The following is a 55,429-nucleotide window of genomic DNA, read 5'->3' on the forward strand; positions in this document are numbered from 1 at the left end:
CGCCAGCTCGCGTTGAAGGGCAAGGTCCCGGCGCACGTCCCGGCCGAGGCCGCCAAGAAGTACGCGATCGACGACATCGGCGCGGCGCCGGTCGGCGAGACCGGCGGCGACAGCTGACGGTGGCCTGATAACGAGGGGTGTGTCCGGAATCATTCGGACATACCCCTCAGTTTTTCCCCGCCCTGTCCGAACAGCGGGGCATGGTGCGCGCACAGATCAGTCACAAGCTCCTGGCCCTCGGCCTGGGTGGGGTCATCGGTACGGCGGGGGTGCTGGTCGGGGTCGGCGCCTGGCAGAGCGACGCCTTCGCCGACCGCACGGAGAAGCAGGTCACCCAGCTGACGACCGACAACCTGGCGCGCACCTCCGACGAGGTCAACAAGATGGTCAGCGCCGTCGGCAACGAGGTGCAGAACAGCGTCAACAAGAGCATGGAGTCGGCGAACCAGCAGCTCGCCGCGAGCGGCGGGGCATCGCTGCAGAGCAAGACGGCCACGTGGACCGCGACCAACCAGGTCAGCCAGGCGAAGACCACCGTGACGCTGCCGCGGCTGGCCGTGGGCGGCACGTGGCTGGGCCAGAACACCAGCTTCGGCAAGGAGACGCCCTTCGCCGACGACACCGCCGACCTGCTCGGACTGACTGTCACCGTCTTCCAGCGCATGAACGACAACGGTGACCTGCTGCGCGTGGCCACCACGGTCAAGGGCGCCACCGGCAACCGCGCCATCGGGACGTACATTCCCGCGACCGCCGACGGCAAGGCCAACGCCGTCGCCGCCGCGATCAAGTCGGGCAAGGGCTACCGGGGCGTGGCCAAGGTGGTCGACACCTGGTTCATCACCGCGTACGACCCGATCAAGGACGCCTCGGGCGACGTCATCGGCGCCCTCTTCGTCGGCGTCCCGCAGACCGAGGCGCTCAAGACCCTGACCGACGCCATCTCCACCAGCTCGGTCAGCGAGAACGGCTCCATCTCGGTCATCAGCACCAACGCCGCCGACGCGGGCCGGGTCATCACGTCGAGCCTCGACTCGATCGTCGGCCAGAACATCAAGGACGCCGCGGACGCCAACGGCACCAAGTACGTCGAGCAGATCCTGGCCGAGGCGCCGAAGCTCGAGGACGGCAACACCTGGCAGGGCACGTTCAAGCTGGCGGGCGCCGCGGGGGCCCCGGCGGGCGAGACTGTGCTCACGGCGTCGTACTACGCGCCGTACAACTGGGCGATCTCGGTCAGCGGCTACAGCGGCGACACCAGCGGTGCCGTCGACGCCGTCCGCGACGGGCGCCGCGACATGCTCATCGCCTTCCTCATCGCCGCGGTCCTGCTCGCCGTGATCGGCGGCGCCGTGGCCGCCTGGCAGGCCCGCCGCATCTCGACCCGGCTCGGCCAGCTCACCGCCGCCCTGTCCCGCCTGGCCCACCGCGACCTCACCGTCAAGGTGCAGGACAACGTCCAGGACGAGATCGGCCGCGCCGGCACCGCCCTCAACACCGCCACCGCCGAGCTGCGCGAGGTCATGGTCGAGGTCACCGGGGCGTCGCACGAGGTCAGCAAGTCGGCCTCCCAGGTCGCGGCGACCGGCGGCGAGCTGACCACCTCCGCCGAGAGCGCCGCCTCCCAGGCCGGCACGGCCAGTCGCGCCGCCGACGACATCTCCGTGGTCGTGCAGACGGTCGCCGCCGGCGCCGAGGAGATGGGCGCCTCCATCAGCGAGATCTCCAGCAACGCCCAGGAGGCCGCCCGCGCCGGCCGCGACGGCGTCGGCCTCACCGCCACCGCCTCCGGCGTCATCGACGAGCTCCGCGTCTCCACCGGCAAGATCGCCGACGTGGTCCGCCTGATCGCCAGCATCGCCGAGCAGACCAACCTGCTCGCCCTCAACGCCACGATCGAGGCGGCCCGGGCGGGCGACGCGGGCAAGGGCTTCGCGGTCGTCGCCGGCGAGGTCAAGGATCTGGCCCAGGAGACCGCCAAGGCCACCGAGGACGTCACCGCCCGGGTCTCGGCCATCGAGTCCGACACGGCCAAGGCGGTCGAGGCCATCAACGCCATCACGGCCACGATCGGCCAGGTCAACGATTACCAGACGGCGATCGCCGCGGCGGTCGAGGAGCAGGCCGCCACCACCGCCGAGATGTCCCGCAACATCACCGAGGTCGCCACCGGCAGCCAGGACATCGCCAGCAACATCGGCGCGGTCAGCGGGGCCGTGGAGAGCACCCGGTCGGCGGTGTCGGTCTCGCACCGGGCGGCGGACGAGCTCAACGGCACGGCCCAGCGCCTGACGCACCTGGTCGACCGCTTCACGGTCTGACGATCCGCGTTCCGGCCGGCGGCTCCTCCTCGCGAGGGGCCGCCGGTTTGTCTAGGCCGGGACGTAGGTGAGGACCTCGACGCCGGTCGCCGTGGTCCAGCGGTTGGTCGGCTTGAGGGCGATCTTGGTGCCCTCGTGCCAGAGCTTGCGGCCCTCGCCCACGACGACCGGGTAGATCATGATGCGGTACTCGTCGACGAGGTTGTGGCGGGTCAGCTCGTTGAGGAGGTCGCCGCTGCCGTTGAGCAGCAGGGTGCCGGTCTCGGTGCGGAGCTTGGCGACCGCGTCGGCGACCGTGCCGGAGAGGAACGTGGCGTTCCACTCCGGCGTGGTCAGCGAGGTCGTGGCCACGTACTTGGGCATGCTGTTCATCTTGCGGCCGAAGTCGCCGGTGCTGGATTCCATGGCGGGCCAGGCGGCCTTGAAGCCCTCGTACGTGCGGCGGCCGAGCAGCAGCGCGTCGGCCTCGCGCAGGTTGGCGTCCTGCCAGGCGCCCAGCTCGTCGTTGAAGTAGGGGCCGCTCCAGGCGGGTTCCTCGAAGACCCCGTCGAGCGTCACGTACTCCACCGCGATGACCTTGCCCATGGCTCCACCTCGTCGTGTCGGGCCGCGAAAGGCCCAGACTACGGGAGCCGGTCGGCGGCCAGGAACGCGTTGAGGTGCGGATGCCGGCTCGCCACGGCGACGTCGCGCCAGTAACGCTGCAGCGGGTTCGACTCGGCGAAGCCGCTCGCGCCGTGCAGGTCGAGCATCAGCTCCATCGCCTGGCGGCAGTCCCGCGCCGCCCCGGACATGGCCAGGCCGTGGTCGCCCGGCCCGGTGGCCGCCAGGTGGAGCATCGTGCGCTCGGCCTGCCGGGCGAGCCGGGTGGCCTCCGCCCGGAAGGTGCGCGCGGACGGGGACTCGCCCATGGACGCGTACGCGCTCATGTAGGGCTTGCGATCGGACGCGAACATCGCGGTGATCACGTCCAGCGCACCCAGCGTGGCGCCGACGACCGGGGCGAGCGCGGTCAGGCCGAAGAGCACCATGTCGCCGGCGAGTTTGCTGAAGTCGAGCGGCGCCACGCGCTCGGCCGGCACGAGGACGTCGTCGGCGACCAGCGTGTGACTGCCGGTGCCGCGCATGCCGACGGCCGACCAGGTGTGTTCGACGCGCAGGTCGCGGATCGGGAAGAGCGCCCAGGACAATGTCCCGTCGACCATCAGGGCGAGGCCGGCCCACTTCGCGTCCTCGCAGGCGGAGACGTTCGCCCAGCGGCCGGTGACGCGTACGCCGCCGAAGGCCTGCTCTCCCCGGCCGCCCGGCGTGCCCGAGCCGGCCATCAGCTCGTCCGGGCCGACGACGTCGCCCAGCGTCCGGCGGGTGAAGATCTTGCCGGTCAGCGAGGTGCCGGCGACCCAGCTGGTGGAGGGGCAGCCGCGCGCCATCTCGGCGAGCAGCTGGACGGCTTCGGTGGGGGTGCGGTCGTGCAGGGCGAAGGCGCCGGCCTTGTGGGCGACGTCAAGAGCAGCAGGGCGGCCCTGCTGCTCGGTCTCCGCGGCGTGCGCGAACAGGGTGTCGGCAAGTGGTGATGTCACACGTTCCACCGAACCAGGGACAGGGTGCCCGCGGCCATGCGTACGCGGCCCGAGGTGATACGCGGACGTACCATCGCGGACGTGGACATGATCACGGCCGCGCTCGGCAGCGTCCGGGCCCTGCGCGCGAACGGGCGCCGCATCACGGAGTCGGGCGCGTGGGGGCTCCGCTTCCCGTCCATGGCGGTGCTCGGCTTCCACGTGCTGCTGCGCGGTGAGGGCTGGCTCATCCAGGACAAGATCGACCCCTTGCGCGTACGCCCGGGGGACGTGATCTTCACCGCCGCCGGAGTCGAGCACGGGCTGTCCCACGCGCCCTGCGACCTCGCCGATCTGCCCGTTTTCACCATCGAGGAGCCCGCGCCGACCGGCGAGGCCGACTTCGAGTTCCTCTGTGGCGCCTACCGGACGGAGGACGGGCGCGTACCGGCCCTGCTGCACCGGTTGCCGGGGCTGGTCCGGATCACGCCGGACTACGACGAGCAGCCGGAGCTGCGGACGCTGATCACGATGCTGCACGCCGACTTCGACCGGCCGGAGCCGGGCACCGACGCGGCCCGGGCGGCGCTCATCGATCTGATGGTCGTGCAGATGCTGCGCCAGGTGCCGGACCGGATGGAGGTCACCGATCCGGGCATCGCCGGCGCGCTGCACGCGATCCACGACCGGCCCGAGCGGTCGTGGACGGTGGACCAGCTGAGCTCGGTCGCGGGCATGTCGCGCACGACGTTCCACCGGCGGTTCACCGCCGCGACCGGCACTCCCCCGATGGCGTACCTGGTCGATCGGCGGATGAGCCTCGGCGCCCAGTTGCTGCGGGAGAGCCCGGCGCCCCTGGCGGCCATCGCGCGGCGGGTCGGCTACTCGACGGAGTTCGCCTTCTCGGCCGCGTTCCGGCGCGCCTACGGGATGGCGCCGGGCTCCTTCAGGAGGAGCTCCTAGGGCAGGGTCCACCGCTGGTTCGCGCCGGCGAAGCAGTCCCAGATCTGCAGGCGGGTGCCGTTGGCGGAGCTGTTGTTCGAGGCGTCCAGGCACTTGTTGCTGACCGGGTTGAGCAGGGTGCCGTTGCTCTGCGCGGTCCAGGCCTGGGCGCCCGTGCCGTTGCAGTCGTAGAGCTGGATCAATGACCCGTTGGCGGTGCCGGCGGCGGCGACGTCCAGGCACTTGCCGAGGGCGCGCACGGTGTTGTCCGTACCGATGGTCCAGGTCTGGGCATTGCTGCCGTTGCAGTCGTAGAGCTGGATCGCGGTGCCGTTGGCGGACGACGCGGAGGCGACGTCGACACACTTGCCACCGATGCCCGTGATGCGACCGGTGCGGGTCGGCGACCCACCGCCCGTCGCGGTCTCATAGATGGCGCTGACCAGCGAGTTGGCGCCGGTCGCGTCCTGGGACAGTTCCCAGTTCATGATGCCGCCGGCGTTGGCGAGGGCCCACTGGGTCTTCCGGCGGATCGTGGGCAGGCCGTTGTAGCACTCCTGCGCGCCGTTGATCGTGGCGCAGTCCTGGTTGGCGTACGCGGGATTGGTGGCGACGATCTGGTTGTAGGGCACGTAGCCGTTGCGGCTGTAGAACGGCACGCCGAGCACGGTCTTGGCCGCGGGCAGGCCCCGGCCCTTCCAGAAGTTCGCGGCGGCGATCGACCAGTCGTAGTTCGCGTGGGGGTTGCCCCCGTCGTAGGCCATGATGTTGAGCCAGTCGACGACCCCGAAGACCGAGGTGGGTACGCCGTTCGCGGTCGACCCCTCGGAGACGACCGCCGACGTCAGGAGCTTCCCCTGGCCGTGCAGGGCCGTGCCCAGCTGGGACATCAGCGCCGCGTAGTTGGCGCCCGACGTCCCCGGGTCCGGGTACTCCCAGTCGATGTCGATGCCGTCGAGGCCGTACTGGCCGACGACGCCCATGACCGTGTTGACGAACGTGGTCCGGGTGCTCGCGTTGGCGGCGAGCGACTCGAAGGCGGAGTCGTTGCCGTCGTTCCAGCCGCCGATGGCCAGCGAGATCTTGACGTTGTTCTGGTGGCCGAGCGAAACGAGCTGGGAGAGCTTCGAGGTGTTCTCGATGGGCTGGAGGGTGCCGTTCGCGTTGGGGAGCGCGAAGGCGTAGTTGATGTGGGTCAGCTTGGAGTACTGGATGCTGGTGACGCTGCCGGCCCAGCTCGGCATGTAGCCGACGCTCTTGAAGCCGTTGGGCAGGGCCGCCTGGGCGGGGGCCTGGATGGCGGCAGCGGCCGTCAGACCCACCGCGAGGGCGGCGAGGATCTTCTTCATCGATTTCCTTCCGGCGTGGGGGCGCCTCGGACGCGGAAATCTTAGGAAGATTTACTAATAGTCGTCAATACACGCCGTGATGAAAGGTCGGCGGAAACCGGCTCGCGGGGCGCCGTAGGCTGGGCGGGTGACCGTACGAGTTCGCTTCGCCCCGTCCCCGACCGGCATGTTCCACGTCGGCGGTGCCCGAACAGCCCTGCAGAACTGGATCGTCGCGCACCAGAGCGGCGGCGTGTTCGTCCTGCGGATCGAGGACACCGACGCGGCCCGCAACCGGCCCGAGTGGACCGAGGGCATCATCTCCGCACTCGACTGGATCGGCATCGAGCGGGGCTCCTACGAGGGCCCCTACTTCCAGTCCTCGTACAAGGACGACCAGATCGCCGCCGCCACCCGCCTCTACGGCGAGGGCCGGGCGTACTACTGCGACTGCACCCGCGACGACGTCGTGGCCCGCACGGGCAACACCCACACCGGCTACGACGGCTTCTGCCGCGAGCGCGCGCTCGGCCCGGGCGAGGGGCGGGCCCTGCGCTTCCGTACGCCCGACGAGGGCACGACCGTCGTCACCGACCTGGTCCGCGGCGAGCCCACGTTCGAGAACAAGCTGATCGAGGACTTCGTCATCGCCCGCAGCGACGGCTCCCCGGTCTTCCTGCTGGCCAACGTGGTCGACGACATGAGCATGGGCATCACCCACGTCATCCGGGCCGAGGAGCACCTGCCCAACACCCCCAAGCAGCAGCTGCTCTGGGAGGCGCTGGGCGTCAAGCCCCCGGTGTGGGCGCACGTGCCGGTCCTGGTCAACGAGAAGCGCCAGAAGCTCTCGAAGCGCCGCGACAAGGTGGCCCTGGAGTCCTACCGCGACGAGGGCTATCTCGCCGCCGCCATGCGCAACTATCTGATGCTGCTCGGCTGGGCGCCCTCCGGCGACCGCGAGATCGTGCCGTGGCAGGTCATCGAGGAGGAGTACAAGCTCTCCGACGTCAACCACGCCCCCGCGTTCTTCGACGTCAAGAAGCTGCGGGCGTTCAACGGCGAGTACATCCGGGCGCTCTCCACCCAGGAGTTCATCCAGTGCTGCTCGCCGTGGCTGGCGGGCACCGACACCATCCCGGCCCCGCCGTGGGACCCGGCCGCCTTCGACGCCGACGTCTTCACCGACGTCGCGCCGCTCGCGCAGACCCGGATCGCGGTGCTCAGCGAGATCGTCGACTACGTCGACTTCTTCTTCCTGGCCGAGCCGGTCGAGGACGAGCAGTCGTGGAACAAGGCGATGAAGGAGGGCGCGGCCGAGATCCTCGACGCGGCCGCTGCAGCATTCGGGGCGCTCGAGGAGTGGGCGGCCGAGCCGCTCAAGGGCGCGCTGGAGAAGGTCGGCGAGGAGCGGGGGCTCAAGCTGGGCAAGACCCAGGCGCCCGTACGCGTGGCCGTGACCGGTCGCACGGTCGGGTTGCCGCTCTTCGAGTCGCTCGAGGTGCTCGGGCGGGAGAAGACGCTGGCGCGGATCGCGGCGGCGCGCGGCCGGCTCTGATCCTCCCCTCGCTGTCTCTCTTCCCGGCGGTGGCACTCACACTGTGATCACCGCCGGGAAGGGCGCGCCTACGCTCAGCGTGATCTCGTTGGCGTGAACATTTCGTGACCATTTCGGTATGCGGTTTCCGGGTCCCGTCCGCACGGGCGTCAACTCCCTGGCCAGGCCCGCTCCTCCCCCGTCACACCCCGGGTGACCTCGGCATACGTGAGTTGACCTCGGTAGGTACTATTCGCCCGCTGATCAGCAGTGGTTGCACCCTCTCCCACCCTTTCCGGATAGTTCGAAAAGGTGCCGTCCCGAGATGCGCTCGCGCTCTTCTCCGGGAAGGCTGTGGGTACATGGCGCACAGCAACGATTGCACCAACACCTAGGCGGGGGAGGCCGGACGGTGGCTCGAGGGATGACCAGGCGACTTGGGGCGATCGTCCTCGGGCTGGCGATGGCCCTGACCGGATCCGGGGCGGCGCACGCCGAGGCGCCCAAGACCCCGGCCAAGCCGACGGCGGTGACGATCGCGGGGAAGAACGTCTCCGGCGGCAAGCTGACCGTGCAGCAGGCGGAGCACGCCGACGTCTTCCAGCGCCTGCTCAGCGAGGTCAACTGGCTGTCCACGGCGACGCCGACGACCACGGCGCCCAAGGCGGACAAGCTCGGCCCGAAATACGTCGCCACCGTCCTGATCAAGGACAAGGCCACCCAGGTGTACGACCTCTATCCGCTCGCCTCGGGCGGCCCCCGCGCCTACCGGCCGGCCAAGCAGCCCACCGGCAAGAAGAGCGCCGGCTGGTTCTACGGGCGGCTCACCATGTCGGAGTCGCTGCGCATCAGCGGCGTACCGCTGGAGGCGAAGCCGGACCTCGTGGCCGGCGGCATCGGCGGCGGGATCGGCTCCGACGTGGAGGCCGAGGAGCTGGACCCGGTCGCCGTGGGCCAGGACGTGGTCAACGAGGTGCAGCGGCTGTTCCTGCTCAACGGCGCGGTGCTGCTGGTCGTGCTGGCCGGGCTGGCCGGGGTCGCGTTCCTCATCCGCCGCCGGGTCTGACCCACTCTCAGCCCGCCGGGCGTACGGGGATCTTGAGGATCGGGCAGGCCGGGGCCGGGGTGTTGCAGCGCTCCCCCAGTCCGAAGGCGTCGAGCAGCTTGGGGTTCGTCGCCAGGTCGGCCGCCTCCCGCGTGGTCAGCGGCGGCGCGCCGAGCTCCTCGTCGCCGGTGCCCCGCTCGCCCGTCGCCTGCACGGCCACGGTCCGCCCGTCAACCACCCGCCGGGCGATGACCTCGTGCACCTGCCAGTCCCGGTCGTCCGTGTCGGCGTAACGGGCATAGTCGAAACCCGACGCCGTGGTGTCCGGCTTGGCGCACGCCTGCGGGTCGGCCAGCACCGGCAGGCACAGCCCGGCCGGCGCGTCGTAGACGGCGACCTCGATCAGGCCGTGCGGGCGGCCCTGCTCGTCAAGCACCGAGTATTGCCGCCAGCCCGGACCGGTGAACGGCTCGCGCGGCACGATCCGGTGCCCCTCGGCGTCGACCGGCCCCTTCAGCACGGCGAGGACGTGATCCAGCTCGGCCGACGGGCGCGGCTGGGCGACCGCGACGGCGGCGGTCGAGCGGGGTCTGCTGCCGGGCAGGAGGACGGTCGTGAGGCCGTACCCGAGCAGAATGACGATCGCCACGGTGGCCAGCCCGGCCAGGATCACCGCCCGGGCCCGCCGGCGCCGCAGCCGATCGGCCTCGGCGAGGATCTCGGTCACGGCGTCCCCGACCGGCGGCTCCCCGGCGCAGGCCCGCTCGAGCACCGCGGTCATCGCCGCGCTCATCGGCCGGCCACCGGCTGCCCCGCGCGGAGCAGCTCCTGGAAGGCCTGCAGGCCCTCGGCCTCGTACTCCGTGACTTTGTTGCCGTCGAGGCCGAGCACGTCGGCGGTCTCCGCCACCGCCAGATGGCAGAAGTGGTGCAGCACGAGCACCGCGCGGCACTTCGGCGGGAGGCGGCGCAGGGCGTCGAGGACGAGCACGGTGTACGTGTCCCGCAGCGCCGCCTGCGCGTCGTCGTAGCCGGCCGCCGCGGGCGCGACGAACACGTGCTCCCGGCGGCTGTGGCCGGGCTTGAAGGCGGCCATCAGATCCGCGTACGCCCAGAGGTCGAGGTCCCCGGCGTCGGCCCCGACCCCGGGGTCGGTCAGCGCTCGGGCCAGCGTGAGGCGCGCTGATTCACCGGCCCGGGCCCAGTCGCCGCACATGAGGAAGGCGGCGCGGCGCAGGTGGGCGTACCGCTGCGCCACGTATTCGTCCGTCATTTGCCCCTTTATAGGGCACTTCCCGGCGCCCGGAGTCCCGAATGCCCCTCACACGACCCGGACGGTGACCTCGACGAGGCGGACGAGGTCCTCGAGATCGGCGTCGAACTCGGCGCTGGCGGCCTGCTCGCCCAGCTCTTCCGGGTTTTTCGTCTCTTCCGGCGGCGGGCTCTGATCGGTCGCGCCGGGCAGGCCGCCGGTGACTTCGCCGGTCGTGTAGCCGAGCAGGAAGGCGCAGATCATCCGGGTCAGCCGCGGAACGTGCGCGCCGGGCACCCCGGCGTCGTGCAGGGTGGCCCGCAGGGCGGCGATGAGCCAGCTGCCGCCGGGCGAGGGCCGGTTCAACAGCAGCGGGTACGCCCCCGGATGCCGCCGGGACAACGCCCGCACCGCCCGCCCGAGCGCCCGCAACCGGTCCCGCCAGTCGATGTCGGCGGGATCGGTGCCGTACCGGTCGCCCAGCTCCAGGTGCAACAGATCGACCAGCCCGTCGAGCAGGGCGTCCTTACCCCCCACGTACGGATAGAGCGCCATCGACGTCAGCCCGACCCGCTCCGCCACGGCCCGCATGGACATCGCCCCGAGCCCCCGCTCGTCCACGAGCGCCAGCGCCTGATCAAGAATGAGCCGTCGCTTGTCGTCCACGTGCCCACCGTGTCGGTGCCCGCACCCCACACCCACCGGACGCGCCGCAACCGGCCCGCCAGTCACACCACCGGGTGAGCAATCTCCCCCGGCCGACCGGCGACCGGGGCCGTCAGCACCAGCGGCGGGGCGGGCGGCCCCGGCCGGCCGCTCGGCGGCGGGGGCGGACGGCGCCGTGGACGTGGGCGCCGGCCCAGCCGTGGAGATGGGTGCGGCAGCCGTCGCGGTGAGGGATGTCGCCGGCGGGGTCGTCGGGGGCGGGAGGCACGGTCAGCAGCGGGGGGCCGGCCGGGGCGACGAACACGGACTCCTCGGCGACGCTCTCGTCCGCGTGGTCGTGTTCGGCTTCGGGGCACAGATTCTCGAGTTCCGCCATGCGCCGCCTCCCTCCCTCTCCTTGCTCGTTCCCGGGTACCCGGTCCCATCGGCACCGTGCCGCCCGGCTTGACCTTCCCGGGCCGCGAGTTCCGCTCGGTTTCCGGCACCGGGCGTCGCTGCCCGGGGTGGCTCCCGGCAATGGATCACCAGGTCGCGCCGGTTCCGCAACTCGTGCGGCCCAGGACGACACCATGCCAGGTCACCCACCGGAATCGCGGTGAGGGCACACCGCTATTACCGACAAACACCCCAAAAGGGACACGATGCAGCGGGGCCGGGAACGATTGTGCCTCTGCGGAGAGGGTTCGAGAAGGGGCTCGGCGAACCGCCTCCGCCCACCTCGGCGGCAGCCGCGTCCGGCCGGTGGACTCGCGGGCGGCCGGCCGGCGGGCCCGTGCACGTCCAGCCGGCGGGCCCGTGCGCGGCCGGCGTTCGGCGGCGCCTGACATGCTGGGCGGGTGGCACAGGTGAGCAAGTCGTCGCGGGGCTCGTCCGCTCCGCCGCTGGCCGCCACCCTGCGCCGGGTCGAGCGCAGCGCCGGGTCGCTCGCGTCGTCGAGCGTGGTCCGGATGGAGGAGACGCTCCCCTGGTTCCGCGCGCTGCCGGCGGAGCAGCGCTCGTCGGTGATGCTCGTCGCCCAGGCCGGCATCCGCTCGCTGGTCGAGTGGCTCCGATCGGGCGGCAACGCGGCGGGTACGCAGGAGCTCTCCGACGAGGTCTTCGCCGCCGCGCCCCGATCGCTGGCCCGGTCGCTCACGCTGACCCAGACCGTCCAGCTGATCAAGGTCGTCATCGACGTGGCCGAGTCCGAGGTCAACGAGCTGGCGGCGACCGGGGAGAAGGAGGCGCTGGCCGAGGCGATCCTCAAGTTCTCGCGGGAGATCGCCTTCTCGGCGGCCCGGGTGTACGCGCGGGCAGCCGAGGTACGCGGCTCCTGGGACGCCCGCCTCCAGGCCCTCCTCGTCGACGCCCTGCTGCGTGGCGACTCCTCCGACGTGCTCGCCAGCCGGGCCGCCGCCCTGGGCTGGGCGGACGCGCCTCCGGTGGCCGTGGTCGTGGGCCGCTCCCCCGGCGGCGACCACACCGCGGTGCTGCACGCCGTCTATCGGGCCGCGCGCCGGGCCCGGGTCGAGGTCATCGGCGGTGTCCACGGCGACCGGATCGTCGTGGTCATGGGCGGCGCCGCGGACCCGATCGCCAGCGCGGAGCAGCTGTCGGGCGCCTTCGGCGACGGTCCGATCGTCGTCGGGCCGGCCGTCCAGTCGCTCGACCACGCCACCGAGTCGGCGCGCGCCGCCCTGGCCGGCTATCGCGCCGCACCCGCCTGGCCCGGCGCCCCGAAGCCGGTCGCCGCCGACGCCCTGCTGCCGGAGCGTGCACTGGCCGGCGACCCCGAGGCCCGGCGCGCGTTGCGGACCGAGGTCTTCGGATCATTGTCCCGGGCCGGGGGGAGTCTGCTGGAGACGCTCGACGCGTTCTTCGCCACGGGCGGGGTGCTGGAGAGTGCCGCCCGGGAGCTGTACGTGCACCCGAACACGGTGCGCTATCGGTTGAAGCGGGTGGCCGAGGTCACGGGGTTGTCGCCGCTGGACGGGCGCGACGCCTTCGGGCTGCGGATGGCGCTCGCCGTGGGCCGCCTCGACCCGGCCGGCTGAGTGCGACGCAGCTCACGCGAACGACGCGACGGCGAGCGGGCAACTGGCGAGGCCTCGAATCCGCTCGGAATGGTGCATAGTGCACCCCCTCTTGTGGGAACCCTACAACCGGGGTCGTAGGGTTTCGTCTCGTGCGGCACCTCCTGAACGGGCTCCCATCCGGAAGAGTCGGATACGTGCTCGCTGTTCTCTCTCCCGGCCAGGGCTCGCAGAAGCCCGGCTTCCTCGCCCCCTGGCTCGACATCCCCGGCGCCGAGGCGCGCCTCGCCTGGTGGTCCGTGCTGGCCGGGGTCGACCTCGTGCACCTCGGCACGCGGGCCGACGCCGAGGAGATCAAGGACACCGCCCGGACCCAGCCGCTCCTGGTGGCCGCCGCGCTGCTGGCGGCCGAGCAGTTGCCGCTCGGCGGGGTGGACGTCGTCGCCGGCCACAGCGTCGGGGAGCTGGGCGCCGCGGCGGTGGCCGGGGTGCTGACGCCGGAGACGGCCGTTGCGCTGGCGGGGGTGCGGGGGCGGGAGATGGCCGCCGCGTGCGCGCTGGAGCCGACGGGCATGAGTGCCGTGCTGGGCGGCGACGCCGACGAGGTGGTCGCGGTGCTCGAGAAGCACAAGCTGTACCCGGCTAACCGCAACGGGGCCGGCCAGATCGTCGCCGCCGGGGCCATGGACGCGCTGGCCGCGCTGGCCGAGGAGCCGCCGCCGGCCGCCCGGGTGCGGGCGCTGGCCGTGGCCGGGGCGTTCCACACGCCGTTCATGGGGCCGGCCGAGCAGGCTCTCGGCGCCGTCGCCGCCGGGGCGACCGTCGCCGACCCGGCGCGCGTGCTGCTGTCGAACCTCGACGGCGGCGCCGTGACCGACGGCGGGGAGCTGCTGCGGCGTCTCGTGCGGCAGGTCACCGCGCCGGTGCGCTGGGACCTGGTCATGGCGAGCCTGCGCGAGCGGGGCGTGACCGGCATCATCGAGCTGCCGCCCGCCGGCACCCTCGCGGGGCTGGTCAAGCGGGAGCTCAAGGGCGACAACGCCCCCGAGATCGTCACCCTCAACACCCCCGGCGACCTGGACGCCGCGCGCGACCTGATCGCCCGTCACGGGGGCCCCGTCGGCACCGAGCACGAAGGAGCAACAGCATGACCGCGGGTTCCCGCATCGTGGCGATGGGCCACTACCAGCCCTCGCGTGTGGTCACCAACAGCGATCTCGCCGAGATCGTCGACACCAACGACGAGTGGATCCGGTCCCGCGTCGGGATCGCCGAGCGCCGCGTCGCCGACTCGGAGTCGGTCGCCGACATGGCCACCTTCGCCGCCGAGAAGGCCCTCGCCTCCTCCGGCCTCACCGCCGCCGACATCGACATGGTCGTCGTCGCGACCTGCTCGTCGATCGACCGGTGCCCCAACGTCGCCACCCGCGTCGCGGCCCGCCTCGGCGTCAACGCCCCGGCGGCGTTCGACCTGAACACGGCGTGCTCCGGATTCTCGTACGGGCTGGGGACGGTCGACCACGCCATCCGCGCCGGCGCCTCCCGCAACGCCATCGTCATCGGCGCCGAGAAGCTCTCGGACCTGACGGACTGGACCGACCGCAGCACCGCCGTCCTCTTCGGCGACGGTGCCGGGGCCGCCGTGGTCACCGCCGCCGCCGAGGGTGAGCAGGCCGGCGTGGGCCCGGTGCTCTGGGGCTCCGCCCCCGACAAGGGCGACGTGCTGCGCATCGAGGGCCGGCAGCCGTACATCCAGCAGGAGGGCCAGATCGTCTTCCGCTGGGCCACCACCGAGCTGGCGCCCTTCGCGCTGCAGGCGCTCGAGCGGGCCGGCGTCCGGCCCGACGAGATCGCCGCCTTCGTGCCGCACCAGGCCAACACCCGCATCATCGACGGCATCGTCAAGCGCCTGGGCCTCGGCCCCGACGTCGTCGTCGCCAAGGACCTCGTCGAGTCGGGCAACACGTCCGCCGCGAGCATCCCGCTGGCCCTGTCCAAGCTGATCGAGCGGCGCGAGGTGCCCTCGGGCGCCCCGATCCTGCTCTTCGGCTTCGGCGGCGGCCTCACCTACGCCGGACAGGTCATCCGCTGTCCGTGATGTCTTTCCCGCCAGTTCGCACCACTCGAGAGGAAACACCACCCATGGCAACCCGTGAAGAGATCACGTCCGGCCTCGCCGAGATCCTGGAGGAGGTCGCCGGCGTGAACCCGGACGACGTCGCCGAGGACAAGAGCTTCACCGACGACCTGGACGTGGACTCGCTCTCCATGGTCGAGGTCGTGGTGGCCGCCGAGGAGAAGTTCGGCGTCAAGATCCCGGACAACGAGGTCCAGAACCTCAAGACCGTCGGCGACGCCGTCTCCTTCATCGAGGCGAACCACTGACATGAGCAGCACAGACGTCGTCGTCACCGGGCTCGGCGCGACGACCCCGCTAGGCGGGGACGTCGCGTCCACCTGGGACGCTCTGCTCGCCGGCCGCTCCGGGGTGACTCCGCTCACCCAGGAGTGGGCCGAGCAGCTTCCGGTCCGCATCGCCGCCCAGCTCGCGGTCGAACCGTCCGAGATCATCGAGCGGGTCAAGCTGCGCAAGCTCGACCGCTCCGAGGCGATCGCCCTGATCGCCGCCAAGCAGGCCTGGGCCGACTCCGGTCTCGCCGACGCCGGGCTCGACCCGGAGCGCCTCGCCGTCAGCATCGGCAGCGGCATAGGCGGTGCCACGACCCTGCTCAACCAGGACGACATCCTGGAGGCCTCCGGGCCGCGCCGGGTCAGCCCGCACACCGTGCCGATGCTCATGCCCAACGGCCCCGCCGCGTGGGTCGGCATCGAGCTCAAGGCCCGCGCCGGCGTCCACTCGATGGCCAGCGCCTGCGCCACCGGCGCCGAGGCCCTGTCCCTGGGCCTGGACATCATCCGCTCCGGCCGCGCCGACGTGGTCGTCGCGGGCGGCGTCGAGGCGGTCATCCACCCGCTGCCGCTGGCCGGCTTCAGCTCCATGCGGGCCATGTCGACCCGCAACGACGAGCCCGAGAAGGCCTCCCGTCCCTGGGACAAGGGCCGTGACGGCTTCGTCATGGGCGAGGGCGGCGGCGCGCTGATTCTCGAGCGGGCCGACCACGCCGTGGCCCGGGGCGCCCGGATCTACGCGCGCCTCGCCGGCACCGGCATCACCTCCGACGGCTTCGACATCGTCCAGCCCGACCCGGAGTGCAAGGGCGGCATCCGCGCGATGACCAAGGCGATCCAGGACGCCGGCCTCACCGGCGCCGACATCACCCACGTCAACGCGCACGCCACCTCCACCCCGGCCGGCGACATGGGCGAGATCCTCGGCATCCGGACCGCGATCGGCGACCACCCGGTCATCACGTCCACCAAGTCGATGTCCGGCCACCTGCTCGGTGCCGCCGGCGCGCTCGAGTCGATCGCGACCATCCTCGCGATCCGCGACAGCGTCGTCCCCCCGACGATCAACCTGGACGACCCGGACGAGCGCCTCGACCTCGACGTCGCCGCGCACAAGGCCCGCCCGCTGGAGATCGCCGCCGCCATGAACAACTCGTTCGGCTTCGGCGGTCACAACGTCGCGGTGGTCTTCACCCGGTACTGAGTTACGTTCGCGTTCCGTGGGAGCGCCTCACTCGGTGGAGCGCTCCCGCTGCGTCTCACTCGGTGGGGCGCTCCCGCTGCGTCTCACTCGGTGGGGCGCTCCCGCTGCGTTTTCACGAGCACCTTCCCGCGTACGCCGCCGGCCTCGGCCAATCGGTGCAGAGCGGGCAGGTCGGCGAGGTCGCGGCGATCGCTGATGTCGAGCGTGAGGGCGCCGGCGTCGACGAGTCCCACCAGCGTCTTCAGGTCGCCGGGAGAGTTGCGAGTCACCACGTGCCAGGCCCGCACCTCCGCCGTCGGCTCCACCGGCGTGGCGACCGTGACGACCCGCCCGCCGGCCCGCACCAGCCCCGGCAAGGCGCTCGCCGCATCCGCCCCGATCGCGGCGCAGTTGACGACGGCGTCGACGGGACGGCCGGGCTCGAGCGGTCCGGCGGTGTAGTCGAGCACCACGTCCGCCCCGAGCCGCCGGACCGCGCCGGCGCTGCGGGGGCTCGCGGTCGCCAGCACGTACGCTCCGAGGTGCTTGGCGATCTGCACCGCGAACGTCCCGATGCCACCGCCCGCCCCGCTGATCAGGACCCGCTCCCCCGCCACCACGCGCGCGTGCCCGACCACGGCCTGCCAGGCGGTCATCCCGGCCAGCGGCAGTACGGCGGCATCCGCCAGCGGCACACTCCGGGGCGCCGCGACGAGCCGTTCCTCAGGCCCCACCGCGTACCCGGCCGCCGCGCCGTGGTCGAGCATCCCGATCACGGGCACGCCCCCGACCGTCCCGGCCACGTCCCACCCCAGCGTGAACGGAAACTCGACCGGAAACAGCCCCGCCAGCTTCCCGCCCCGCAACGCCGCCTCGGTCGGGTTCAACGACGTGGCCACGACCCTGATCAGCGCCTCGCCCCGCGCGGGGAAGGGCTGCGGAACGTCGTCGATCCGGATGACGTCCGGCCCCCCGTACGCATGAATGCGCGCCGCTCTCATGCCCCGACGGTACGGCCGCCCGCCGTCGTGATCCAGAGTGGACCTTCTTCCGAGGGTCCGCCGGGTGCCCGGCGCCTCCGCCGCGCCTGGCCATCTTCGATTGCAGCCGGGCCCGGCGCCTCGGCCGCAACGCACCGTCCCGCTCGCCGTATCTTACGAAGTCGAGGAGATCGCATGTCCGACTCAGCCCGCCGTGCCCGCCAACCAGCCGCAGATGCCGTCGGCGCCGATAGTGACACCGCCGATGACGAGGCCGCCGCCGGACAAATCGCCACCGGTCACGCCAGCAATGGTGACGGCGCCGGCGCCGGCGGTGCCGGAAATGGTGGCGACGGTCGTGATGGTAATGGCGTCGCCGGTGGTCGCGGTGGCGGTGGCGGCGCTGCCGGCGGTGATGACGCCGCGATCTGGACCACGGTGGGCCGCGCCCGGGAGTGGCTCGACACCACCAACGGCAGGGGCCACCCCGAGCTGTCGATGCGCATTCTCAAGGTCGCCGAGGAGTACGGCGAGGCGGCCGCGGCCTGGATCGGCGCCACCGGTCAGAATCCGCGCAAGGGCATCACCCACACCCTGGACGACGTAGCCGCCGAACTGGGTGACATCGCCTTCACCGCCCTGGTCGCCGCCGCCAGCCTCGGCTACGACCCCCGCACAGTCCTCGCCGCCGTCGCCACCAAGGTCAGCACCCGCCTCGCCCCGCCTGCCACCAGCCCCGCCCCGCCCGCCAGCCGTCCCGCCCGGCGCCCCACGGCGGAAGACGAAGTCAGCCCATGACAGCGCGTCCCGAAGGCGCGGCACCAGCTCTCGGCAGCCTGGCAGCGACGAGTCCGGAAAGCACGGCGGATGGCGACGCCGGCTCGCGGTGACAGGACTGTTCGACGCAGGTGATGAGCGGCCGGCCGAGCGGACCGGAAGTTCATCGGCGCAGGGACGAGGGCCGGCAGGACCGTGACCGGCACGCCCCGGACGAACGGCAGCACGCGGTCGCCGTCGTCGCCGTTCCGGTCGCGGATAGAGGTGACCGGCGGCGGAGACGGAGCGCCGGCGGGTTCGACCGCTTCGATCGCAGCATCCCGCCGGCCAAGGACGTGAGACGAGCCGCCGGCCAAGGACGTGAGACGAGCCGCCGGCTGTTGGGGGCAGGCGGTGCAGGGAGTTTCAGTTGCAACATCCCGTCGGCCAAGGACGTGCGACGGGCCGCAGCTCGACCCGGCCCCGGAATCGCCGGGCCGGCGCCGCCCGTCCGGAGACGCCGAGGTCCTCGCCGGCCGCCGGGCTACTTGGGGCAGGCGGTGCGAGGGAGTTTGGCTACGGGGACGGGGGACTTGCCGGGGGCCTTGGCCTTGCCGGCGAGGACGGCGGCCAGGGCTTTGAGGGCCAGGGGGCTGGAGGAGTAGGTGGCGAGGAGGGTGGGGCTCTTGGCCTGGGCCAGGAGGGTGGGGACGTCCATCATGACGGTGACCGCGGCGGCGGGGCTGAGGTCGGGTTGCTTGTCGCCGTAGCCGACCAGGTGGACGATCGTGCCGCCGGTGGGCTGGACGGTGAGGCCGGCGGCCTGGAGGGCGGCGGTGAGGTCGGCTCGGGCGGTTTCGCGACCTTCGCTGGCGGTGACCGTGATCGGGCCGGTGACCAGGGGGCCCTGGCAGCGGCCGCGGAGGATGGTGATCGCGGCGGCGTCGGCGGCGGACACGGCTCGCTGGTGGGCGGTGGAGCCCACGGTGGTGAGGGCGGGCTGGTGCTTGGCGGCCAGGCGGAACTTCAGGGTCAGGATGCGGGTGACCGCCTCGACCAGGCGGTCGCGCTTGAGGGTGCCGCCGGACAGGCCGGCCAGGATGCCGTCGCGGGCGCCGGCGAGGTTCGGGGGCATGAGGAGCATGTCGTTGCCGGCGTTGAGGGCTCGGACCGCCGCCTCGCCCGCGGGCCATTTCATCGCCGGGGCCATGTTCATGGCGTCGGTGATCGCGACACCCTTGAAGCCGAGGCTCGTGCGGAGGACGTCCGTCATGATCTTGCGGGAGAAGGTGGCGGCCACGCCCTTGTCGAGCGCCTGCACGTCGAGGTGGCCGGACATGACGACCGAGGCGCCCGCGGCGATGCCGGCCGCGAAGGGCGGGCGGTCCTGCTGCTGCCACTGGGCGAGCTTCTGGTGGACCACCGGGAGATCGTCGTGGCTGTCGCCCGTGGTGTGACCGTGCCCCGGGAAGTGCTTGAGGGCCGCCGCCACGCCGGACTGCTCGATGCCGCGCACGGCGGCGCCGACCTGGGCGGCGTTGACCTTGGGGTCGGCGCCGTGGGAGCGGGAGCCGATCACGGCGTTGCCCTGCGGGCCGAGCGTGTCGGCGACCGGGGCGAAGTCGAGGTTGATGCCCATGGCGGCCAGCTCCTCGCCGGCGGCCCGCCAGGCGCCCTGGGTCAGCGCCGGCTTGCCCCCGGCGCCGAACGTCATCGCGGACGGCAGCAGCGTCACCCCCGATTTGACCCGGGTGACGACGCCGTATTCCTGGTCGGTGCCGATCAGCAGCGGCGCCCCGCCGGGCAGCGCGCGGGCCGCCGTCTGCAGGCCGTCGGTGAGGGTGCGGACCTGCTGCGGGTTGTCGACGTTGGTGGCCGGGTTGGTCTTGCCGGTCGGGTCCTCGGGCGTGAACGCGACGAGGATCAGCCCGCCCAGGTGGAACTTCGCGATCATCTCGGCCGGCGTGTTCACACCCGCGATGGCCTGGTTGCCCGCGGCGGCCGCCTGGTCGACGTCGGTGGCACTCCCCCCGTACGCGTAAGGCATCAGCACCTGCCCCGCCAGGTCCGCGTCGCTCAGCGTGGCGACCACCTGGCGCGCGTGGGCCGCGGGGTCGGCGGGCGCGCTGCCGGACGTGGCCGAGGAGGCCCCGGCGGATGCTCCCGGGGAAGCCGGCGCGACCGGGGGCGCGGCCGGGCTGGGCACGGCGGAGCTCGGCGCGGCGGCCCCGGACTTGCCCGAGCCGGACGCGTCGGGCCCGCACGCCGCCAGAAGCACCAGCAGCGGCACGGTCACAGCAGCACGGAACGCCCTCGACATGGCCGCCATTGGATCAGAGCTGTCCCGGGGCGACAAATCAGCCCTGTGGACAACTCGAGCCCCACGGGTGACAGCCTGTGGACAACGGCTGGTCGCGCCCCGGGCCGGGCCGGCGCGGGGCGCGGCCGGGCTCAGCCAACGCGGGTGAGGAGCGTCAGCGGGGCGCGGCCGGGCTCAGCCGACGCGGGTGAGGAGCGTGAGCGGGGCGCCGTCGCCGGCGTAGCGATAAGGCTCCAGCTCGGCGTCCCAGGCCGTGCCGAGCGCCTTGTCGATGGCGTGCGACAGCGCCTCGGGGGCGCGGGTGGCGGCCATGATGGCGCGCAGCCTGTCCTCGCCGAGCTGGATGTCGCCCGAGGCGCCGATCGTGCCGCGGAACAGCCCGCGGCCCGGGACGTGCATGAAGCGCTCCCCGTCCACGCCGGGGCTCGGCTCCTCGGTGACCTCGAAACGGATCATGGGCCACTGCCTGAGGGCAGCAGCCAGCTCGGCGCCAGTGCCGGGCCTTCCGGTCCAGCTGCACTCGGATCGTCGCATGCCGGGATCGACCGGCTGCGCTGTCCAGTGCAAGGTGACCGGCGCGGTCAAGACGCGCGCGATCGCCCACTCGACGTGCTGGCACACGGCGAGTGGGGTCGAGTGGACGTATACGACGCCACACGTTGGCACGGTGACCTCCCGGAGACCGAGGTGCGTCTTCCCCTACGACCTCGACCGCGGTTGATCGTGCTCCATGATGCCGGGTGTGACGGATGGTGCGCCAGAGAAACCGCAATATCGACTTGGAATGGCCGTCGAGGCACATCAGGCATAACGGTCGTGAGCCGTCCCACGTCGCGGCCCCGAGCCGGTCGTGTAGGCTTGCTGCGGCATTTTCTGCCGACACCCGTTCTTCCCAAGGAGCACCGCCGTGGCGAACAACCAGTCGAAGACCGCCCGCGCATCCGTCCGCGCCGGCCAGGCCGGCCAGGGTGGCGCGCTCAGCGTGCTCGGCGAGTTCAAGTACCTCATCCCGCTCGCGGACGGCCGCTTCGCGTACGTGCGCAACCTGACCAACGGCAAGACCAACCGCCTCAAGACGGACTCGGAGGCCTTCGTCGAGGAGATCCGCGTCCTGACGGCGGCCGGTCACGGTGCCAAGATCCGCACCGAGCTGCAGACCCTCGACTCGGAGTTCCCGCAGCACGGCTGGGGCGCCACCGAGAAGCGCCTCGCCGACGCCGGCGTCTTCGAGGGCTGAGCCCCGCCGCACAGGGCAACGCGCTTCAGGCGCTCCCGGGAGTCCCGGGAGCGCCTTCGGCATGTCCGGGGCCGGGTGATTTCGCGCCATCCAAAACCCACCCGCCCCGAGGGCCCGGGCGAGAAGCCCTGAGGGGGCGGGCGAGGAGACCAGAGAGGGCCGGCGAGAAGGCCAGAGACGGCCGGGCGAGAAGGCCAGACAGAGCCGGGCGAGAAACCACCCGCGCGGTGCACGCAAGGGGTCACCCGCGCGATGCGAAGTCCGCGCGAAAGGAGCCCGGCGACAAGCCGCCGCACGCACGGAGGCCACGCGAGAAAACGCCTGTGCGAGCCGACGAGCCGACCGGAGTAGCGGCGCGCCGCCAGGCACAGGGCAGTATCGGCCGAGGAGAGTGACGCCCGCCCCGGGGCCGAGGTCAGTCGAGCAGGGTGACCAGGCCGGTGTCGAGGTCGTACACGGCGCCGGCGATGCTCACGCGCCCCGCGGCCACGGCCTCCGGCACCCCGGCGATCTCGCGCATGCGCCGGACCGTACGTGTGACGTGCTCGCGCATCGCCTTCGTGCTCACGTCCGGGTCGTCGAGGCCCACCGCCTCCGCGGCCGGCGCGATCTCCTCGACCAGGTAACCGACGTCACCGTCCGGCTTGTCGCCCGTACGCAGGGAATTGATCGTGGCATCGACGGCGCCGCAGCGGACGTGGCCCAGGACCATGATCAATGAGACGTTGAGGGCGGAGACGGCGAAGCCGACCGAGCCCAGGACGGCGCGGTCGACGACGTGGCCGCCGGAGCGGACGACGCAGATCGAGCCGAACGTCTGGTCGAAGATCGCCTCGAGCGGCACCCGGGAGTCGATGCAGCCCAGGATCACCGCCTGGGGCTGCTGGCCGCCGGACACGGACGCGGCGGCGGCGACCTCATGGCCGTGAAGCGGCTCCCCGGCGACGAAGCGCCGGTTGCCGTCCAGCAGCTCGGCCAACGCGTCTTCGGGCCGCACGATCGGCTGCGGGCTGTTCGTCATGCCTTCAGATTCTCTACGAGCGGCCCGCCGCGTACAGAGGGTGGGAGCCACATCACTGTCACGTGCGGCCCGGTGGCCGGTTTCGATAGCTTTTCGCGCTTCCGCGAGTGATCCTAGTTACCTGCGGGTACAACGGCGTGCACACGTCGACCACCGGAGGTGCCCATGCTCGAGCAGTCGGAGCTCACCCTCGCCGACGGCGTGACCCTGAGCGTGGAGGCCTCCGGCCCGCGCCGGGCCCCGGTCACGGTCGTCTTCCTGCACGGCTGGTGTCTCGACCGGCACATCTGGCGCCATCAGACCGCGGCGCTGGCCGATAGTGACACGCGGATCGTGAGCTACGACGCCCGCGGGCACGGCCGCTCCGGAACGACCCGGCTGCACTCGGCCACCGTACGCCAGCTGGGCGAGGACCTGGCCGAGGTGATCGACACGTATGCCCCACGCGGCCCGGTCGTGCTGGCCGGGCACTCGCTGGGAGGCATGACGATCATGGAGTACGCGAACCTGTACCCCGGCGTGTTCGCGGAGCGGGTCGCGGGTCTGCTGTTCGTGTCCACCACCGCCGAGGGCGCCACGCACACCTGTTACGGGCTTCCGCGGCAGCTCACCCCGGCCCTGCGCCTGGCCGAGCAGACCGGCGCCGGCGTGCTCGCGCGGCTCGGGGCGTGGCGCCCGCACCGGTACGCGAAGCCCGCCCTCCAGCCGGCCGTCCGCTGGCTGCTCTTCGGCGACGACTACGACCGGGGCGACCTGGAGACCACCATGGCGGCCGTGAACCGGGCCACACTGCGCTCGATCGGCGGCTTCCGGGCCTCGGTCGGCGCGCAGCACCGGCTCGACACGCTGGCCGCCCTGGGCGACGTCCCGGCCGCTGCGCTCGTGGGCGACAGGGACCGCCTGACCCCGCCGGCTTGCGCCGAGTCGATCGCCGACGCGCTGGTGGGGACCGAGCTGACCGTCTGCGAGGGCGCCGGGCACATGCTGATGATGGAGCGCCCCGACGTCGTCACGGGCGCGCTCACCGGCGTACTCGGGAAAGCGGTGTCACGCGGGAAGCGCGAGAGCTACGGAAAGGCCGCTTAGGCGCGCCGATGTCGACGGTGACGCCCGTGGAGGAGTAAGTTCGATTGCCCCCTTCCGGGGGCTTCGGACCGGACCACCAGCGGGGAGCAGACGGACTTGAGCGACGCCCACGTCCTGCAACAGGAGATCGCGGTCGAGCAGGAGCACGTCGACCGGGTGTACGCCCGGCTCGCCGACCTGCGCCGTGAGGCGTCCCGCGCCGAGAAGGAGGGCTATCAGCTCGCCGGCGTGGGGACGTTCGGCGCCCTGGTGGAACGCGACGCGATGGTCTTCCACGCGGCGCGGCGCCGGCACGCCCTGGACACTGAATACGAAGGCCTGGTCTTCGGGCGCCTCGACCTGCTGACCGGCGCCCGGCACTACGTGGGCCGCATGGGGATCCGCGACGACGACTCCCAGTCGCTCGTGGTCGACTGGCGCGCGCCCGCGGCCTCGGCCTTCTACCGTGCCACGCCCGCCGACCCGCTCGGGGTCGTGCGCCGCCGCATGATCCAGTCGAGCCGCGAGCGGGTCACCGGCATCGAGGACGACCTGCTCGACCCGGACAACGCCCCGGCCGACATGGCGATCGTCGGCGACGGCGCGCTGCTGGCCAGCCTGTCCAAGGCGACCGGCCGCGGCATGCGGGACATCGTCGCCACGATCCAGCGCGAGCAGGACGAGGCGATCCGCTCCCCCGCGTCCGGCGTGACGATCGTCACCGGCGGCCCCGGCACCGGGAAGACCGCCGTGGCGCTGCACCGGGCGGCGTACCTGCTCTATGCGGACCGCAACCGCTTCGCCGGCGGCGGCATCCTGGTGGTCGGGCCGTCCGGGGTGTTCGTCGATTACATCGCCACGGTGCTGCCGTCGCTCGGTGAGGACACGGCGACGCTGCGGTCGCTCGGCTCGCTGGTGCCCGGCTACGACGCCGGCCGCGTCGACCCCACGCCCGTCGCGGCGATCAAGGGCTCGCTGCGCATGCGCCGCGTCCTCGAGCGGGCCTCGCACGACGCGGTGCCCGGCGGGCCGACCGAGCTGCGGCTGCTCTACCGGGGGACGCTGCTGCGCCTCGACGCCGGTGAGCTCGACCGCATCCGGCGCAAGGCGCTTCCCCGCGGGGCGCGGCGCAACGAGGTGCGGGGCCACGGCTTCGACCGGCTCTTCGACGCCCTGTGGGCCCAGGCCCGCGAGTCGATCCGCAACCTGCCCGAGAAGCGTGACTTCGAGGCGGAGCTGGCCGACCGCGCCGACTTCCGCGACTTCCTCAGGGAGTGGTGGCCCCGGTTCACGCCGATGCGGGTGCTGCGGTGGCTGGCCGATCCGGCGCGGCTCCGGGCGTACGCCAACGGGGTCTTGTCCAAGGAAGAGATCGCGCTGCTGCAGGGCTCGTTCGACGGGCTCGGCGAGCTCGGCCCGACGATCGCGGACGTGGCGCTGCTCGACGAGCTCGACGAGCTGATGGGCCGGCCCCGCAAGCCGCAGCGGCAGAACAAGAACCCGTTCCACGTCCGCGACGGCGTCCAGGAGCTCAGCACGGCCAACGAGCGCCAGGCCGCCGCCCGGGCCCAGGCCGTGCAGCGCGACGAGGACTACCGTGAGTACGCCCACGTCGTCGTCGACGAGTCGCAGGACGTCTCGCCGCTGCAGTGGCGCATGATCGGCCGCCGCGGCACCTATGCGTCGTGGACGATCGTCGGCGATCCCGCGCAGACCGCCTGGCCGGGCGACACCGAGGAGCTCGACCGGGCGCGCGACAAGGCGCTGGGCGCGCGGAAGCGGCAGACCTACTCGCTGACGACCAACTACCGCAACTCGTCGGAGATCTTCGCGGTCGCGGCCCGGGTGATCCGCACGCTGCTGCCCGACCTGCCGCTGCCGCGCGCGGTCCGCAGCACCGGCGTCGAGCCCGTCGACCAGCTGGTCTCCGCGGCGGAGCTCCCGGAGGCGGTGCGCGCCGCCGTCGAGAAGCACCTGGCCGACGTCGACGGCACGATCGGCGTGATCAGCGCGGTGCCGCGGCGGGACGAGGTCGCCGGGTGGGTGTCCGGGCTGCCCGAGCGGGTGCAGGTCGTCACCGCCCTGGAGGCGAAGGGCATGGAGTACGACGCGGTCGTGCTGGTCGAGGGGGCGGAGATCGCGGTGGATGCGAGCGGGGTGCGGACGCTTTACGTCGCCCTCTCGCGCGCGACGCAGAGACTCACCACCGTAGGGACGAAGAGCTTCATGTCGTAGCTGGGTGGGGGGTGACGGACCGTCGCTCCCGCCGAGGGCCCGGCATGGCCCAGCCGGCCGCTGACGCGTCCGGAACGCTGAGCCATACCGGGCGACCTGCGTGAGTGGTTGCTGCTAGGGCCGCTTGACGGCGACGGCCGTGTACTCCGTCTCCGGGGTGGGCGTCGTCGTGAACCGGGCGTTGGGCAGATAGAGCCGGTTGCCATAGGCGGCGACCGTCGACGGCACGTCGAAGGCCGGGCTCGACGTGCGGCTGACGACCGTGCCCCGGGTGGCCCGCCAGTTCAGGTCGACCTTCGCGATCACGTTGAGCCGGTTCTGCACGACGTAGAGGGTCGAGCCGCGCAGCAACAGCCCGTCGCCGTTCGGCACCGACTCACCGCCGAGGTCGATCTCGGTGGTGCCGCCCGCGTACGTGGTCCTGAACAGCTTGCCGGTGTTCGACTGCACCAGGATCAGCCCGCGCCCGTCCGGGGTGGCCGTGATGCCGTTGGCGTTGTTCCCGGTGGCGTAGGCGATGTCGCCGGTCAGCGGCACCCGCACCGCCGCGGCGGGCAGCTTGCCGTGCTGGCCCAGCGGCAGCTTGAACAGCACCGGGTTGGTGGAGTCGGTGTACCAGGCGGCGCCGCCGGTCAGGATCACGTCGTTGATGAACGACGGCACGGTCTGCAGGGTGTAGGACTTGAGAAGCCTGCCGCTGCGCGCGTCGAGGACCCGGGCGTTGCCGCCGCTGCCCCCGGAGACGAAGAGCCGGCCCCGGTCGTCGACCTTGAGGCCGAGCGACGGGGTGCCGGGGCCTTCGGTCAGCACGCGCCCGCGGCCGGTCCGCAGGTCGACGCGGAAGATGTCGCCGTCGGCCCGGGAGCCGAAGTAGGCGTAGGGCTGCTTGCCGATGGCGATGCCCTCGGGCTGGAAGTTGTCGGGCAGCTGCAGCACCGTGGGCCAGTGCCGCCGGGCGGCACTTCCTTGGCCGGCGCTTTCGTGGCCGGCCGTGGCTCCGTGACCGGCGGCTCGAATCGGCGCCGCAGAAGCGGAAGGTGCGGCGCCCGTGACAGCGAGTGCAGTCAGGGCAACAATCGCGAGAGTGCGTCTGGACAAGGGTGGATCCCTCCAGGCGGAGTCGGGTTGTCGACAAGTGCATACCCCGCCCCGCCCCGGCGGGTTCAGATTGCACACATAGCAATGTGAACATATATTGGCAGACGGACCAGGGTTGTCCACAACCACGAGTTATCCACAGCGGCGCCCGCACGGACCCACCTTCCCCCGCCACAATGACTAGCGGGGGCTCCCCCAGGGAGGGCGGGGGCTGGGTCATGGCGACGCCACACAGAGCAACCGAGCAGCACAACGGCACGGAAGGTGACAGCGCATGGGAGCGGGCCACGACCATGGAGGTCAGGCGCTGCGGGCCGGGGCCAAGCATCGGGCTCGGCTGTGGTGGGCCGCGGGGCTGCTGGCCGCGTTCATGGTGGTGGAGGCGATTGCCGCGTTCGCCACCGGGTCGCTGGCGCTTCTCTCCGACGCGGGGCACATGTTCACCGATGTGCTGGGCATTGCCATGGCGCTGGCCGCGATCCATGCGGCGGGGCGGGCCGCCACGGACTCGCAGCGGACGTTCGGGCTCTATCGGCTCGAGGTGCTGGCCGCGCTGGCGAACGCCGTACTCCTGACCGGTGTTGCGGTTTATGTCCTGATCGAGGCCGTTCGCCGTTTCTCGCACCCGCCCGAGGTTCCGGCCGGCTGGATGCTGGTCGTCGCGGTCGGCGGGCTTGTGATCAATGTGATCGCGTTCGCGCTGCTGCGGGAGGGGGCGCAGGAGAGCATCAACGTACGCGGCGCCTACCTCGAAGTGGTCGGTGACCTGCTCGGGTCGGCCGGCGTGATCGTGGCGGCCGGCGTGATCGCGGTGACCGGCTGGTCGTACGCGGATCCGATCGTCGCCGTGATCGTGGCCCTGATGATCCTGCCGCGGACGTTCGCGCTGGGCCGGTCGGCCGTCCGGATCCTCGTGCAGGCCGCGCCCGAGCATCTCGACATGGCGTCGGTGCGTGACCGGCTCGCCCGGGTGCCCGGGGTGTGCGACGTGCACGACCTGCACGTCTGGACGCTCACCTCCGGCATGGACGTCGCCAGCGCGCACCTCAGCCTCGAGCCCGCCGCCGAGCTCGGGACGGTGCTGAGCGAGGCCCGCGAGGCGCTGCACGAGGACTTCCACATCGACCACGCCACGCTGCAGGTCGAGCCGGCCGGCGCGGGCACGAAGTCGTGCGAGGCCGTGGGCTGGTGAAAACGCCGGACCCGCGCCCATAAGCTCCCTACGCTGGGGGCATGAATCAGTCGGTCATCCACCAGCCCCGCGTGGTCTGGGACGGCGCGCGGGCGTTCGTCCGGGCGGCCAACGGCCCGGACTACGAGACCTTCGCCGGCCAGGTGCTCAAGCGGCTGGGCAGCGACCTCTACGGCGAGCTGGCCAACACCCGGCAGCGCCTGCAGGTGGCGTCCATCGAGAGCAGCGACGACGACCGCTTCACCACCGACATCGAGGCGAGCCGGTGGCGGGTGCGGCTGGACGAGCTGTTGCGCAATCGGCCCGATCTCATCCCCACCGTGCAGGAGCTGACGACAACCGTTTAGGCCATGATCGTGGGCATGCTGACGCCCACGCCCCTCATGGACCTTGTGACCGGTTTCTGGAGCTTCAAGACGTTCGCCGCCGCGGTGGAGCTGGACCTCTTCTCGCGGCTCGCCGGCGGCCGCACCCTCACGGTCGCCGACGCGAAGGCCGAGCTCGGGCTGCCCGAACGCCCCGCCGACCTGCTGTTCACGGCCTGCGCCGCGCTCGGACTGCTCGAGCGCGCGGGCGACGGCTACCGCAACACGGCGCTGGCCGAGGAGTTCCTGGTACGCGGCCGGCCGTACTACTTCGGCGGCCAGGTCGCGTACTGCGATCAGCGCACCTATCTGCCGTGGCATCGCGTCGGCGAGGCGCTGCGCACCGATCGGCCCCTGACGTGGGATCCCGCGACGCAGGAGTCGATGTTCACCACGGCGGACCCGCAGCTGCTCGCGACGTTCTGGGAGGCGATGTACTCGACGTCGAGCTTCACGGCGCAGGCGCTCGGCGAGGCTGTGGACCTGAGCTCGTACCGGCGGCTGCTGGACGTGGGTGGGGGCTCCGGGGCGTACCCGATCAGTCTGTGCGGGCGCTTCGACCAGCTGGCGGCGACCGTCCTGGATCTCGCCCATGTGTGCGAAATAGCCGACGGGAAGATCGCGGCGGCCGGGCTGAGCGACCGGATCACGACCGTCGCGGGGGACTTCCTCGCCGATCCGGCGCTGCCCGGCGGGCACGACGTGGTGCTCTTCAGCATGATCCTGCACGACTGGGACGCGGTGCGGAACCAGGAACTGCTGGCCAAGGCGTACGCGGCCCTGCCGCCCGGCGGGCTCGTGATCATCTCGGAGCTGCTGCTCAACGCGGAGCGTACGGGCCCCGCGCCGGCCGCGCTCATGGGCATGAACATGCTCGTGGAGACGACGGGCGGGCGGAACTACTCGGACGCGGAGTACTCGTCGTGGCTCGCGGCGGCGGGTTTCACCGGCATCCGAACCGTGCGTTTCGATGCGCCGGGGGCGAACGGGGTCGTCCTGGGCACGAAAAACTGAGATCTGTCCCGGTTGCGGGCAAAAGCCCGGAAACTGGGGGCATGGGGAACAAGGGGGTCATGGTCTTCGTGCCGGCACCCCAGCTCACGGTGACCATCGAGCAGCAGCACGACAAGGCCGAGCTGCACGTGCATCCGGGCGGCCAAGGCGTCTGGCAGGCCCGGATGATCACGCTCCTCGGTGCGCAGGTGACCCTCTGCGCGGCCGCGGGCGGCGAGGTCGGGCGGGTGCTGGAGCCGCTGCTCAAGTTTCACGGCGTCACCCTCAAGACCATCAAACGCGATCACGGTACGGGCTGGTACGTCCACGATCGGCGCACCGGCAAGCGCCAGGAGCTCGCCGAGGACCCGGGCGAGCCGCTGTCCCGGCACGAGATGGACGAGTTGTACAGCCTGGCGCTCGCCGAGGGGCTGCGCGCGGGCATCGCCGTGCTCAGCGGGCCGGCGCATCCGTCGGTGGTGCCGGCGGAGGTCTACCGGAGGCTCGCCACGGATCTGGGCGCCAACGGCTGCAAGGTGATCATCGACCTCTCCGCCGACCATCTGGCCGCGGCGCTCGAAGCCCGTCCGGCGGTTGTCAAGGTGAGCCACGAGGAGCTGATCCGTGACGGCATGGTCCGCGACGGCTCGACCGAGGCGCTCACCGAGGCCCTGCACAAGCTGCACGCCGACGGCGCCGAGATGGCGCTGGTGTCGCGGGCCGACGAGGGGGCGCTCGCGCTGATCGAGGACACCGTGTACGAGGTCGACATGCCCCGCATGATCGCCGCCGAGTCGCGCGGGGCGGGTGATTCGATGACCGCGGGAGTGGCGGCCGTGCTGGCGCAGGGCGGAACGCTGTGTGACGCTGTCCGTACGGGGGCCGCCGCCGGTGCCCTCAACGTCACCCGCCACGGACTCGGGACGGGCCGCATCGACGCCGTCCAGGTGCTCACCGAGCGGGTGCGCCTGACTCCCGTCGACGCGAAGGTGCTCGCATGACCCCACGCATTCTGATCACCAACGACGACGGCATCGACGCCCCGGGGATCAGATGGCTGGCCCGCGCGGTGGCCCGGCAGGGCTTCGACGTGGTGGTCGCGGCCCCGCTCACCGAGGCCAGCGGCACCAGCGCCGCCATGACCGCGGTCGAGCGCAACGGCAAGATCGTGGTGGAGACGCGCGAGCTGCCGGGGGTCAAGAACGTGCCCGCGTACGCGGTGGCGGCCTCCCCGGCGTTCATCGTGCTGCTCGCCCTGCGGGACGCCTTCGGCCCGGCGCCCGACATCGTCCTGTCCGGCATCAACCGGGGCGCCAACGCCGGCGCGGCCGTGATCCACTCGGGCACAGTCGGCGCCACGATGACGGCGTCGCACGCCGGGCTGCACGGGATGGCGGTCTCGCTGGACGTCCTCTCCCCCGCCAACGGCACCGCGGCCAGCGGCGGCCAAGCCATCGCCGACCTTGACCAGCAGGACGACGAGAAGCGCCACTGGACCAGCGCGGCCGACCTGGCGGTCAAGCTGCTGCCCACCCTCACCCACACCCCCACGGGTACGGTCCTCAACGTCAACGTCCCCGACCTGCACGTCGACGGGATCCGGGGCTTGCGGCGGGCGTCGCTGGCGCGCTTCGGCCAGGTGCAGATGAGCATCGCCGAGGCGGGCGAGGGCTTCGTGCGCACAGCTGTCCAGGCGGCGGACGAACCGCTCGAGCCGGGTACGGACCTGGCGGCGCTGGCGGAAGGCTACGCGGTGGTGACGCCGATCCGGGCGCCGGGCGAGGCGACGGACGTGCACTTCAACCTGGAGACGATCGTCGTCCAGACGCCCGCGATCTGAGGCCCGAGCGGCTGGGCGGGAGTCTGCGGTCGCCCAGGAAGCCGTGGGCCCGCAGCAGCTGGACGACGGCGCCGAACACGTGTCGGCAGAGCAAATCACGCCGAGCCGGGAGCCCGAGTGACGGCGGGCGAGCGAAAGGTTACGAAGGGCCAGGCGTGCGCGAGGCACCGGAAGACCGCGGCGGGCCGGGCGACGCGCGAGTGGCGCCGAGGCGTGCGCGGGGATGGAGACAAGCGTGGCCAGGGCCAAGCCAGGCGACGCCCGAGTGACGGCGGGGCGCGCGAGATCGGGACGAGCGTGGCTACGGCTGAGCCGGGCGACGCGGTGAGCGCCGCCCGGGGAGCCGATCGGGTGCGCCCCGGGTGAGCGGGGCGCGGTCCGGAGTTACGAGCCGGCGACCAGCGAGCGGTGCGCCGGGTCGCCGCAGTCGGTGCACGGCTCCGGGGCGCCGAAGAGGCCCAGGAGGCCCGTCACCCACAGCTGGCGGTGGGCGAAGCGGCTGGGCCGGGTGACGACCAGCTTGACCCCGCTCACGCTGGCGAGCTGGAAGGCGGCCACGAGGGCCGAGATGCCCACGGAGTCGATGAAGCTGACCCCGTGCATGTCGAGCTCGATGCGCTCGGGCGTGCCCGCCGCGAGCTGCTCGGCCACGGCGTCCTTGATCTCGTATGCGTTCTCGACGTCGATCTCACCCGCGGGTGAGACCTCGATCACTCCAGGGGACCTGGTCGACGTCGTTATCGACAGCGTCACGCCTTTACCTCCACCCACCCGGGAGGTCCCGGGCGTCTTCTCCTTGGTACGAGGGCGGTGCCTGACTGCGACACCTTCCTCGCCGGGGGCGGCGTTGACTACCCCCGTCGGGTCCGGTGAACCACCCGGACACTAGTGCTTGAAACTGGCAGGTGGCTGTGTGCCACGTGTGAACCGCGACAAGAGTACCCAGTGACGTCCACCGGTTTACCATTCGCGGGGCGTCCGCATCCGACGGACACCCGACACCGAGGCCTGCGCCACAGCGTCGCGGCCCGGCGAGCCTATGCCCGGATCGGTGCGCATCCCGCGAAGCCCGGTCGAACCACCCTTCAGGATCGGATCACCCGCCCTTACGGCTGAGCCTTCCGCGCGAAAAACCACGCCTGCGGCCCGGCGGAAAGCACGCCTGCGGCCGCGCGGAAGGCACGCCTGCGGCCCCGCGGAAGGACGGCTCAGGACCCGTGCGGGAGGGCGCCGCCCGGACCCGTGCGCGGGAAGGCACGGCGATCACGCTACGAGCCGACGCGGTTACGCCATGATGGGACGCGGGGCCCCGCGGCGGCGTACCCGCGGGAAGTTTGCGATTTTGCGCAGGTGGGCAGACACCTGGCACATGCAGTCGAGCGCCCGCAGCGGCGATCGGAGGAGGGACGAGGACGATGTTCTCTCGCAGGAGCACGGCCGAGCGCACCGCCGCCGAGGCGTGGGAGTACCTGTCCGCGGCCATGGCAGCGACCGGCGCGACCGCCAAGGACGCCGCCGACCGGACCGCCGGGTTCGCCGGGGGCAAGGCCTCGGAGGTCGCCGGCAAGGTCTCCGCCACCTCGCAGAAGCTGGCCGGCCAGGCCTCGAAGCGGGGATACAAGCTCGCCGGGCGGGCCACCAAGCAGAGCAACCGGCTCGCCGGCGTCGCGGCGAAGCAGAGCAACCGGCTCGCGGGCGTCGCGTCGAAGCGCGGCCAGCAGCTCGCCGACAAGGCGGGCACCCGGGTCGGCGCCGTGACCGACGAGGCCTGGGCGCGCGCCAACCGGGCCGCCAACGCGCTGGCCGGCCGCAAGCCCGGCCTGCCGTGGGGCCTGATCGCGGGCGCGACGCTGATCGGCGTGGTCGTCGGCTGGACCGCCGCCGCGACCGCCCGGGCCGCCGCGGAACGCCGCGCCGAGAACGAGGAGCTGGAGCTGGCGGAGACGGCCATCGTCGTCACGCCGACGTACGACAGCTGACGAACCGGCCCGATCGTGGCCGCCGGACGGAGCCCTTTGCCGCCCGGCGGCCACGATCTTTTCGTACGCGTACGGGTGACACACGCCACGCGCCGGACCCGGGTGAGTGCGTGTCACCTGCGTGATGTTCGGAGGTCGCCCGGGCGGGGTAGCCGATCCGCTCCGGCGTGCTCTTTCCGCAACCTGCCGACCTCGCCGTCGGGGCGTGGACTCTGTACTGTGGGGCGCGGCTCGAAAGGTAGGGCGGGCCACGGTCATGTCGGGTCAGTCGAGTAGATAGGTCCGCTGGTGCTCAGTTCGGGAAGTCTCCTGGACAACCGCTACCGGTTGGACGAGAACATCGCCACCGGTGGCATGGGCGACGTGTGGAAGGGCACCGATGTGGTGCTCGGCCGGACGATCGCCGTCAAGGTGCTGCGCACGGCGATGCTCACCGACCCCGAGTTCGCGGCCCGGTTCTACGGCGAGGCCCGGATGATGGCCGCCTTCCGGCACCCCGGCGTGGTCGAGGTCTACGACTACAGCGCGGGCGACGCCGAGGACGAGGACCGCTGCGCCTATCTGGTCATGGCCTACGTGGAGGGCGAGCCGCTCTCCGCCCGCCTCAAGGACCAGGGCCGTCTCGCCGTCGCCGAGACCATGTCCATCGTCGCCCAGGCCGCCGACGCCCTGCACGCCGCCCACGAGAACGGCACGGTCCACCGCGACGTCAAGCCGGGCAACCTCATCGTCAAGCCCAACGGCACGGTGATCCTCGTCGACTTCGGCGTGGCCCGCTCGGCCGCGGTCACCAGCGTGACGGGGCTCAACGCGATCGTCGGCACCGCGCTCTACATGGCGCCCGAGCAGGTCGCCAAGGGCACGGTCAGCCCGGCCACCGACGTCTATGCCCTGGGCGCGGTCGCCTATCACTGCATCGCGGGCGTGCCGCCCTTCGACGGCGACAACGCGCTCCAGGTGGCGCTGCGCCACCTCGAGGACGAGCCCGAGCCGCTGCCCGAGACCCTGGCCCCGCCGGCCGTCCGCGAGCTGATCAGCCGCGCGATGGCCAAGAATCCGGCCGACCGCTACCCGAGCGCCGCCGAGTTCGCCGAGGCCGCCCTCGCCGCCGCCGGCACCCTCGACTGGCGCAACCAGTCCGGCACCTCCATGACCCGCACGGCCCTGGTCCGCCCGGCCACGACCGGCACCTCGCTCATGGGCCCGGCCACCGGCTCCCGCCTCGGCAGCCCCGGCGCGAGCAACTCCCGGCTCGGCCCGCAGTCGCTGCACGGCGCCTACATGGGCGAGGGCTCGATGACGGGCACGGCCCTGACCCGCCCGATGAGCCCGGCCGCGCCCAACCGCACGGCCCCCGCCCAGCGCAACCTGCTCGAGGCGGCGCCGCCCCCGCTGCCGCCCCGGCCCGCCAAGCAGACCAAGGGCCAGCTCGCCGTCCTGATCACGGTGATCGCCCTCTTCCTGCTGGCCGGCGGGCTCGGCATCGCGATCTACACCACCTCCGGCGACGCGGGCGAGACCAAACAGCAAAATCCGGGCGCCGTCGTGGTTCCCGACGAGTCCGAGACGGTCCAGGAGTCGGTCGAGCCGACGGAGACCACCGAGGAGCAGACCGAGGAGCCGGAGCGGCCGGCCGACGTCCCCGTGCGGCCGACCACCACCCGGCCCAGCAAGTCGTCCTCGCCGTCGCCCTCCAAGACGAGCAGCCCGCCGCCCACGACCAAGCCGACCTCCGCGACGCCGACCACCACGCCGCCGGACGACACGCCCAGCACCCCGCCGGACGACGACCCGACGACCGAGCCGACCGAGACCGAGGGCACGGACGACACGGGCACCGGCGGCGGCACCGTCGGCGGCGGCATCCTCGGCTGACGCCCGGCGCACGAGCGGCAGCCCTCCCGGCGGCGGCGCAGGCGTCTGACCCCCGGCGGCACGAGCGGGGACACAGGCGTCTGACCCCCGGCGGCACAGGCGGCGGGCGAGTGGCGGCACCCTCCGCAGCGGCACAGGCGTCGACGCTCGGTGCCGCTTCACCGCGGAGACCGCTCGAGACCGCTCGAGACCGCCGGAGACTGCCGCCCCCAAGCCCCGGCCGACGCATGGTCGGGCATGACGCCGCGGCTGACGAGCAGCGCAGCCTCCGAGGGCGATCTCGTGGTGGGCCTTGCCGGCGACCAAGCGTCGCCGCGCCGGGTGGCGGTCGCTACCTGACTACTCCTTGTCAGGGACCCGTATACGCCCCGTGGTCACTCACCGTATTGAGTGTGATGGGGGCCACTGCAGCCTGAGCGGGCGGGGAATCTCCTCTCAGGATGCTCGATGACCTGCCGATCCGCGTACGGCGTAGCTCGGATCCGACCAGGCAGGAGAGCGGCATGCAGGTCAGCAGGTCCCATGTGGCGACTACTCTCGGTGTTCTTCTCGGCTGCGCCCTCACCTCGACCATGGTGGTACGGACGACCCAGGCCGTGCTGAGCGGCACCACGGCGACGCAGCAGAACACGTGGACGACAGGCGGCGCGGCGCTGAGCAACGACGGTGCCGTGTCGGCGAGTGCCGTGTTCAGCCAGGCCAACGACAGCCTGCTGCTCGGCGGTCAGACCGTCACCAAGTGCATCGCGGTCAAGTACACCGGCAACTCGCCCGCGCAGGTCAAGCTTTACGCGACGGGCGTCTCGGGCGCCCTCGCGGGCTATCTCGACCTCAAGATCGAGAGCGGCACCGGTACGGCCAACGACTGCACCAATTTCACCCCGGCCGCCACCGTCTTCAGCGGCGGGACCGTGGCCTCCTTCGGGAGCGGGAGCAACTCGTTCGGCAACGGCCTGGGCACCTGGAACGCGACCCTCAACCAGACCGTCACGTACAAGTTCAGCGTCACCGTCCAGAACGTCGCCGCCGCGCAGAACGGCACCGCCGCCGCGGTCTTCAACTGGGAGGCCCAGGCGTCGTGACCTGGCCGGGCGTCCTCGGCCGGGCGCTCGTCGTCATGGCCGTCACCACAGTGCTGAGCCTCGCCGCGTGGACGGCGCTGCCGCTGGCGTGGGGCTGGCAGGCCTACACGGTGACCTCGGGCTCGATGGCGCCCCTGGTCCGGCCGGGCGACGTCGTGGTGGCCTCGCCCGAGATCGACCCGGACCACCTGGTCGGGTCCGTCGTCGTCATCGCGCCGGCCGCCGCGGGGCACGAGCCGGTCACGCACCGCGTGGTCGAGCGGCTGCCCGACGGCCGCTTCCGCACCCGGGGCGACGCCAACCCGCAGGCCGACTCGCGCCTGGTCACGGCGGACGAGCTGATCGGCTCCGGGCGCGTCGTGGTCCCGCTCGCCGGTCTGGTCCGCCTCCACGCCGGCCGCGTCCTGCCGGCCGCCGCCGGTCTGGCGCTGATCGCGTTCTTCCTGCTCCGCCGGCGCAAGCCAACCAGCGGAAACCGCCCCAAGCCAACCAGCGGAAACCGCCCCAAGCCGACCGGCGGAGACCGCCCCAAGCCGGCCGGCGGAAACCGTCCCAAGCCGACCGGCGGAAACCGCCCCAAGTCAACCAGCGACGACCCCGCCGGCCCGACCGGCAACGGCAACAGCCAACGAGAGCCGGCCGAAGAAAAGGCCAGCGACAAGACCGCCGCCCGGCCCCGAGCAGCCGCCCGCTGGAACGCACCGCAGCGCAAACCGCGCACCGCCGGCCCCGGGCGACGAGCGATGGTCGTCACCGCCGTCGTCCTGCTGGCGGTCGGCTCGGCGCTGCGGGACACCGCGGCCGCCTTCACGGCGAAGAGCCCGACCCAGACCAACACCTGGAAGTCGAGCTACTTCTACACCGCGGCGGTGAAGAAGAGCCTGCCCGTCTCCTACTGGCGCATGGGCGGCACCAGCACCGCGGCCGTCGCCGACGAGATGGGCCGGAACGCGCTCGCGCTCTACAACACCCCGACCGTCGGAGCCGCCGGGGCGCTCACCGTCGACCCGGACAAGGCGACGACGTTCAAGAACGGGACAGGCCCCTCGTACGGGTCGATCACCAACGCCGCGTACGCGATCAGTGGCCCGGTGAGCGTCGCGGCCTGGACCAACGCGAAGGCCAGCACCAACTGGCGCCTGGTGTTCAAGGGCGAGGCGCAGACCGGCCGGCTCAACTATCTCCTCTCGTGGAGCAGTGACAAGGGCGGCGCGGACATGCGCTTCCTCGTGGACGCCGGCGGCACCCGCTACGAGACGCGCGGCGCCTGGCCGGCCGACCTGGGCTGGCACTTCGTGGTGGGCGTGTACGACGGGTCGTTCATCCGGATCTACATCGACGGCGTGGAGACGGGGAAGCTGGCCGCCACGGGCACGCTCGCCGCCCTGCCGGCCACGCCGCTGCAGGTCTCGGAGAACAACGCGTCCACGGGCCTGTCGGGCTCGGTGGACGAGGTCGCCGTCTGGGACAGCGCCTTGAGCGCCGCCCAGATCGCCCAGTTCTACGCGCTGGCTAAGCAGTAGATATGGGGCGGTTCCGGATTGGCTCAAGCCGCCGGAGGGCCGCTCATGAAGCCCGGGGGCGGGCCGATGCGGGGATCAGGCCGGAGTTGCACCCGAGCCGCTACCGGAAAGGGTCTCCCCGCATGACGACGCAGACTTCACATCACTCCGGGGGCGCGGAGTACCCGCAGTTCGCCGCGGGGCACGCCCAGTATCCCCCGGCGACCTGGCAGCAGGCGCCCGCCGCGCACTCCCCCGAGGAGCAGCAGCCCTACTACGGCGCCCACGAGCAGCAGTACTACGGCGGCCAGCAGCAGTACGGCTACGAGCACCAGCAGCCGGCCTACCCGCAGCAGCCGAGCATGTACCCGACCGCCCCGCCCTGGGCCACCGCGGCCCCGGCCCCGGCCCCGTACGAGGCGCCGCAGCAAGCGCCGGTGAACTACCCGGCCACCCCGCCCGCCCCGCAGGTCGGCGGCCTGCTGGTCCCGTACCCCGAGGAGATCCGCACCGCCGCTCGCGCCGAAGCCCCCCGGCTCTGGCCCGTAGCCGCGTTCACCTTCTTTTTCGGGGTGTTCGGTGCCATCTCGGCCCGCCGCCGCGCCGACCGCGCCCGCCGCGGCGGCAACCGATCGACGCCGTACTGGATCGCGTTCGCCGTCACGCTCGTCGGTGCCTGGTTCGTCTGGGGCGTCATCGCCCTGACCGTCGTGACGCCGGCCGTCGACGGCGCCATCGAGGCGCACAAGGTCTCGGTCCTCGAGCACAACGTGATCAGCGACGGCCAGCTGGCCAAGGCCAACATCACCGCCACGGCGGCGGACTGCCAGGCGGCGGGCGACAAGAACACCGACGGCACCCGCGACTACCTGTGCCAGCTGACCCTCAAGAACGGCGAGAAGGGCCAGCTCACGATCACCGCCAACCCCGACGCCACGTGGACCCCGCAGCAGACCAGGTGAGCAACGTGCCCGGCCCCCGACGAGGGGACCGGGCACGATGGCGTCGTCAGAAGACCGGCACACCCTCGCGGACGAGCCGCCAGTTCGGCTCGAAGAAGTCGGCGGGGTTGATCTCCCCCTTCGCCTGCGCCCAGTCGATCAGCAGCTGCCGGATCTCCTGCTGCGCGTTGTAGACCTGCGTCTTCACGATCCCGGGGAACGCGCCGCCGCCGCTCCGCCGGTAGTTGTTGACCGCGACCACGAACTGCGCGTCATCGGCGACCGGCGCGCCGGCCAGCTCGAGCCGCGTGATCCGGGACCCGACCGGCCGGCTGATGTCGATGTCGTAGTCGACCCCGGAGAACACGTCGTAGTTGTAGTCCGGCACCGTCGGGTCGCTGATCGTCGCCGGGTCCGGCGTCGCCCCCACCGGCAGCGTCACGAAGTACTTCGCCGAGTACTCCAGGTACGCCCGCACCTCCGCGCCCGTCAGCACGACCGCCTCGAGCGTGTTGTCGTAGATGTAGAGCCCGGCGACGTCCTTGATCTTGACGTCACCCTGGGGGAATACGGCCGTCCGGCTGAACGGCGCCGCGATCGACAGCACGGGCAGGGCCGCGTACGAAGTACCGGCCAGCGCCGCGGTCACCGTGTCGGTCTGCACCTTGTTGATGTAGTCCAGGATCGGCGTGTCCTTGTACCGCGACTCCGCGGCGGACAGCTCCTTGGTCGAGGTGGCGACGACCTGGTTGATGTAGCTCACCGTCTTGGTGTGCTGCGCCTTGACCGCGGCGAGCACCCGCGGGTCCTCGGTCACGGTGTTGGTGTTCAGCGTCGCCGACTTCTTGCCGATGATCGTCCACCGGTTGTGCGAGCGGACCAGCGTGAAGTCCATCCGCGTGAGCCGCTGCCCCCACTTCGACGGCTCGGAGAGCAGCACCTGCGCGCCGGTCTTCTTGTTGGTCACGAAGCGCTGCGCGACCTCGTTGTGCGCGTGCCCGAAGAGGATCGCGTCGATCCCGGGCACCTCCTCGGCGATCAGCGCGCTCGGGTTCTCGTTCGGCACCTCGGACCCGTAGCTGCTCACGCCGCTGTCGCCGCCGTGCGCCGAGATCAGCACGAGGTCGGCGCCGCGCGCCCGCATGACCGGCACCCACTTCGCGGCGGTCTTCACCATGTCCGCGAAGGTCAGCTTGCCCTCGACGTTGCCCTTGTCCCAGATGGCCACACCCGGGTTCGTGAGCCCCAGGATGCCGACCCGCAGCGTCGGTGCGCCCTTCCCGAGCGAGACCTTCTTGATCACGTACGGCGTGAAGGCCGGCCGCCCCGTCTTCGCACTGAGCGCGTTCGCGGCCAGGGCCGGAAAGCCGAGCTGGCGGATCCACAGGTTCAGCAGCGGCAGCCCGTAGTTGAACTCGTGGTTGCCGAGCGTGATGGCGTCATAGTTCAGCACGTTCATCGCCCGCGCCATCGGGTGCCGCTCACCGGTCGTGGTGATCGGTTCCTGTTTGGCGTAGTAGGTAGCGAGCGGCGTCCCCTGGATCGTGTCGCCGGCGTCGAGGACCAGCGTGGCCTTGCCCTTGCGCTCGGCCCGGATCCGGTTGACCAGCGCCGCCAGCTTCGCCACGCCGACGTCGTTGTGCGCGCTGTCGTCGAACTCCAGGTCCTTGTAGTAGTCCCAGTTGTAGACGTTGCCGTGCGTGTCCGAGGTCCCGAGCACCGTGAGGTCGTAAGTCCGGGGAGAAGACCCGTGCTTGAGAGAAGCCTCGGCGCCGCCCGAGAACAGAACGGGGGCCGCAGCACCGGCGGCGGCCGCGGCGATCACGCCACGCCGGGAGACGCCCGCGGGGAAAGTCATGGTGGAGCCTTTCGACGGAAGTATCGCGAGGTCGCCTCGTGGGCCACCTCCGGGGCACGATAGCTGCGAATTCATCGATGGGCGAGGCCGCGCGGGTGAACGTGACGCGACCGACGAGGCCGTGCCGTGTCCGGGAGGTGACGGGCATCGCCTAATATCGCCGCCATGTCTGCGCAGCCCGATCTGCCGCTGCGTCCGATGACGCTCGGTGAGGTGCTGGACGCCGCGATGACGGTGCTGCGGGCCCGGGCGGTGCCGTTGCTGCTGCTCGCCGGGGTGCTGGCGGGCGTCGAGCAGGCGGTGCTGCGGCCGCTGCGGGAGTCCGTGGGCGCCACCGCACCCTGGTACGGGCCGGCGCGCGGGCAGTTCGGGGCCTGGTGGGTCGTGTTCTCGGCCGGCTTCGGGTTCGAGGCGTTCATCATCTGCGTGGTCGGTGCGCTGGCGGCGGCCGTCGCGGGGCCCGCGCTGCTCGGGCGGCAGGTGCCGGCGCGCGAGTTGTGGCGGCGGATGCGCCCGCTGCCCACGCTGGCGGCGGCGGTCGTGCTCGGGGTCGTGTGTGCGGTGGCGGCGTTCTGCGGGCTGGTGCCTTGGGTGTTCGCAGCGGGGCTGCTCGGGCTGGTCAGCGGCGTCATCGTCATCGACCGGGCCGGGCCGAACTTCGTGCGCGCCGTGCGGCTGGCGGGCCGCGACCAGCTGCGTGGGATGTGGACGCGGATGATCGCGTACGGGCTGTGGGCCGCCGTCCGTCTCGTGCTGGGCGCCGGCTGGGTCACCGCCCTCGACGCGGTCACGGGCAGCCGGCCGGACTGGGTGCCGTGGCTCGCGCCGCTGGCGTGGTGGTTCGCCGACACCGTCGCGTACGCGGCCCTGGGCTGTGTCGACGCCGTGCTGCTGCTGGAGACCCGGATCCGGACCGAGGGGCTGGACATCGCGATCAGCCGGGCCCGCAGCCGGGGCGAGGACGAGGCGACCGCCCTGGTGTGGGCGCCGTGACCCGGGGCTGGGACGAGTTCGCGGCGGGCGTCTTCGACCACGTCGCGCCCGGGGTGGTCCTGCTGCTCCTGCTCGCCGGGGCGGGCCTGGTCGCGGCGCTCTGGTACTGGTATCCGGCCTGGGTGCCACGCCGGCTTCCCCGAGTGCAGCTGCCGCGATCCACAAGACGCCGGAAGCGAAAAAGGGATAGAACGCCCCCGGAAAGCAAGCAGACCAAGGACTCCGCGTTCGAGCCCAGCGTCGTCCTCCCCGACGGCCGCCTCCTCGCCGACCGCCTCGCCGCCGAGGGCCGCTACGCGGAAGCCATCCGCCAGCGCCTCCGCGACGTGGTCGGCGACCTCACCGTCGCCGGCGTCGTCGCCCCCCTCCCCGGCACCACCGTCGCCGAGGTCTCGACGACGGTCGCCGAGCAGCGCCCGGCCGTGGCCGCCCCGCTCACCGACGCGACCGAGGTCTTCTCCGAGATCTGGTACGGCGACCGGCGCGCCTCCCGCGAGCACGACGACCACATGCGCACGCTCACCGGCGAGGTCCGCCGGCGGATGACGGGAGACGCCCGGTGAAGCGCCGGTACCGCGCCCTCATCCCGTTCGCGCTGGTCGCCGCGCTGGTGACAACCACCGTGATCGCACACGCCGTGCAGCAGCCCGACCCCACGGACGCGTCGTTCCTCTCTCCCACCAGCGACGCCGGGGACGGCGCCCGCCGCCTCGCCGACGGGCTGACCCGGCTCGGCGTGTCCGTGGACGTGCGGACCAGCAGCCGCGACGCCGTGGAGGCGGTCGGCCGGGCGCCGGCGACGATCTTCGTCACCACGCCGGGCCTCGTGAACCCGGACACCTTGACCGAGCTGACTCAACTGCCGTCCCGCGTACGCGTCGTCCTGGTCGCCCCGGACGGCGATCAGCTCGACGACGCCGGGCTGACCGTCGGGGTCGACGGTCCCCGCTGGACGGCCGCCGCGCCCGCCCCGGGCTGCACCGCCGACTTCGCGCAGGCCGGCCCGGCCGCGGCCGCCCGGCTCCGCTACGACGCCGCCGGGTACTCGCCCGTCAGCTGCTACACCGGCGGCGTGGTCGAGTTCGGCGGGCTGACCCTGGTCGGGGCGGCGGACCCGTTCCGCAACGACCGCACGGACGAGCACGGCAACGCCGAGCTGGCCCTGGCCCTGCTCGCCCGGGCCGACCGGCTGATCTGGCTCGACCTGCACGAGCGCGAGAAGCCCGAGCCGCCCCCGCCGGCGCCCACCGAGGACGAGCCGGAGCCGCAGGAGACCATCCCGGACGACGAGCCGGCCGGCCCGGACCCGTGGGACGACAACGGTCAGCCGGCGCCGCCGGGTCCCGGGGAGCAGCCGGCGCCCCAGGCCGGAGGCGAGGAGGGGGCGCCGAACCCGCTGCGGGACGGCTTCCCGCCCGCGCTGTGGGCGACGCTCGCGCTGCTGGCACTGGCCGCGATCGCGCTGGCCGCCGCGTCGGCCCGGCGGCTGGGCGCCCCCGTGGCGGAGCCGCTGCCCGCGCAGGTTCGCGCGGCGGAGACCGTACGCGGGCTGGGTGGCCTCTATCGCCGGGCGCGGGCGCGGTCGACGTCGCTCGGGACGGTGCAGGCCGCCGCGCGTACCCGGCTGATCCGGCATTTCGGTCTGCCGGCGGACACGTCCGTGGACGTGCTCGCGGCCCGGGTCGCCGCGGTGACCGGCCGGCCGGAGGACGAGGCGCGCCACGTGCTCGGCGGGGGCGCGGAGGACAGTGACGAGGAGCTGGCCCGCGCGGCGACCGAGGTGCAGCACCTGGTCCGCACGGTGACCGGGGCAAGGCAACTGGACGAGGGGAATGTGACGTGACGTCTTCCGTATCCGGCGAGGCCCGCGAGGCGCTCGGACGCCTGCGGACGGAGGTCGGCAAGGCGGTCGTCGGGCAGGACGCGGTGGTCGGCGGGGTCGTGATCGCGCTGCTGTGCGGCGGGCACGTGCTGCTCGAGGGCGTACCCGGCGTGGCCAAGACCCTGCTGGTGCGCGCGCTGGCGACGGCGCTGGACGTGGACACCAAGCGGGTCCAGTTCACTCCCGACCTCATGCCCGGCGACGTGACCGGCTCGCAGATCTACGACGCGCGGACCGGGGCGTTCAACTTCCGGGCCGGGCCGCTTTTCACCAACCTGCTGCTCGGCGACGAGATCAACCGCACCCCGCCGAAGACGCAGGCCGCGCTGCTGGAGGCCATGGAGGAGCGCACGGTCAGCACCGACGGCGAGACCCGGCGGCTGCCGGAGCCCTTCATCGTGGTCGCCACGCAGAACCCCGTGGAGTACGAGGGCACGTACCCCCTGCCGGAGGCCCAGCTGGACCGGTTCCTGCTCAAGCTGACCGTCCCGCTGCCCGAGCGGGCCGAGGAGCTCGGCGTCCTCCGCGCCCACCACCTCGGCTTCGACCCGCGCGACCTCAAGGCCGCCGGGGTGGGCCCGGTCGCGTCGGCCGCCGACCTGGTCGCGGGGCGCGAGGCCGTGCGCCGCGTGGCCGTCGCCGAGCCGGTCCTCGAGTACATCGTCGACCTGGCCCGCGCCACCCGCGTCGCCCCGGCGTTGGAGCTGGGCGCCTCCCCGCGCGGCACGACCGCCCTGCTCGCCGTGGCGAAGGCCCGCGCCTGGCTCAGTGGCCGCGAGTACGTGATCCCGGACGACGTCAAGGCGTTCGCGATCCCCGTGCTGCGCCACCGGGTCCGGCTGCGCGCGGAGGCCGAACTGGACGGCGTCTCCACCGACGAGGTGCTGCGCTCCGTGCTCGGTGCCGTGCCCGCGCCCCGCTGAGCCGGCCGTGGTCACGAGGCGCTTCGCGCTGGTGCTGGCGGCGGGCGTCCCGCTGCCCGCCCTGCTGCCCTCCCCCTGGCTGCTGGTCGCCGCGGTCGTGGTGCTGGCCGGTGGCGCCGCGCTGATCGATCTCGCGGTCGCGGCGCCGCTGACCGCCGTGCGGTTGCGCCGGGACGGCGACGAGACGGTCTGGCTCGGCGGCACGGCCACCACGACGCTGACGGTGACGAACACCGCCGGCCGGCCGATGTGGCTGCGCCTGCGCGACCGGTGGGTGCCGTCGGCGGGCGCCGACCTGACCGAGCACCGGCTCGGCCTGCTCGCCGGGGAAGAGCAGACGATCAAGACCATACTGACGCCGGTACGCCACGGCGACCGTCCCGCGGTCCGGGTGACGATGCGCTCGTACGGGCCCCTGGGGCTGGCCTATCGCCAACGACGGCAGCGCTGGGACGAGCAGATGACGCCGGCGTGGACGCTGCGGGTGCTCCCCCGGTTCCCGTCGCGGCGGCTCCTGCCCGAGAAGCTGGCCCGCCTGCGTGTCTTCGACGGCGCCGTGGTGACCCGGGGCCGCGGTCAGGGCACCGAGTTCGACGCGCTGCGGGAGTACGTGGTCGGGGACGACGTCCGGTCGATCGACTGGCGGGCTTCCGCGCGTACGCACGATGTGATGGTCCGCACCTGGCGCCCCGAGCGCGACCGGCGCGTGGTGTGCCTGCTCGACACCGGCCGCACGTCGGCCGCGCGGATCGGCGACGAGCCCCGGCTGGACGCCGCGATCGACGCCGCCCTGCTCCTGACCGTGCTGGCCGCCAAGGCCGACGACCGGGTGGACCTGCTCGCCCTCGACGCCGCCGTGCGCGCCCGGGTCGAGGGCGGCGGGCACCGCACCAAGCTGCCCCGGCTGATCGCCTCGCTGGCCGCGCTGGAGCCGGCCCTGGTGGAGACGGACTTCAGCCTCGCGGCCAACGATCTGCTGCGCCGGGGGCACAAGCGGGCGCTGGTGGTCATCTTCTCGGCGCTCGACGCGGCGCCGATCGTCGAGGGGCTGCTGCCGATGCTGCCGCGCCTGGTCACCCGGCACCGCGTGGTGCTCGCCAGCGTCCGGGACCCGGAGACCGAGCAGTTGGCGTCTCTGCCCTCGGGTGCCACCGCGGACGACGTGCACCTCGCCGCGGCGGCCGAGCTGGCGCTGGCCGAGCGCGGGCGGGTCAAGGCGCTCCTCGAGCAGCAGGGCGTGATTGTGGTCGACGAGCCCCGGGAGAGCTTCGCCTCCAAGGTCTCCGACGCCTACCTGACGCTCAAGGCCGCGGGCCGGCTGTGACCCGCGTGTAGGTCGTCGCCAGGTCGTAGTCCTTGGCCGGGCCGCCCGCGTGCCAGAGCTCGGTGAACTCGTCGGGGCCGGTGATCCGCCCGGCGACGGTGTAGAGGTCCTCGCCGCACGGGTGCTCGGCGTCCCAGGTGGCGTCGCGCAGGTCGAGCCGATAGAAGGGCCTGCCGTCGGCGAATCGGACGTCCAGCATGTCCCCGTCCGCTCGATAGGTCAGCCGACGGGTGGCGGGCCCCCGGTGGGCGCCATAACGCAACTCACCCTCCTCGGCATAGGCCAGCGTCTTGTCGTCCTCCGGGCGAAATGTCGCTTTACCCGTGAAGATGCCGTCCAGGCCGGCGCGGCGATCGGTGATCAAGCGGCGTACTGACCAGTCACCGCGGAGGAAGCGCATCGGTTCGAGAGCTTGATAGCTTCCCTGAAGCACCGCCTACCCCTTTCGGAGGACCCATGTCGCAGGTAGCAACGCTACGCGGCCCGCGCGCCGTCGTACTCGCCGATCTGATCCCGGGCGCGCTCGCACGCGACGTCCTGCTGGTCGCGGGTGGTGCGGGCTTCGTCGGCCTGCTCGCCCAGGTGGCCGTCCCGATCCCGGGCACCCCCGTGCCGATCACCGGCCAGACCCTCGGCGTCCTGCTCATCGGCGCCGCGTTCGGCTGGCGCCGGGCCGCCGCCACCATCGCCCTCTACGCGATCGTCGGCCTCGCCGGTGTCCCCTGGTTCGCCGACGGCAAGAGCGGCTACGCCACCGCGAGCTTCGGCTACGTCATCGGCTTCTTCCTCGCCGCCACGGCCGCCGGCTGGCTGGCCGAGCGGGGCGCCGACCGCACGATCCTCAAGGCGCTGCCCGCGATGCTGGTCGCCGAGGTCATCATCTATGCCGCGGGCCTGCCGTGGCTGGCGGTGGCGGCCGGCCTCTCCTTCTCGGAGACCCTGTCGAAGGGCCTGGTGCCGTTCCTGCTCGGTGACGCGGTCAAGGCGGCGCTGGCCGCGGGTCTGCTGCCGGCGGCGTGGGCCCTCACCCGCCGCAAGTAAGGTTCGCCGCTGCTCCTCGGCCCGGCCGGCTCCCCGCCGACCGGGCCGTTCGGCGCCCGGACCATCGGGGCCCGGAATTCCAGGGCCGAACGGAGGAGGCGCCGCGGGACGGTTGGCGGCGGGCGTCCAAAGGCACAAGCTCGGCCGAAAGCCGCGTAAAACCTGGCCACATTGCGCAATCAGGCCGGGCAAAAACCGCATAAGTCCTCACCTGAGAAGTGCAGACAGCACATTGCCCACTGCCGTGTGCTAGCAGAATGTTGCAGTCCGCACTCACCATGATGGCCAGGGGCAGGGAGGTGCGGAACATGGCAGTCCACACTCACTACGAAGCACCGGGCCACAACGGATGGGCGATCTACTACCGCGGCCCGCGGATCATCGTCACCAGCCAGTACGTCGAGATCGCGGCCGGCCGGCTGCCCGTCCGCCGGCTGGACGACGTCCGGCAGATCCACGTCAGCCGCCACAGCGTGCGGGTGACCGCGCTCGCCACCGCCGCCGTCGAGGTGGGGCTGGCGGCACCCTTCGCCGTGGCCACCGGCTCGGTGGCCCTGATCTGCGCCGGCGCCGCCGCGGCGGCCGGCACCGGGGTCGGCGCGCTGGTCGACGAGCGGCGCAATCCCCGGTGGATGGCGCTGCGGGCGACCTGCCAGGGGCGGCCGGTCGTGCTCTTCGAGACCGCGAGCAAGCGGGAGTTCGGCCAGGTGCACCGGGCGGTGCTGCGCGCCGTCGAGTTGGACCGCGACTACCGCCGGTGAAGCCTGTCCGCCGCCCGGCGAAGCAGCCGGGGACCGGCGGGACGGGCCGTGGATCGCTGACCCCCGGAAAGGAGGCCCCGGGGGTCAGCCCCGCGCCATCGAGGTGCGGACCGCACGGATGAACTCCAGCGCCTCGTCGCCGGTCAGCCCCACGGTCAGCAGGTCCTTGACGACCTCTTTGTGCTCCGCGGTCAGCGCCGGGTCGAGGGTGAGGTCGTCGGTGTCGGCGGCGGCCTCGACGAACAGCACGTCGGGATCGCCGGTGCCGGCGAACTCCAGCAGCTCGAAGGTGCCGCCCAGCCCGGGGTTGCGCGCCAGGTCGAGCGGCGTGACGGCCAGCGTGTAGGCGGGTTGCCGGCCGATCTCGAGCAGGTGGTCCAGCTGCCGGGCCATCACCGCGTGCCCACCGACCGGGCGGCGCAGCGTCGACTCGTCGACGATCGCGACCAGCCGCGGGGGCTCGGCGCCCGCGAGCCGCTCCGCGAACGCCCGCTGCCGGTCCAGGCGCAGCTCGACGCGGCCGGTGACGTATTCGTCGCTCAGATCGCGCCGGGCGGACAGGGCCGTGACCGCCCGGGCGTACTCGGGCGTCTGCAGCAGGCCGGGCACGAAGAGGACCTGCCACACGCTGATCCGCGACGCCTCGCTCTCGTACGCGACGAAGCGCTGATAGTCACCGGCCAGCCGATGCTTGCTGTACCACTGGCGGGTCCGGGACTGCCGGGCCAGCGCGGTCAGGAGGAGCACTTCGGAGTCGCTCGAGACGCCGTAGAGCGTGAGCAGCGCCCGCACCTCGAGCGGCTGGACGGTGACGTCGCCCTTCTCGATCCGGCTCAGCTTGGAACCGGACCAGTCCATGCGCCGGGCGACCTCCTGGGAGGGCAGGCCGCTCTGCTCCCGCAGCTCGCGCAGCCGCTGCCGGAGGCGCTCACGGGCGACGGTCGGGCCGACGGAGGACGACATCAGGCTCGCCCCTCTCGCCGCCGTCCGGCGCGGCGGGGCCCGGCCCGGCGATCTGCAATCGGCCGTCGGCGGGATTCCATCTGCTCAAGACTACCCGGCAAAGGCGCTGCGGTCGTCCATGGTGGAGCAAAGGTTTCGCCTGGCGGGTTTCGTCAGTACGGTGGGTGACCGGACGGCTGCGTCACGTCGGGCCTTCCCCGAGCGCGGCAGGTCGCCGCGAATCCCAGGTGCGAGCGCCGGCCCACCGGTCGCGCCGGCGCCTGTGGCCCGCAGGAGGAGAGATGACGGATCGCGATCGACTCGCGTGGCGGAAGAGCACGAGAAGCGCGAGCGGAGGCTGTGTGGAGATCGCCGTGGACCCGCCGACGGTGCTGATCCGCGATTCCAAGGACCCGGCCGGCCCCGCGCTCGTGTTCGATCTCGGCACGTTCCGGGAGTTCATCGCGTTCGTGAAAGAGAACCCGGCCGGCGCCTGAGCGGTCAGCCGCGGTGGACGGCCCGCTCGATCAGCGCGCTCGCCCCGGAGCCGGACGCCGCTGCGGCGAAGAGCGCCTCGGCCCGGTCCCGGCAGCCGCGCACCACCTCCGGGCCGGTCGCGATCCGGTCCCCCTCGGCCGACTCGAAGAAGACCGCCGCGTCGCCGAGGACCTCGAAGCCACCCGCGAGGGCCCCGGTCGCCCCCGCCGCCAGCGGCATCACGCCCAGCCGCACCGAGGGCAGCCCGGCCGCCTCGCGCAGCAGGGCGAGCTGGCGCGCCATGGCCTCCGCGGGCAGCACGCGCCGCAGCAGCACGGACTCGTCGATCACCACGGTCAGCCCGGGGGGATCGTCACCCCGCAGGCGCTCCGCGAACGCCGTCGCGCGACGCATCCGCAGCTCGACCAGCCCGGCCAGCACCGGGTCCGCCGGCGCCCGCCCGGTGACCGCCGCGATGACAGCCGCCGCATAGTCCTCGGTCTGCAGCAGACCGGGCACGAACATCGGCTGGTTCTGCCACAGTCCCGCGGCCGCCGGTTCCAGCTCCAGCAGACGAGCGAACGCCTCGGACGTACCTTCGTGCGCGACCACCGCGACCTCCCGGAGCTCGCGGACAGCGGGATGCTGTCTGCGATGTGCAGATTACGCGGAGCACTGTGGTCACGACACCAGCTCGGCGACTTCCAGCCCCGGGATGCCGCCGAACCGCCGGGGATGCGAGGTCGTTTGCCCTGAGCAGCGGAGAAGGCCGGTTCACGCGTCAGGCGGTGGGGACCTCGGTGACGGTGTGTTCGGGGGCGAGGTCACTGCTCTCCCCGCGGCGCTCGGCCGCGGCGCCGGCCCCGAGGGCGTACGCGAGGAAAGCCAGCCAGACCGCGAAGCCGGCGCCGATCCGCACCCCGTCGGGCCAGCCGGACGGGGTCACGTAAGCCTCGAGAAGACCCGCGACCAGCAGCATCACGACCAGCCCGAGAGCCACCAGCATGCCCGCGCGGGCCCGCTCGGCCAGCGCCCGGCCCCGGGTGCGGTGCGGGCCGGGCGCGATCCACGCCCAGCCGATGCGCAGCCCGGCTCCGGCCGCCACGAAGATCGCGGTGAGCTCCAGGAAGCCGTGCGGCAGGATGTAGGTCCAGAAGATGTCGCCGTCGCCGGTGCAGGTCATGAGACCCCCGGTCAGGGTGATGTTCAGCAGGTTCGAGCCGAGGACCCAGAAGACCGGCACGATCAGGACGCCCGACGCGAGGCACTGACCGGCGATCAGCGCGTTGTGCGTCCACACGCTCGCGGCGAAGTTCTGCGCCTGGAACTCGCTGTAGTAGTCGACGAAGCTGTCCTTCGCGCCCGAGTTGCCGAGCGCGCCGGGGCTGAACATCTCGATCACGTCGGGGTGCCCCGCGAAATAGGCGATCAGCGCGCCCCCGGCCAGCACGTTGAGGACCATCGTGAGCAGCCACCAGTGCCGCGAGCGATAGAGCTCGAGCGGCAGCGTGGTCGTGAAGAAGCGGGCGACCGGGCGCCAGGAGAAGCGGCGGCCGCCGGTGACCGCGGCCCGCCCGGCCAGGACGAGCTGGGAGAGCGTGGCGACCAGCAGCGGGTCGGGCGAGTGGCTGCGCACGACCGACAGGTGGGTGGCCGCCCGCTGGTAGAGCAGCACCAGCTCGTCGGCCTCGTGCGGGGCCAGCTTGCGGCGCCGGGTCAGCGCCTCCAGCCGGTTCCACTCGCCGCGGCGCTCGCTGACGTAGGCGTCCAGGTCCACCGGCGCAGAGTATCCGGCGGCGATCCTGTTGACTAACGGCCATGAGAGAGCAGCTCGTCAACGGCGAGGCGGTGGAGGTCGAGGTCCGGCACGCCCGGGTCGGCTCCCGGGGCCTGGCGCTGATGCTGGACCTCGTCGTGCAGGTGGCGCTGGCCGTCGTGCTGGGCGCCGCCGCGGGCGCGATCGCCACGGCCGCCCTGGAGAAGTTCGTCGACGAGGCGTTCCTCAGCACGCTGACGACGGTCGCCGTGGTGGTCGCCTTCATCGCGTACCCGACGGTCATGGAGACCATGACGAACGGCCGCAGCCTCGGCAAGCGCGCGCTCGGGCTGCGGGTGGTGCGGGAGGACGGCGGGCCGATCCGGGTGCGGCACGCGCTCGTACGGGCGCTGGTCGGGGTGGCGGTGGAATGGCCGGGGCTGCTCTTCCCGCCGTTCACGTGGGCGGTCGCGCTGAGCACGATGATCTTCTCGCGGCGCGGGCGGCGGCTCGGCGACCTCGCGGCGGGGACCTTCGTGGTGCACGAGCGCGGCCCGGCGCCGTGGGGCTGGGCGCCGGCCATGCCGCCGCAGCTCGCGGGCTGGGCGGCCGAGCTCGACCTGTCCGGGCTGGACGACGAGCTGGCCCTGGCCACGCGGCACTACCTGGCCCGGTCGCGGGACATCCGGCAGCCGATGAACGACCGCTTCGCCGAGGGGCTGGCGGCGGAGATCGGCGATCGGATCGGCCGGCCGGCGCCGCCCGGGGTCCCGGCGTGGATGTTTCTGACGGCGGTGCTGGCCGAGCGGAGGCGCCGGGCCGGCTCGCGTACGCAGGCCGCCCGCGCCCTCACCCAGCGCATCTGGCCCGGCTTCGGCCGTCCCGACTGGCCGGCGCCCGGCGGCCCGTCCTGGGACCCGGCGGTGACCCATCCGCCCCTGCTCGGCATCGCCAAGGAGGCTCGTCCGGACGGTCAGTGACCTCCGGTTGTCACGTGTCCTTCATGATCTTGTGGTCACTTCGCCATCTGACCGCGTGACGCTGGAGTCATGGTCACGGTGAGCGAGCATGTCATGGACGGAGCCTCCCTCGTACGCGTCGTCGGCGACCTGGACCTCGACGACCTGCCCGAGCTGCGGGAGGTGTTGCAGACCGCCCTCGCGCGGCACCCGTGGGTGATCGTGGACCTCTCCGCCGCCGGCATCATCGGGTCGGTGGCGCTGAGCCCGCTGCTCGCGGCGACGCAGAGCGCCCGCCGGCTCGGGGGTGACGTGCTGCTCGCGAGCCCGTCGCCACTGGTCCGCACGGTGCTGCGCGGCGCCCGGCTCGACACGGCGTTCCGCTCCTTCGACACCGTGCCGCAGGCGATGTCCGCGGCCCTGAGTGTGACCGGCGCCACAGCCAGCTGAGAACCGTCCGCGCGACCGGGTCGTCTTCCCGGGTGTGAAACGGCGCCATCGGGCGCCGCCGATCCCTGGAGGAGACGATGATGCGTGCGGTGAGCGCGGCCGAGACGGCCCCCACCACCCGGGCCTGGGCGGTCGAGGCCGAGGGGCTGCGGGTCCGCGCCGGGCGGCACCTGGCCGTCGACGGCCTCGACCTGAGCCTCGGCCCCGGCGTGCACGGCCTGCTCGGGCCCAACGGCGCCGGCAAGACGACGCTGATGCGGGCGCTGGCCACCGTGCTGCGGCCCGCGGGCGGCCGGCTCGCCCTGCTCGGCCACGAGGTCGGCGGCCGGGGCGACCTGCGCGAGGTGCGCCGGGGGCTGGGCTACCTGCCGCAGCAGTTCGGCTTCTACCCGCGGTTCACGGTGCGCGAGTTCGTCGAGTACATGGCCTGGCTCAAGGAGATGCCGAAGGCCGCCGTGCCGGACGCGGTGCAACGGGCGATCGACCGGGTGGGACTCACCGCCAAGGCCGACGCGCGGATGAAGACCCTGTCCGGCGGCATGCTGCGCCGGGCCGGCATCGCCCAGGCCGTCGTGAACGACCCGGCGGTGCTGCTGCTCGACGAGCCCACCGTCGGGCTCGACCCCGAGCAGCGCCTCGACTTCCGCGAGCTGCTGCGCGACCTCGGCACGGACAGCTGCGTCCTGGTCTCGACCCACCTCGTGGAGGACGTGGTCGCGGCGTGCTCCGCGGTCGTCCTCATGCACGAGGGCAAGCTGGTGCACCAGGGCACGCCCGCGAGCCTGGTCGAGGCGGGCGGCGACGGGCACGCCGGGGACAGCCCGGCGGAGCGCGGTTATTCGGCGATCCTGCGCCGGCACCGGGCGGAGGCGGCCCGATGACGCGCGTCCTGAGCATCGAGCTGCGCCGGTCCGCGGCGCTCGGCGCCACCGCGGTGCTGCTGCTGGCGGGAGCCGCCCTGCTCTTCGCCGCCCCGACCCGCTGGGTCTCGAGCGGGATGGCGCTGGTCATGGCCCAGCGCGAATATCTGGTGCTGCTCTGGCCGCTGGCCCTCGCCGCCGGAGCGTGGCAGGGCCGCCGCGAGCACCGGTCCAAGGTGGGCGAGCTGTTCTCCTCCACGCCCCGGCCGCCGGCCCAGCGCGTCCTGCCGACCGCCGCCGCCCTGGCCGTCGCGGCGGTGACCGGCTATCTGCTGATGACGGCGGTGGGCGCGGCCTGGATGGCCGGCACGGCCCGTTATCTCCCGGCGCAGGCCTTCGTCGTGCTGACGGTGGGCCTGGTGGCCATCGTCGGGGGCGTCTGGCTGGGTCTGGCCGTCGGCCGGCTGCTGCCCTATCTGGTGACCGCGCCCCTGCTCGCGGTGGCGGGCATCGGCCTGCTGATGACCATCGGCGCCGTCCGGGGCGCGCCGGAATGGCTGGCCTACGTGCTGTCCCCGATGTACGGCATGAGCCTCTACACCGACTGGCAGACCGTCGGCGGCCGGACCAGTGCCGCGCAGGCGATCTGGCTCACCGCCCTGGCGATCGCCGCCCTGGTGCTGCTGATGGCCGGTTCCTGGCGGACCAGGCTCACCGCCCTGCTGCCCGCGGCGCTCGGGGCCGCCCTGGCGATCGCGGTCATCCCGCACGGCGACGACTTCGTGCCGCACCCGATCGATCCGGTCGCCCAGGAGTTCGTGTGCACGAACGACGCCCCGGCCGTCTGCGTCACCCGGGTCCGCGCCGGCCTGCTCGACGACTTCGCCCCGCTGGCCCGGCAGACGCTCGGCGCGCTGGCGAAGCTGCCCGATCCGCCGACGACGGTCCGCGAGGACACCACCACCTACCAGCCGCTCACCCTGGCCCCGCAGCCGCCCGGCGTCATCCTGGCCGACCTTTACACGAACGCCCGGGGCAAGCTGATCGGGCAGCTGCCCACACAGTTCGGCATGATGCAATCCGCCTTCAGCACCGGCGAGCGGTGCGAGCAACCCGGCAACCCGGCGGTCGAGCGGGCGGCGATCTTCTACCTCCTCGGGGAGAAGCCGCTGCCGGACAGCGAGATCTACGCGGGCGTCGTCTACGGCGACGACGAGACCAACCCGGAGGCCGTCAAGCTGTGGGAGGGCCTGCGGCAACGGCCCGAGCAGGACGCCCTGGCCCGGGTCGCGGCGGTGCGCCGGGCGTCGCTGGCCTGCGAGCCGACGGACGGGCTGCTGTGAGGTGGCTGACGCTTTACCTGCGCTCCCGGCGCGTACCGGCGGCGCTGGCCGTCATCGCGGGGATCACGGTGCTCCTGTGGACATTGTGGTCGGTCTTCTCGAACACCCGGGAGATCAGCCCGATCATGGTGATCCTGACCGTGCTGCTGCTGGTGACGGTCTCGGTGATGACGCTGTCCGGCGCGGACGACGCCTTGGAGAAGACGGCGTCGCTGCGGTGGCCCCGGCGCCGGGCGGCGCACCTGCTGGTCGCCCTCGCGGTCGTCCTCGGCCTGCTGTTCGCCACGCTGCTGACCGGGGCTCGCTTCGCCCCGGCCGGGCTGGTGCTGCGTGACGCCGCGGGCCTGCTCGGCCTGACCGCCCTGGGCGCGGCCATCGTCGGTGCCGCCCGCGCGTGGTTCGTGCCGCTGGGCTGGACGCTGGCCGTGGTCCTCTATCCCCTGGAGGGCACGGTGCTCAAGGAGCTCGCCACCTGGCAGGTGCAGGTGCCGGGCAACACCGTCGCGGTGGTGACGGCCGCGGTGCTGGGGGCGGGCGGCCTGATCGCGTACGCCGTCGCCGGTCCCCCCACCCGGGCATGATCCGCGTCGTCGGGGTCGAGCTGCGCCGGTCGGCCGCCCTCGGCACGGCTCTCCTCGTGCTGCTCTCCGGGGGCTTCATGCTCGGCGTGGCGCACGGGCGCTGGGCCTCCGGCTCGATGGCGCTGGTCGTGGCCCAGCGCGAGTATCAGATCCTGCTGCTGCCGCTGGCCCTGGCGGCCGGGGTGTGGCAGGGCTGCCGCGAGCGCCGGGCGAAAGTGGACGAGCTCTTCGCCACCGTGCCCCGGCCGCGGGCGCTGCGCGTGGTGCCGACCGCCGTCGCGCTGGCTCTCGCGGCCGCCGGCGGCTATCTCGGGGCGACGGCCGGGGCAGCCGCGCGGCTCGCCGGCACGGTCCGCTTCTGGCCGCCGGAGGCCGCCGCCGTCGCCGCGGTCGGCGCCCTGACGACCGTCGCCGCGGTCTGGCTGGGCCTGGGCCTCGGGCGCCTGCTGCCGTTCCTGGTGACCGCGCCCCTGGCGGCCGTGGCGGGCGCCGGGCTGCTCGTGGTCTCGCTGGTGCCGCGCCCCGGGCACGAGTGGCTGACCTACACC

57 protein-coding genes (2 of these 57 cut by a window edge) are annotated in these 55,429 nt (G+C 72.6%); 38 read left to right on the forward strand and 19 right to left on the reverse strand.

Annotated features, from left to right (window positions below; translation table 11 throughout):
* On the forward strand, window positions 1-117 hold the final stretch of the coding sequence (gene aceE, locus RAN62_RS36240) for a pyruvate dehydrogenase (acetyl-transferring), homodimeric type (protein ID WP_305789374.1). The gene continues 2,622 nt to the left of window position 1, outside the view; 117 of the gene's 2,739 nt are visible here — the last part of the coding sequence; the start codon falls outside the window, past its left edge; it ends in the stop codon at window positions 115-117.
* An 83-nt stretch (window positions 118-200) separates the two neighbouring features.
* Window positions 201-2,321 (forward strand): methyl-accepting chemotaxis protein, encoded by a 2,121-nt coding sequence (locus RAN62_RS36245; protein WP_305789375.1) that lies wholly within the window; start codon window positions 201-203, stop codon window positions 2,319-2,321.
* 51 nt (window positions 2,322-2,372) lie between these two features.
* On the opposite strand, the gene RAN62_RS36250 is transcribed toward RAN62_RS36245, so the two are convergent.
* Window positions 2,373-2,906, reverse strand: coding sequence for a dihydrofolate reductase family protein (locus RAN62_RS36250; RefSeq protein ID WP_305789376.1), 534 nt, complete (start codon window positions 2,904-2,906; stop codon window positions 2,373-2,375).
* Between the two features lie 38 nt (window positions 2,907-2,944).
* Window positions 2,945-3,901 (reverse strand): acyl-CoA dehydrogenase family protein, encoded by a 957-nt coding sequence (locus RAN62_RS36255; RefSeq protein ID WP_305789377.1) that lies wholly within the window; start codon window positions 3,899-3,901, stop codon window positions 2,945-2,947.
* Window positions 3,902-3,988: 87 nt separating this feature from the next.
* On the opposite strand from RAN62_RS36255, the gene RAN62_RS36260 reads away from it, so the two are divergent.
* The gene (locus tag RAN62_RS36260; protein ID WP_305789460.1) at window positions 3,989-4,843 is read left to right on the forward strand and encodes an AraC family transcriptional regulator; all 855 of its coding nucleotides are present in this window, start codon (window positions 3,989-3,991) and stop codon (window positions 4,841-4,843) included.
* Here RAN62_RS36260 and RAN62_RS36265 read toward each other — a convergent pair.
* On the reverse strand, window positions 4,840-6,171 hold the full coding sequence (locus tag RAN62_RS36265) for a glycosyl hydrolase family 18 protein (protein ID WP_305789378.1): 1,332 nt from the start codon (window positions 6,169-6,171) through the stop codon (window positions 4,840-4,842). The genes RAN62_RS36260 and RAN62_RS36265 overlap by 4 nt on opposite strands.
* Window positions 6,172-6,298: 127 nt before the next feature.
* Here RAN62_RS36265 and gltX point away from each other — a divergent pair, with 127 nt between their 5' ends.
* Both gltX and RAN62_RS36275 read left to right on the forward strand, forming a co-directional pair.
* Complete coding sequence (gene gltX, locus RAN62_RS36270) at window positions 6,299-7,705, forward strand: glutamate--tRNA ligase (RefSeq protein WP_305789379.1); 1,407 nt, start codon at window positions 6,299-6,301, stop codon at window positions 7,703-7,705.
* A 403-nt stretch (window positions 7,706-8,108) separates the two neighbouring features.
* On the forward strand, window positions 8,109-8,750 hold the full coding sequence (locus tag RAN62_RS36275; protein WP_305789380.1) for a hypothetical protein: 642 nt from the start codon (window positions 8,109-8,111) through the stop codon (window positions 8,748-8,750).
* 7 nt (window positions 8,751-8,757) lie between these two features.
* On the opposite strand, the gene RAN62_RS36280 is transcribed toward RAN62_RS36275, so the two are convergent.
* From RAN62_RS36280 to RAN62_RS36295, 4 genes are all read right to left on the reverse strand, one after another.
* Window positions 8,758-9,522: a hypothetical protein gene (locus RAN62_RS36280; RefSeq protein ID WP_305789381.1), complete on the reverse strand. Its 765-nt coding sequence runs from the start codon at window positions 9,520-9,522 to the stop codon at window positions 8,758-8,760.
* Window positions 9,519-10,001: a sigma factor-like helix-turn-helix DNA-binding protein gene (locus RAN62_RS36285; RefSeq protein ID WP_305789382.1), complete on the reverse strand. Its 483-nt coding sequence runs from the start codon at window positions 9,999-10,001 to the stop codon at window positions 9,519-9,521. The genes RAN62_RS36280 and RAN62_RS36285 overlap by 4 nt, the downstream gene beginning before the upstream one ends.
* A 48-nt stretch (window positions 10,002-10,049) precedes the next feature.
* Window positions 10,050-10,646: a TetR/AcrR family transcriptional regulator gene (locus RAN62_RS36290; protein WP_305789383.1), complete on the reverse strand. Its 597-nt coding sequence runs from the start codon at window positions 10,644-10,646 to the stop codon at window positions 10,050-10,052.
* 112 nt (window positions 10,647-10,758) lie between these two features.
* A complete protein-coding gene (locus RAN62_RS36295) occupies window positions 10,759-11,022 on the reverse strand; it encodes a hypothetical protein (RefSeq protein ID WP_305789384.1) in 264 nt (87 codons plus the stop codon).
* Window positions 11,023-11,482: 460 nt separating this feature from the next.
* Between RAN62_RS36295 and RAN62_RS36300 the strand changes: the two genes are divergently transcribed.
* The 5 genes from RAN62_RS36300 (at window position 11,483) to fabF (ending at window position 16,271) form a co-directional block, all read left to right on the forward strand.
* Window positions 11,483-12,679: a PucR family transcriptional regulator gene (locus RAN62_RS36300; protein WP_305789385.1), complete on the forward strand. Its 1,197-nt coding sequence runs from the start codon at window positions 11,483-11,485 to the stop codon at window positions 12,677-12,679.
* A 176-nt stretch (window positions 12,680-12,855) separates the two neighbouring features.
* Window positions 12,856-13,809, forward strand: a complete 954-nt coding sequence (locus RAN62_RS36305) for an ACP S-malonyltransferase (RefSeq protein ID WP_305789386.1) — start codon at window positions 12,856-12,858, stop codon at window positions 13,807-13,809.
* Window positions 13,806-14,756, forward strand: coding sequence for a beta-ketoacyl-ACP synthase III (locus tag RAN62_RS36310; protein ID WP_305789387.1), 951 nt, complete (start codon window positions 13,806-13,808; stop codon window positions 14,754-14,756). The genes RAN62_RS36305 and RAN62_RS36310 overlap by 4 nt, the downstream gene beginning before the upstream one ends.
* A 44-nt stretch (window positions 14,757-14,800) precedes the next feature.
* Window positions 14,801-15,043 (forward strand): acyl carrier protein, encoded by a 243-nt coding sequence (locus RAN62_RS36315; RefSeq protein WP_305789388.1) that lies wholly within the window; start codon window positions 14,801-14,803, stop codon window positions 15,041-15,043.
* Window position 15,044: 1 nt separating this feature from the next.
* Window positions 15,045-16,271, forward strand: a complete 1,227-nt coding sequence (gene fabF / locus RAN62_RS36320; protein WP_305789389.1) for a beta-ketoacyl-ACP synthase II — start codon at window positions 15,045-15,047, stop codon at window positions 16,269-16,271.
* Between the two features lie 83 nt (window positions 16,272-16,354).
* Here fabF and RAN62_RS36325 read toward each other — a convergent pair whose 3' ends face one another.
* Both RAN62_RS36325 and RAN62_RS36330 read right to left on the reverse strand, forming a co-directional pair.
* The gene (locus RAN62_RS36325) at window positions 16,355-17,251 is read right to left on the reverse strand and encodes an NADP-dependent oxidoreductase (protein WP_305789390.1); all 897 of its coding nucleotides are present in this window, start codon (window positions 17,249-17,251) and stop codon (window positions 16,355-16,357) included.
* A 183-nt stretch (window positions 17,252-17,434) separates the two neighbouring features.
* The gene (locus tag RAN62_RS36330; protein WP_305789391.1) at window positions 17,435-17,716 is read right to left on the reverse strand and encodes a hypothetical protein; all 282 of its coding nucleotides are present in this window, start codon (window positions 17,714-17,716) and stop codon (window positions 17,435-17,437) included.
* Between the two features lie 12 nt (window positions 17,717-17,728).
* On the opposite strand from RAN62_RS36330, the gene RAN62_RS36335 reads away from it, so the two are divergent.
* On the forward strand, window positions 17,729-18,028 hold the full coding sequence (locus tag RAN62_RS36335; protein ID WP_305789392.1) for a nucleoside triphosphate pyrophosphohydrolase family protein: 300 nt from the start codon (window positions 17,729-17,731) through the stop codon (window positions 18,026-18,028).
* 502 nt (window positions 18,029-18,530) lie between these two features.
* Here the strand turns inward: RAN62_RS36335 and RAN62_RS36340 are convergent.
* Complete coding sequence (locus RAN62_RS36340; protein ID WP_305789393.1) at window positions 18,531-20,306, reverse strand: glycoside hydrolase family 3 protein; 1,776 nt, start codon at window positions 20,304-20,306, stop codon at window positions 18,531-18,533.
* Window positions 20,307-20,480: 174 nt separating this feature from the next.
* On the reverse strand, window positions 20,481-20,972 hold the full coding sequence (locus RAN62_RS36345; protein WP_305789394.1) for a DUF3145 domain-containing protein: 492 nt from the start codon (window positions 20,970-20,972) through the stop codon (window positions 20,481-20,483).
* A 241-nt stretch (window positions 20,973-21,213) separates the two neighbouring features.
* On the opposite strand from RAN62_RS36345, the gene RAN62_RS36350 reads away from it, so the two are divergent.
* Complete coding sequence (locus RAN62_RS36350; RefSeq protein WP_305789395.1) at window positions 21,214-21,543, forward strand: hypothetical protein; 330 nt, start codon at window positions 21,214-21,216, stop codon at window positions 21,541-21,543.
* A gap of 415 nt (window positions 21,544-21,958) precedes the next feature.
* On the opposite strand, the gene RAN62_RS36355 is transcribed toward RAN62_RS36350, so the two are convergent.
* Window positions 21,959-22,564 carry a carbonic anhydrase gene (locus RAN62_RS36355; RefSeq protein WP_305789396.1) on the reverse strand — a complete coding sequence of 202 codons (606 nt, stop codon included), beginning with the start codon at window positions 22,562-22,564 and terminating at the stop codon, window positions 21,959-21,961.
* A gap of 165 nt (window positions 22,565-22,729) precedes the next feature.
* Here RAN62_RS36355 and RAN62_RS36360 point away from each other — a divergent pair, with 165 nt between their 5' ends.
* The gene (locus tag RAN62_RS36360; protein WP_305789397.1) at window positions 22,730-23,650 is read left to right on the forward strand and encodes an alpha/beta fold hydrolase; all 921 of its coding nucleotides are present in this window, start codon (window positions 22,730-22,732) and stop codon (window positions 23,648-23,650) included.
* Between the two features lie 96 nt (window positions 23,651-23,746).
* Entirely contained in the window at window positions 23,747-25,864 is a 2,118-nt protein-coding gene (locus tag RAN62_RS36365; RefSeq protein WP_305789398.1) for a HelD family protein, read from the forward strand.
* A 114-nt stretch (window positions 25,865-25,978) separates the two neighbouring features.
* Here RAN62_RS36365 and RAN62_RS36370 read toward each other — a convergent pair whose 3' ends face one another.
* Window positions 25,979-26,800, reverse strand: a complete 822-nt coding sequence (locus RAN62_RS36370; RefSeq protein WP_305789399.1) for an SMP-30/gluconolactonase/LRE family protein — start codon at window positions 26,798-26,800, stop codon at window positions 25,979-25,981.
* Between the two features lie 436 nt (window positions 26,801-27,236).
* On the opposite strand from RAN62_RS36370, the gene RAN62_RS36375 reads away from it, so the two are divergent.
* The 5 genes from RAN62_RS36375 to surE are packed head-to-tail and all read left to right on the forward strand — an operon-like array spanning window position 27,237 to window position 31,352.
* Window positions 27,237-28,154: a cation diffusion facilitator family transporter gene (locus RAN62_RS36375; RefSeq protein ID WP_305789400.1), complete on the forward strand. Its 918-nt coding sequence runs from the start codon at window positions 27,237-27,239 to the stop codon at window positions 28,152-28,154.
* A 41-nt stretch (window positions 28,155-28,195) separates the two neighbouring features.
* Window positions 28,196-28,501, forward strand: a complete 306-nt coding sequence (locus tag RAN62_RS36380; RefSeq protein WP_305789401.1) for a hypothetical protein — start codon at window positions 28,196-28,198, stop codon at window positions 28,499-28,501.
* A gap of 15 nt (window positions 28,502-28,516) precedes the next feature.
* On the forward strand, window positions 28,517-29,533 hold the full coding sequence (locus RAN62_RS36385) for a methyltransferase (RefSeq protein WP_305789402.1): 1,017 nt from the start codon (window positions 28,517-28,519) through the stop codon (window positions 29,531-29,533).
* Window positions 29,534-29,574: 41 nt separating this feature from the next.
* Window positions 29,575-30,513 carry a 1-phosphofructokinase family hexose kinase gene (locus tag RAN62_RS36390; protein WP_305789403.1) on the forward strand — a complete coding sequence of 313 codons (939 nt, stop codon included), beginning with the start codon at window positions 29,575-29,577 and terminating at the stop codon, window positions 30,511-30,513.
* Window positions 30,510-31,352, forward strand: a complete 843-nt coding sequence (gene surE, locus RAN62_RS36395) for a 5'/3'-nucleotidase SurE (protein ID WP_305789404.1) — start codon at window positions 30,510-30,512, stop codon at window positions 31,350-31,352. The genes RAN62_RS36390 and surE overlap by 4 nt, the downstream gene beginning before the upstream one ends.
* Before the next feature lie 384 nt (window positions 31,353-31,736).
* On the opposite strand, the gene RAN62_RS36400 is transcribed toward surE, so the two are convergent.
* Complete coding sequence (locus RAN62_RS36400) at window positions 31,737-32,105, reverse strand: STAS domain-containing protein (RefSeq protein ID WP_305789405.1); 369 nt, start codon at window positions 32,103-32,105, stop codon at window positions 31,737-31,739.
* A gap of 662 nt (window positions 32,106-32,767) precedes the next feature.
* Here RAN62_RS36400 and RAN62_RS36405 point away from each other — a divergent pair.
* The 5 genes from RAN62_RS36405 to RAN62_RS36425 all read left to right on the forward strand — a co-directional run bounded on the left by RAN62_RS36405 (window position 32,768) and on the right by RAN62_RS36425 (window position 38,752).
* Window positions 32,768-33,331, forward strand: coding sequence for a hypothetical protein (locus RAN62_RS36405; protein ID WP_305789406.1), 564 nt, complete (start codon window positions 32,768-32,770; stop codon window positions 33,329-33,331).
* 288 nt (window positions 33,332-33,619) lie between these two features.
* Window positions 33,620-35,206 carry a serine/threonine-protein kinase gene (locus tag RAN62_RS36410; protein ID WP_305789407.1) on the forward strand — a complete coding sequence of 529 codons (1,587 nt, stop codon included), beginning with the start codon at window positions 33,620-33,622 and terminating at the stop codon, window positions 35,204-35,206.
* A 440-nt stretch (window positions 35,207-35,646) separates the two neighbouring features.
* Window positions 35,647-36,288 carry a hypothetical protein gene (locus tag RAN62_RS36415; RefSeq protein ID WP_305789408.1) on the forward strand — a complete coding sequence of 214 codons (642 nt, stop codon included), beginning with the start codon at window positions 35,647-35,649 and terminating at the stop codon, window positions 36,286-36,288.
* On the forward strand, window positions 36,285-37,811 hold the full coding sequence (locus RAN62_RS36420; RefSeq protein ID WP_305789409.1) for a signal peptidase I: 1,527 nt from the start codon (window positions 36,285-36,287) through the stop codon (window positions 37,809-37,811). Before RAN62_RS36415 ends, RAN62_RS36420 begins: the two co-directional genes overlap by 4 nt.
* Before the next feature lie 122 nt (window positions 37,812-37,933).
* Window positions 37,934-38,752: a hypothetical protein gene (locus RAN62_RS36425; protein ID WP_305789410.1), complete on the forward strand. Its 819-nt coding sequence runs from the start codon at window positions 37,934-37,936 to the stop codon at window positions 38,750-38,752.
* A gap of 46 nt (window positions 38,753-38,798) precedes the next feature.
* Here the strand turns inward: RAN62_RS36425 and RAN62_RS36430 are convergent, their stop codons facing one another.
* Window positions 38,799-40,589 carry a bifunctional metallophosphatase/5'-nucleotidase gene (locus tag RAN62_RS36430; protein WP_305789411.1) on the reverse strand — a complete coding sequence of 597 codons (1,791 nt, stop codon included), beginning with the start codon at window positions 40,587-40,589 and terminating at the stop codon, window positions 38,799-38,801.
* Between the two features lie 165 nt (window positions 40,590-40,754).
* On the opposite strand from RAN62_RS36430, the gene RAN62_RS36435 reads away from it, so the two are divergent.
* The 5 genes from RAN62_RS36435 to RAN62_RS36455 are packed head-to-tail and all read left to right on the forward strand — an operon-like array spanning window position 40,755 to window position 45,711.
* Window positions 40,755-41,582, forward strand: coding sequence for a hypothetical protein (locus tag RAN62_RS36435; protein WP_305789412.1), 828 nt, complete (start codon window positions 40,755-40,757; stop codon window positions 41,580-41,582).
* Window positions 41,579-42,145: a DUF4129 domain-containing protein gene (locus RAN62_RS36440; RefSeq protein WP_305789413.1), complete on the forward strand. Its 567-nt coding sequence runs from the start codon at window positions 41,579-41,581 to the stop codon at window positions 42,143-42,145. Before RAN62_RS36435 ends, RAN62_RS36440 begins: the two co-directional genes overlap by 4 nt.
* On the forward strand, window positions 42,142-43,425 hold the full coding sequence (locus RAN62_RS36445) for a DUF4350 domain-containing protein (protein ID WP_305789414.1): 1,284 nt from the start codon (window positions 42,142-42,144) through the stop codon (window positions 43,423-43,425). Before RAN62_RS36440 ends, RAN62_RS36445 begins: the two co-directional genes overlap by 4 nt.
* Complete coding sequence (locus RAN62_RS36450) at window positions 43,422-44,387, forward strand: AAA family ATPase (RefSeq protein WP_305789415.1); 966 nt, start codon at window positions 43,422-43,424, stop codon at window positions 44,385-44,387. Before RAN62_RS36445 ends, RAN62_RS36450 begins: the two co-directional genes overlap by 4 nt.
* Window positions 44,388-44,394: 7 nt before the next feature.
* Window positions 44,395-45,711, forward strand: coding sequence for a DUF58 domain-containing protein (locus tag RAN62_RS36455; protein WP_305789416.1), 1,317 nt, complete (start codon window positions 44,395-44,397; stop codon window positions 45,709-45,711).
* Here RAN62_RS36455 and RAN62_RS36460 read toward each other — a convergent pair.
* Complete coding sequence (locus tag RAN62_RS36460; RefSeq protein WP_305789417.1) at window positions 45,689-46,111, reverse strand: DUF6314 family protein; 423 nt, start codon at window positions 46,109-46,111, stop codon at window positions 45,689-45,691. The two genes, RAN62_RS36455 and RAN62_RS36460, sit on opposite strands and share 23 nt — an antisense overlap.
* 56 nt (window positions 46,112-46,167) lie before the next feature.
* Here RAN62_RS36460 and RAN62_RS36465 point away from each other — a divergent pair, with 56 nt between their 5' ends.
* Together RAN62_RS36465 and RAN62_RS36470 are read left to right on the forward strand one after the other, a co-directional pair.
* Entirely contained in the window at window positions 46,168-46,752 is a 585-nt protein-coding gene (locus RAN62_RS36465) for a biotin transporter BioY (protein WP_305789418.1), read from the forward strand.
* Between the two features lie 308 nt (window positions 46,753-47,060).
* Window positions 47,061-47,513, forward strand: a complete 453-nt coding sequence (locus RAN62_RS36470; RefSeq protein WP_305789419.1) for a DUF6232 family protein — start codon at window positions 47,061-47,063, stop codon at window positions 47,511-47,513.
* Between the two features lie 84 nt (window positions 47,514-47,597).
* Here RAN62_RS36470 and RAN62_RS36475 read toward each other — a convergent pair whose 3' ends face one another.
* Window positions 47,598-48,476, reverse strand: coding sequence for a helix-turn-helix domain-containing protein (locus RAN62_RS36475; RefSeq protein WP_305789420.1), 879 nt, complete (start codon window positions 48,474-48,476; stop codon window positions 47,598-47,600).
* A gap of 281 nt (window positions 48,477-48,757) precedes the next feature.
* Between RAN62_RS36475 and RAN62_RS36480 the strand changes: the two genes are divergently transcribed.
* Complete coding sequence (locus RAN62_RS36480) at window positions 48,758-48,952, forward strand: DUF397 domain-containing protein (protein ID WP_305789421.1); 195 nt, start codon at window positions 48,758-48,760, stop codon at window positions 48,950-48,952.
* A 4-nt stretch (window positions 48,953-48,956) separates the two neighbouring features.
* Here the strand turns inward: RAN62_RS36480 and RAN62_RS36485 are convergent, their stop codons facing one another.
* Together RAN62_RS36485 and RAN62_RS36490 are read right to left on the reverse strand one after the other, a co-directional pair.
* On the reverse strand, window positions 48,957-49,544 hold the full coding sequence (locus RAN62_RS36485) for a DUF5753 domain-containing protein (protein WP_305789422.1): 588 nt from the start codon (window positions 49,542-49,544) through the stop codon (window positions 48,957-48,959).
* A gap of 169 nt (window positions 49,545-49,713) precedes the next feature.
* Window positions 49,714-50,709: a stage II sporulation protein M gene (locus tag RAN62_RS36490; protein WP_305789423.1), complete on the reverse strand. Its 996-nt coding sequence runs from the start codon at window positions 50,707-50,709 to the stop codon at window positions 49,714-49,716.
* 41 nt (window positions 50,710-50,750) lie between these two features.
* On the opposite strand from RAN62_RS36490, the gene RAN62_RS36495 reads away from it, so the two are divergent.
* The 6 genes from RAN62_RS36495 to RAN62_RS36520 all read left to right on the forward strand — a co-directional run.
* Window positions 50,751-51,668 carry an RDD family protein gene (locus tag RAN62_RS36495; RefSeq protein ID WP_305789424.1) on the forward strand — a complete coding sequence of 306 codons (918 nt, stop codon included), beginning with the start codon at window positions 50,751-50,753 and terminating at the stop codon, window positions 51,666-51,668.
* Window positions 51,669-51,761: 93 nt separating this feature from the next.
* Window positions 51,762-52,097 (forward strand): STAS domain-containing protein, encoded by a 336-nt coding sequence (locus RAN62_RS36500; RefSeq protein WP_305789425.1) that lies wholly within the window; start codon window positions 51,762-51,764, stop codon window positions 52,095-52,097.
* 77 nt (window positions 52,098-52,174) lie between these two features.
* Window positions 52,175-52,978 carry an ABC transporter ATP-binding protein gene (locus RAN62_RS36505; protein WP_438874595.1) on the forward strand — a complete coding sequence of 268 codons (804 nt, stop codon included), beginning with the start codon at window positions 52,175-52,177 and terminating at the stop codon, window positions 52,976-52,978.
* Window positions 52,975-54,300 (forward strand): hypothetical protein, encoded by a 1,326-nt coding sequence (locus RAN62_RS36510; RefSeq protein ID WP_305789427.1) that lies wholly within the window; start codon window positions 52,975-52,977, stop codon window positions 54,298-54,300. The genes RAN62_RS36505 and RAN62_RS36510 overlap by 4 nt, the downstream gene beginning before the upstream one ends.
* Window positions 54,297-54,881, forward strand: a complete 585-nt coding sequence (locus tag RAN62_RS36515) for a hypothetical protein (protein ID WP_305789428.1) — start codon at window positions 54,297-54,299, stop codon at window positions 54,879-54,881. The genes RAN62_RS36510 and RAN62_RS36515 overlap by 4 nt, the downstream gene beginning before the upstream one ends.
* A protein-coding gene (locus RAN62_RS36520; protein WP_305789429.1) for a hypothetical protein crosses the window boundary here: on the forward strand, window positions 54,878-55,429 show its start. It continues 783 nt past the right edge of the window; only the first 552 of its 1,335 coding nucleotides appear in the window; the start codon lies at window positions 54,878-54,880; its stop codon lies off the right edge, out of view. The genes RAN62_RS36515 and RAN62_RS36520 overlap by 4 nt, the downstream gene beginning before the upstream one ends.

It is taken from the genome of Symbioplanes lichenis (assembly GCF_030709675.1).
In the GTDB taxonomy this organism is placed as follows: domain Bacteria; phylum Actinomycetota; class Actinomycetes; order Mycobacteriales; family Micromonosporaceae; genus Actinoplanes; species Actinoplanes lichenis.

Bases quoted from the DNA above. Each gene is read 5' to 3' on its own strand.
- RAN62_RS36245 (WP_305789375.1), top strand. From the start codon at position 201: ATGGTGCGCGCACAGATCAGTCACAAGCTCCTGGCCCTCGGCCTGGGT.
- RAN62_RS36250 (WP_305789376.1), bottom strand. From the start codon at position 2,906: ATGGGCAAGGTCATCGCGGTGGAGTACGTGACGCTCGACGGGGTCTTC.
- RAN62_RS36260 (WP_305789460.1), top strand. From the start codon at position 3,989: ATGATCACGGCCGCGCTCGGCAGCGTCCGGGCCCTGCGCGCGAACGGG.
- RAN62_RS36265 (WP_305789378.1), bottom strand. From the start codon at position 6,171: ATGAAGAAGATCCTCGCCGCCCTCGCGGTGGGTCTGACGGCCGCTGCC.
- RAN62_RS36275 (WP_305789380.1), top strand. From the start codon at position 8,109: ATGACCAGGCGACTTGGGGCGATCGTCCTCGGGCTGGCGATGGCCCTG.
- RAN62_RS36280 (WP_305789381.1), bottom strand. From the start codon at position 9,522: ATGAGCGCGGCGATGACCGCGGTGCTCGAGCGGGCCTGCGCCGGGGAG.
- RAN62_RS36285 (WP_305789382.1), bottom strand. From the start codon at position 10,001: ATGACGGACGAATACGTGGCGCAGCGGTACGCCCACCTGCGCCGCGCC.
- RAN62_RS36295 (WP_305789384.1), bottom strand. From the start codon at position 11,022: ATGGCGGAACTCGAGAATCTGTGCCCCGAAGCCGAACACGACCACGCG.
- RAN62_RS36310 (WP_305789387.1), top strand. From the start codon at position 13,806: ATGACCGCGGGTTCCCGCATCGTGGCGATGGGCCACTACCAGCCCTCG.
- RAN62_RS36315 (WP_305789388.1), top strand. From the start codon at position 14,801: ATGGCAACCCGTGAAGAGATCACGTCCGGCCTCGCCGAGATCCTGGAG.
- fabF (WP_305789389.1), top strand. From the start codon at position 15,045: ATGAGCAGCACAGACGTCGTCGTCACCGGGCTCGGCGCGACGACCCCG.
- RAN62_RS36325 (WP_305789390.1), bottom strand. From the start codon at position 17,251: ATGAGAGCGGCGCGCATTCATGCGTACGGGGGGCCGGACGTCATCCGG.
- RAN62_RS36335 (WP_305789392.1), top strand. From the start codon at position 17,729: ATGCGCATTCTCAAGGTCGCCGAGGAGTACGGCGAGGCGGCCGCGGCC.
- RAN62_RS36340 (WP_305789393.1), bottom strand. From the start codon at position 20,306: ATGTCGAGGGCGTTCCGTGCTGCTGTGACCGTGCCGCTGCTGGTGCTT.
- RAN62_RS36355 (WP_305789396.1), bottom strand. From the start codon at position 22,564: ATGACGAACAGCCCGCAGCCGATCGTGCGGCCCGAAGACGCGTTGGCC.
- RAN62_RS36360 (WP_305789397.1), top strand. From the start codon at position 22,730: ATGCTCGAGCAGTCGGAGCTCACCCTCGCCGACGGCGTGACCCTGAGC.
- RAN62_RS36375 (WP_305789400.1), top strand. From the start codon at position 27,237: ATGGGAGCGGGCCACGACCATGGAGGTCAGGCGCTGCGGGCCGGGGCC.
- RAN62_RS36380 (WP_305789401.1), top strand. From the start codon at position 28,196: ATGAATCAGTCGGTCATCCACCAGCCCCGCGTGGTCTGGGACGGCGCG.
- RAN62_RS36385 (WP_305789402.1), top strand. From the start codon at position 28,517: ATGCTGACGCCCACGCCCCTCATGGACCTTGTGACCGGTTTCTGGAGC.
- RAN62_RS36390 (WP_305789403.1), top strand. From the start codon at position 29,575: ATGGGGAACAAGGGGGTCATGGTCTTCGTGCCGGCACCCCAGCTCACG.
- surE (WP_305789404.1), top strand. From the start codon at position 30,510: ATGACCCCACGCATTCTGATCACCAACGACGACGGCATCGACGCCCCG.
- RAN62_RS36405 (WP_305789406.1), top strand. From the start codon at position 32,768: ATGTTCTCTCGCAGGAGCACGGCCGAGCGCACCGCCGCCGAGGCGTGG.
- RAN62_RS36415 (WP_305789408.1), top strand. From the start codon at position 35,647: ATGCTCGATGACCTGCCGATCCGCGTACGGCGTAGCTCGGATCCGACC.
- RAN62_RS36425 (WP_305789410.1), top strand. From the start codon at position 37,934: ATGACGACGCAGACTTCACATCACTCCGGGGGCGCGGAGTACCCGCAG.
- RAN62_RS36430 (WP_305789411.1), bottom strand. From the start codon at position 40,589: ATGACTTTCCCCGCGGGCGTCTCCCGGCGTGGCGTGATCGCCGCGGCC.
- RAN62_RS36435 (WP_305789412.1), top strand. From the start codon at position 40,755: ATGTCTGCGCAGCCCGATCTGCCGCTGCGTCCGATGACGCTCGGTGAG.
- RAN62_RS36460 (WP_305789417.1), bottom strand. From the start codon at position 46,111: ATGCGCTTCCTCCGCGGTGACTGGTCAGTACGCCGCTTGATCACCGAT.
- RAN62_RS36465 (WP_305789418.1), top strand. From the start codon at position 46,168: ATGTCGCAGGTAGCAACGCTACGCGGCCCGCGCGCCGTCGTACTCGCC.
- RAN62_RS36470 (WP_305789419.1), top strand. From the start codon at position 47,061: ATGGCAGTCCACACTCACTACGAAGCACCGGGCCACAACGGATGGGCG.
- RAN62_RS36475 (WP_305789420.1), bottom strand. From the start codon at position 48,476: ATGTCGTCCTCCGTCGGCCCGACCGTCGCCCGTGAGCGCCTCCGGCAG.
- RAN62_RS36480 (WP_305789421.1), top strand. From the start codon at position 48,758: ATGACGGATCGCGATCGACTCGCGTGGCGGAAGAGCACGAGAAGCGCG.
- RAN62_RS36495 (WP_305789424.1), top strand. From the start codon at position 50,751: ATGAGAGAGCAGCTCGTCAACGGCGAGGCGGTGGAGGTCGAGGTCCGG.
- RAN62_RS36500 (WP_305789425.1), top strand. From the start codon at position 51,762: ATGGACGGAGCCTCCCTCGTACGCGTCGTCGGCGACCTGGACCTCGAC.
- RAN62_RS36505 (WP_438874595.1), top strand. From the start codon at position 52,175: ATGATGCGTGCGGTGAGCGCGGCCGAGACGGCCCCCACCACCCGGGCC.
- RAN62_RS36510 (WP_305789427.1), top strand. From the start codon at position 52,975: ATGACGCGCGTCCTGAGCATCGAGCTGCGCCGGTCCGCGGCGCTCGGC.